At 71.5% G+C, this 56,078-nt stretch carries 54 protein-coding genes and 1 pseudogene (1 of these 55 cut by a window edge); 25 read left to right on the top strand and 30 right to left on the bottom strand.

The window, feature by feature from the left end:
• Positions 1-6 precede the first annotated feature (6 nt).
• From ACWD11_RS17080 to ACWD11_RS17060, 5 genes are all read right to left on the bottom strand, one after another.
• On the bottom strand, positions 7-1,023 hold the full coding sequence (locus tag ACWD11_RS17080) for a LacI family DNA-binding transcriptional regulator (RefSeq protein ID WP_389417275.1): 1,017 nt from the start codon (positions 1,021-1,023) through the stop codon (positions 7-9).
• Positions 1,024-1,201: 178 nt separating this feature from the next.
• The gene (locus tag ACWD11_RS17075) at positions 1,202-2,302 is read right to left on the bottom strand and encodes a sensor histidine kinase (RefSeq protein ID WP_451283770.1); all 1,101 of its coding nucleotides are present in this window, start codon (positions 2,300-2,302) and stop codon (positions 1,202-1,204) included.
• On the bottom strand, positions 2,295-3,044 hold the full coding sequence (locus ACWD11_RS17070; protein WP_451283768.1) for a response regulator transcription factor: 750 nt from the start codon (positions 3,042-3,044) through the stop codon (positions 2,295-2,297). Before ACWD11_RS17070 ends, ACWD11_RS17075 begins: the two co-directional genes overlap by 8 nt.
• Positions 3,045-3,468: 424 nt before the next feature.
• Positions 3,469-4,173, bottom strand: a complete 705-nt coding sequence (locus tag ACWD11_RS17065; protein ID WP_451283766.1) for a VanZ family protein — start codon at positions 4,171-4,173, stop codon at positions 3,469-3,471.
• A gap of 88 nt (positions 4,174-4,261) precedes the next feature.
• Entirely contained in the window at positions 4,262-4,804 is a 543-nt protein-coding gene (locus ACWD11_RS17060) for a GNAT family N-acetyltransferase (protein WP_389417272.1), read from the bottom strand.
• A 468-nt stretch (positions 4,805-5,272) separates the two neighbouring features.
• Between ACWD11_RS17060 and ACWD11_RS17055 the strand changes: the two genes are divergently transcribed.
• Positions 5,273-8,266, top strand: coding sequence for a carbohydrate binding domain-containing protein (locus ACWD11_RS17055; protein WP_451283764.1), 2,994 nt, complete (start codon positions 5,273-5,275; stop codon positions 8,264-8,266).
• Positions 8,267-8,311: 45 nt separating this feature from the next.
• On the opposite strand, the gene ACWD11_RS17050 is transcribed toward ACWD11_RS17055, so the two are convergent.
• Positions 8,312-8,707, bottom strand: a complete 396-nt coding sequence (locus ACWD11_RS17050; protein ID WP_451283762.1) for a RidA family protein — start codon at positions 8,705-8,707, stop codon at positions 8,312-8,314.
• 140 nt (positions 8,708-8,847) lie between these two features.
• Between ACWD11_RS17050 and ACWD11_RS17045 the strand changes: the two genes are divergently transcribed.
• Positions 8,848-9,825, top strand: coding sequence for a helix-turn-helix transcriptional regulator (locus tag ACWD11_RS17045; protein ID WP_451283760.1), 978 nt, complete (start codon positions 8,848-8,850; stop codon positions 9,823-9,825).
• Positions 9,826-9,966: 141 nt separating this feature from the next.
• Positions 9,967-11,169 (top strand): glycoside hydrolase family 64 protein, encoded by a 1,203-nt coding sequence (locus ACWD11_RS17040; protein ID WP_451283758.1) that lies wholly within the window; start codon positions 9,967-9,969, stop codon positions 11,167-11,169.
• Positions 11,170-11,187: 18 nt separating this feature from the next.
• On the opposite strand, the gene ACWD11_RS17035 is transcribed toward ACWD11_RS17040, so the two are convergent.
• The 5 genes from ACWD11_RS17035 to ACWD11_RS17015 form a co-directional block, all read right to left on the bottom strand.
• Positions 11,188-11,352: a hypothetical protein gene (locus ACWD11_RS17035; protein WP_451283756.1), complete on the bottom strand. Its 165-nt coding sequence runs from the start codon at positions 11,350-11,352 to the stop codon at positions 11,188-11,190.
• A gap of 123 nt (positions 11,353-11,475) precedes the next feature.
• Positions 11,476-12,411 carry a carbohydrate ABC transporter permease gene (locus ACWD11_RS17030; protein WP_389417266.1) on the bottom strand — a complete coding sequence of 312 codons (936 nt, stop codon included), beginning with the start codon at positions 12,409-12,411 and terminating at the stop codon, positions 11,476-11,478.
• Position 12,412: 1 nt separating this feature from the next.
• A complete protein-coding gene (locus ACWD11_RS17025; RefSeq protein ID WP_451283754.1) occupies positions 12,413-13,318 on the bottom strand; it encodes a carbohydrate ABC transporter permease in 906 nt (301 codons plus the stop codon).
• Between the two features lie 35 nt (positions 13,319-13,353).
• Entirely contained in the window at positions 13,354-14,697 is a 1,344-nt protein-coding gene (locus ACWD11_RS17020) for an extracellular solute-binding protein (protein WP_451283752.1), read from the bottom strand.
• Positions 14,698-14,827: 130 nt separating this feature from the next.
• Positions 14,828-16,654, bottom strand: a complete 1,827-nt coding sequence (locus tag ACWD11_RS17015; RefSeq protein WP_451283750.1) for a glycoside hydrolase family 2 protein — start codon at positions 16,652-16,654, stop codon at positions 14,828-14,830.
• 161 nt (positions 16,655-16,815) lie between these two features.
• Here ACWD11_RS17015 and ACWD11_RS17010 point away from each other — a divergent pair, with 161 nt between their 5' ends.
• The 3 genes from ACWD11_RS17010 (at position 16,816) to ACWD11_RS17000 (ending at position 19,143) form a co-directional block, all read left to right on the top strand.
• On the top strand, positions 16,816-17,829 hold the full coding sequence (locus tag ACWD11_RS17010) for a LacI family DNA-binding transcriptional regulator (protein WP_451283748.1): 1,014 nt from the start codon (positions 16,816-16,818) through the stop codon (positions 17,827-17,829).
• A gap of 230 nt (positions 17,830-18,059) precedes the next feature.
• On the top strand, positions 18,060-18,737 hold the full coding sequence (locus ACWD11_RS17005) for a hypothetical protein (RefSeq protein ID WP_451283746.1): 678 nt from the start codon (positions 18,060-18,062) through the stop codon (positions 18,735-18,737).
• A gap of 76 nt (positions 18,738-18,813) precedes the next feature.
• Complete coding sequence (locus tag ACWD11_RS17000) at positions 18,814-19,143, top strand: antibiotic biosynthesis monooxygenase family protein (RefSeq protein WP_389417260.1); 330 nt, start codon at positions 18,814-18,816, stop codon at positions 19,141-19,143.
• Between the two features lie 39 nt (positions 19,144-19,182).
• On the opposite strand, the gene ACWD11_RS16995 is transcribed toward ACWD11_RS17000, so the two are convergent.
• Positions 19,183-19,617, bottom strand: coding sequence for a hypothetical protein (locus ACWD11_RS16995; RefSeq protein ID WP_389417259.1), 435 nt, complete (start codon positions 19,615-19,617; stop codon positions 19,183-19,185).
• Positions 19,618-19,840: 223 nt separating this feature from the next.
• On the opposite strand from ACWD11_RS16995, the gene ACWD11_RS16990 reads away from it, so the two are divergent.
• Positions 19,841-20,716 carry a S1 family peptidase gene (locus tag ACWD11_RS16990; protein ID WP_451283744.1) on the top strand — a complete coding sequence of 292 codons (876 nt, stop codon included), beginning with the start codon at positions 19,841-19,843 and terminating at the stop codon, positions 20,714-20,716.
• Between the two features lie 76 nt (positions 20,717-20,792).
• On the top strand, positions 20,793-21,479 hold the full coding sequence (locus tag ACWD11_RS16985; RefSeq protein WP_451283742.1) for a DUF998 domain-containing protein: 687 nt from the start codon (positions 20,793-20,795) through the stop codon (positions 21,477-21,479).
• Here the strand turns inward: ACWD11_RS16985 and tpg are convergent.
• Positions 21,476-22,033 carry a telomere-protecting terminal protein Tpg gene (gene tpg, locus ACWD11_RS16980; protein ID WP_451283740.1) on the bottom strand — a complete coding sequence of 186 codons (558 nt, stop codon included), beginning with the start codon at positions 22,031-22,033 and terminating at the stop codon, positions 21,476-21,478. The genes ACWD11_RS16985 and tpg overlap by 4 nt on opposite strands.
• Positions 22,034-22,037: 4 nt before the next feature.
• Positions 22,038-24,188: a telomere-associated protein Tap gene (tap, locus tag ACWD11_RS16975; protein WP_451283738.1), complete on the bottom strand. Its 2,151-nt coding sequence runs from the start codon at positions 24,186-24,188 to the stop codon at positions 22,038-22,040.
• 167 nt (positions 24,189-24,355) lie between these two features.
• Here tap and ACWD11_RS16970 point away from each other — a divergent pair, with 167 nt between their 5' ends.
• The 7 genes from ACWD11_RS16970 (at position 24,356) to ACWD11_RS16940 (ending at position 32,622) form a co-directional block, all read left to right on the top strand.
• Entirely contained in the window at positions 24,356-26,746 is a 2,391-nt protein-coding gene (locus ACWD11_RS16970) for a Helicase associated domain protein (protein ID WP_451283736.1), read from the top strand.
• 152 nt (positions 26,747-26,898) lie between these two features.
• Positions 26,899-28,089 (top strand): sensor histidine kinase, encoded by a 1,191-nt coding sequence (locus ACWD11_RS16965; protein WP_451283735.1) that lies wholly within the window; start codon positions 26,899-26,901, stop codon positions 28,087-28,089.
• On the top strand, positions 28,086-28,748 hold the full coding sequence (locus ACWD11_RS16960; RefSeq protein ID WP_389417252.1) for a response regulator: 663 nt from the start codon (positions 28,086-28,088) through the stop codon (positions 28,746-28,748). The genes ACWD11_RS16965 and ACWD11_RS16960 overlap by 4 nt, the downstream gene beginning before the upstream one ends.
• A gap of 120 nt (positions 28,749-28,868) precedes the next feature.
• On the top strand, positions 28,869-29,642 hold the full coding sequence (locus ACWD11_RS16955; RefSeq protein ID WP_389417251.1) for a DUF899 family protein: 774 nt from the start codon (positions 28,869-28,871) through the stop codon (positions 29,640-29,642).
• Between the two features lie 181 nt (positions 29,643-29,823).
• Entirely contained in the window at positions 29,824-30,027 is a 204-nt protein-coding gene (locus ACWD11_RS16950) for a cold-shock protein (RefSeq protein ID WP_031486274.1), read from the top strand.
• A gap of 89 nt (positions 30,028-30,116) precedes the next feature.
• On the top strand, positions 30,117-31,832 hold the full coding sequence (locus ACWD11_RS16945) for a DEAD/DEAH box helicase (RefSeq protein ID WP_389417250.1): 1,716 nt from the start codon (positions 30,117-30,119) through the stop codon (positions 31,830-31,832).
• A 142-nt stretch (positions 31,833-31,974) separates the two neighbouring features.
• A complete protein-coding gene (locus ACWD11_RS16940; protein WP_451283732.1) occupies positions 31,975-32,622 on the top strand; it encodes a hypothetical protein in 648 nt (215 codons plus the stop codon).
• Here the strand turns inward: ACWD11_RS16940 and ACWD11_RS16935 are convergent, their stop codons facing one another.
• On the bottom strand, positions 32,623-33,516 hold the full coding sequence (locus ACWD11_RS16935; RefSeq protein ID WP_389417246.1) for a phosphorothioated DNA-binding restriction endonuclease: 894 nt from the start codon (positions 33,514-33,516) through the stop codon (positions 32,623-32,625).
• A 129-nt stretch (positions 33,517-33,645) separates the two neighbouring features.
• Here ACWD11_RS16935 and ACWD11_RS16930 point away from each other — a divergent pair, with 129 nt between their 5' ends.
• Positions 33,646-33,918, top strand: coding sequence for a hypothetical protein (locus ACWD11_RS16930; RefSeq protein WP_389417245.1), 273 nt, complete (start codon positions 33,646-33,648; stop codon positions 33,916-33,918).
• 26 nt (positions 33,919-33,944) lie between these two features.
• On the opposite strand, the gene ACWD11_RS16925 is transcribed toward ACWD11_RS16930, so the two are convergent.
• Complete coding sequence (locus ACWD11_RS16925; RefSeq protein WP_451283730.1) at positions 33,945-34,592, bottom strand: DUF1707 SHOCT-like domain-containing protein; 648 nt, start codon at positions 34,590-34,592, stop codon at positions 33,945-33,947.
• A 124-nt stretch (positions 34,593-34,716) separates the two neighbouring features.
• Between ACWD11_RS16925 and ACWD11_RS16920 the strand changes: the two genes are divergently transcribed.
• Entirely contained in the window at positions 34,717-34,950 is a 234-nt protein-coding gene (locus tag ACWD11_RS16920) for a hypothetical protein (RefSeq protein WP_389417242.1), read from the top strand.
• Between the two features lie 38 nt (positions 34,951-34,988).
• Here ACWD11_RS16920 and ACWD11_RS16915 read toward each other — a convergent pair whose 3' ends face one another.
• From ACWD11_RS16915 to ACWD11_RS16880, 8 genes are all read right to left on the bottom strand, one after another.
• Entirely contained in the window at positions 34,989-35,543 is a 555-nt protein-coding gene (locus ACWD11_RS16915) for a YciI family protein (RefSeq protein ID WP_389417240.1), read from the bottom strand.
• 68 nt (positions 35,544-35,611) lie between these two features.
• A complete protein-coding gene (locus ACWD11_RS16910) occupies positions 35,612-36,325 on the bottom strand; it encodes a bleomycin resistance protein (RefSeq protein ID WP_451283727.1) in 714 nt (237 codons plus the stop codon).
• Positions 36,326-36,367: 42 nt separating this feature from the next.
• Complete coding sequence (locus ACWD11_RS16905) at positions 36,368-36,853, bottom strand: DUF6174 domain-containing protein (RefSeq protein WP_451283725.1); 486 nt, start codon at positions 36,851-36,853, stop codon at positions 36,368-36,370.
• A gap of 93 nt (positions 36,854-36,946) precedes the next feature.
• Positions 36,947-37,483 (bottom strand): hypothetical protein, encoded by a 537-nt coding sequence (locus tag ACWD11_RS16900; protein WP_389417236.1) that lies wholly within the window; start codon positions 37,481-37,483, stop codon positions 36,947-36,949.
• A 204-nt stretch (positions 37,484-37,687) separates the two neighbouring features.
• Positions 37,688-38,752, bottom strand: a complete 1,065-nt coding sequence (locus ACWD11_RS16895) for a peptidoglycan recognition protein family protein (protein WP_389417235.1) — start codon at positions 38,750-38,752, stop codon at positions 37,688-37,690.
• Positions 38,753-39,088: 336 nt separating this feature from the next.
• The gene (locus tag ACWD11_RS16890; RefSeq protein ID WP_451283723.1) at positions 39,089-39,904 is read right to left on the bottom strand and encodes an SAM-dependent methyltransferase; all 816 of its coding nucleotides are present in this window, start codon (positions 39,902-39,904) and stop codon (positions 39,089-39,091) included.
• An 81-nt stretch (positions 39,905-39,985) separates the two neighbouring features.
• Positions 39,986-41,095, bottom strand: coding sequence for an ABC transporter substrate-binding protein (locus tag ACWD11_RS16885; protein ID WP_451283721.1), 1,110 nt, complete (start codon positions 41,093-41,095; stop codon positions 39,986-39,988).
• A gap of 539 nt (positions 41,096-41,634) precedes the next feature.
• Positions 41,635-42,528 carry an oxygenase MpaB family protein gene (locus ACWD11_RS16880; RefSeq protein ID WP_451283719.1) on the bottom strand — a complete coding sequence of 298 codons (894 nt, stop codon included), beginning with the start codon at positions 42,526-42,528 and terminating at the stop codon, positions 41,635-41,637.
• A gap of 212 nt (positions 42,529-42,740) precedes the next feature.
• Between ACWD11_RS16880 and ACWD11_RS16875 the strand changes: the two genes are divergently transcribed.
• A complete protein-coding gene (locus tag ACWD11_RS16875; RefSeq protein WP_451283718.1) occupies positions 42,741-43,379 on the top strand; it encodes a DUF4328 domain-containing protein in 639 nt (212 codons plus the stop codon).
• Positions 43,380-43,384: 5 nt separating this feature from the next.
• On the opposite strand, the gene ACWD11_RS16870 is transcribed toward ACWD11_RS16875, so the two are convergent.
• Entirely contained in the window at positions 43,385-44,071 is a 687-nt protein-coding gene (locus ACWD11_RS16870; protein WP_451283716.1) for a TetR/AcrR family transcriptional regulator C-terminal domain-containing protein, read from the bottom strand.
• An 82-nt stretch (positions 44,072-44,153) separates the two neighbouring features.
• Here ACWD11_RS16870 and ACWD11_RS16865 point away from each other — a divergent pair, with 82 nt between their 5' ends.
• On the top strand, positions 44,154-44,873 hold the full coding sequence (locus ACWD11_RS16865; RefSeq protein ID WP_451283714.1) for an NAD(P)-dependent oxidoreductase: 720 nt from the start codon (positions 44,154-44,156) through the stop codon (positions 44,871-44,873).
• Between the two features lie 5 nt (positions 44,874-44,878).
• Here the strand turns inward: ACWD11_RS16865 and ACWD11_RS16860 are convergent, their stop codons facing one another.
• Together ACWD11_RS16860 and ACWD11_RS16855 are read right to left on the bottom strand one after the other, a co-directional pair.
• Positions 44,879-45,313 carry a tetratricopeptide repeat protein gene (locus ACWD11_RS16860; RefSeq protein ID WP_389417228.1) on the bottom strand — a complete coding sequence of 145 codons (435 nt, stop codon included), beginning with the start codon at positions 45,311-45,313 and terminating at the stop codon, positions 44,879-44,881.
• 317 nt (positions 45,314-45,630) lie between these two features.
• A pseudogene (locus tag ACWD11_RS16855) lies at positions 45,631-46,100 on the bottom strand (MarR family winged helix-turn-helix transcriptional regulator); the annotation flags it as partial.
• 25 nt (positions 46,101-46,125) lie between these two features.
• Here ACWD11_RS16855 and ACWD11_RS16850 point away from each other — a divergent pair.
• Positions 46,126-47,379, top strand: coding sequence for a cytochrome P450 (locus tag ACWD11_RS16850; protein WP_451283712.1), 1,254 nt, complete (start codon positions 46,126-46,128; stop codon positions 47,377-47,379).
• Here the strand turns inward: ACWD11_RS16850 and ACWD11_RS16845 are convergent.
• A complete protein-coding gene (locus ACWD11_RS16845; RefSeq protein ID WP_451283710.1) occupies positions 47,369-48,790 on the bottom strand; it encodes an amidohydrolase family protein in 1,422 nt (473 codons plus the stop codon). The genes ACWD11_RS16850 and ACWD11_RS16845 overlap by 11 nt on opposite strands.
• 10 nt (positions 48,791-48,800) lie before the next feature.
• Complete coding sequence (locus tag ACWD11_RS16840; protein WP_451283708.1) at positions 48,801-49,640, bottom strand: HAD family hydrolase; 840 nt, start codon at positions 49,638-49,640, stop codon at positions 48,801-48,803.
• A 139-nt stretch (positions 49,641-49,779) separates the two neighbouring features.
• On the opposite strand from ACWD11_RS16840, the gene cpt reads away from it, so the two are divergent.
• The 4 genes from cpt (at position 49,780) to ACWD11_RS16820 (ending at position 53,805) form a co-directional block, all read left to right on the top strand.
• Positions 49,780-50,319: a chloramphenicol phosphotransferase CPT gene (gene cpt, locus ACWD11_RS16835; RefSeq protein ID WP_451283706.1), complete on the top strand. Its 540-nt coding sequence runs from the start codon at positions 49,780-49,782 to the stop codon at positions 50,317-50,319.
• Positions 50,320-50,477: 158 nt separating this feature from the next.
• Entirely contained in the window at positions 50,478-51,221 is a 744-nt protein-coding gene (locus tag ACWD11_RS16830) for a carbonic anhydrase (protein WP_389417223.1), read from the top strand.
• A 713-nt stretch (positions 51,222-51,934) separates the two neighbouring features.
• Entirely contained in the window at positions 51,935-52,495 is a 561-nt protein-coding gene (locus ACWD11_RS16825) for a carboxymuconolactone decarboxylase family protein (RefSeq protein ID WP_389417472.1), read from the top strand.
• Between the two features lie 101 nt (positions 52,496-52,596).
• Complete coding sequence (locus ACWD11_RS16820) at positions 52,597-53,805, top strand: hypothetical protein (RefSeq protein WP_451283705.1); 1,209 nt, start codon at positions 52,597-52,599, stop codon at positions 53,803-53,805.
• Between the two features lie 24 nt (positions 53,806-53,829).
• Here ACWD11_RS16820 and ACWD11_RS16815 read toward each other — a convergent pair whose 3' ends face one another.
• The gene (locus ACWD11_RS16815; RefSeq protein WP_451283703.1) at positions 53,830-55,479 is read right to left on the bottom strand and encodes an amidohydrolase; all 1,650 of its coding nucleotides are present in this window, start codon (positions 55,477-55,479) and stop codon (positions 53,830-53,832) included.
• A gap of 425 nt (positions 55,480-55,904) precedes the next feature.
• Here ACWD11_RS16815 and ACWD11_RS16810 point away from each other — a divergent pair, with 425 nt between their 5' ends.
• Positions 55,905-56,078: the 5' portion of a SpoIIE family protein phosphatase gene (locus ACWD11_RS16810; RefSeq protein ID WP_451283701.1), read on the top strand. The gene runs 2,337 nt beyond the window's last position; 174 of the gene's 2,511 nt are visible here — the first part of the coding sequence; its start codon is at positions 55,905-55,907; its stop codon lies off the right edge, out of view.

Genomic DNA, 56,078 nt, shown 5'->3' with positions numbered 1-56,078 from the left:
CGGGGCTCACCCCTGGGAGCGCCCCAGCGTGCTCTCCCGCTGCACCAGGCGGTAGTCCGCCCACACCCGGCGCGGCTCGGGCGGTGCCCCGTCGCCGAGCCGGGCCAGCACCGACTCCACCGCCAGCCGGCCGATGGCCTCCTTGTCCGGTGACACCGAGGTGAGCGTCACCGCGCCGAACCGCCCCTCGACCACGTCGTCGAAGCCGACGAGCGCGATGTCCTCGGGCACCCGCAGCCCCCGTTCGTGCAGGACCCGCATCGCGCCGATGGCCATCGGGTCGTTGTAGGCGAAGACCGCGTCCGGGCACCGCCCGGAGTCCAGCAGGCGTGCCATGGCCGCCGCCCCGTCCGCATGGCCCCAGCCGTCGGTGGCGGCCACCAGCGCGTCGTCGGCAGGCAGTCCGGCGGCGGTGAGTTCCTCGCGCCAGCCGCGCACGCGCAGTTGGGCCGGTTCGCTGCGACCGCGCCGCGCACCGATGAACGCCACCTCCCGCCGCCCCAGGTCGAGCAGGTGGCGCACCGCGGCGCGGGCGGCGGCCACGTTGTCGATGGCGATGTGGTCGTACGGCAGGTCGTAGTCCCGTTCGCCGAGCAGCACCAGCGGGACGTGCTCGGACTGGTCGCGCAGGTCCTCGGCCTCCAGCTCGATGGGGCTGAGGATGAGCCCGTCGATCACCCTCGCCCGGAATCCCTGGCTGACCAGGACTTCCTGTTCGCGCAGGCCGCCGGTGTGGTCGAGCAGGACGATGTAGTCGTGAGCGGCGGCGGCGTCGATGACGGCGGCGGCGAGTTCGGCGAAGTAGGGGTTGCCGAGTTCGGGCAGGGCGAGCGCGATGATGCCCGTGCGTCCTTTGCGCAGGTGCCGGGCGGCGAGGTTGGGCCGGTAGCCGAGCGCGTCGATGGACCGCTGGACGCGCTCGCGCATGGCCGGTGTGACGTGCTGGTAGTTGTTCACCACGTTGGAGACGGTCTTGATGGAGACCCCAGCGTGCGCGGCAACGTCCTTGAGGCTGACCCGCACGGCAATCCCTTCACAGCGTCCCGGCCGGTGTGGCCGGTGCGGGTACGGGGTCGTCACCGTGGGCCGTGCGCCGAGTTCCCGTACGCGACTTTTACAACGTTATACAGGCACGTTATACAGGCGTGTCGCCAGGCTGACAAGGTAAAGGATCGACGGGGCCCCGCCAACGGACCGGCGCCTACGGCATGCCGGGCAGCCGGACCGTCACGACAAGGCCCCCGGTGGGGCGGGTGGCCAGGTCGAGGGTGCCGTCGTGGGCGCGGACGATGCTGTGCACGATGGCGAGGCCGAGCCCGACCCCGGCATGCTCGTCGGTGCGGACGCGTTCCGTTCCGCGCTGGAAGGGTTCGGTGAGGGTCGGCACCAGTTCCGGGGGAATCGGGTGGCCCGTGTTCTCGACCCGCAGCACGCTCGCGCCGCCCTGCGCCGCGGTGTGGACGGTCACCGTGCCGCCGGCGGGGAGGTTGTGGACGACGGCGTTCTGGACGAGGTTCGTCGCCATCCGCAACAGGAGTTCCGCGGAGCCGCTGGTACGGGCCGCCGTGCCGGTGACGTCGAGCGTGATGCCGCGCTGTTCGGCGAGGGGAAGCAGCGTCTCGGCGGCCTCTTCGGCCACCAGGGAGAGGTCGACGCTCTCCCGGACGATGTTCCCGCGGTCGCTGCGGCTGAGCAGCAACAGGGCCTCGGTGAGGTCGATCGCGCGGGCGTTGACGGCCTGGAGGCGTTCGATGAGCTCGCCCCGGTCCCGGGCCGGGTCCCTGCGGGCGACGTCGAGCAGGGTCTGGGAGATGGCCAGCGGGGTGCGCAGTTCGTGCGAGGCGTTCGCGGCGAATCTCCGCTGCTCGGCGACGTGCGACTCGAGCTGTTCGAGCATGGTGTCGAAGGCGTCGGCGAGTTCACGGAACTCGTCCTGGCGGCCCGTCATGCGGATGCGGTGGGACAGTGATCCGTTTCCGGCCAGCCGGGTCGCGGCCGTGATGTGGGTCAGCGGCGCGAGCATGCGCCCGGCGAGGAGCCAGCCCCCGACGAGGCCGAACGCGAGCAGGAAGGCCATCGCCCAGGCGGCGGCGGGGGCGAAGGTGCGCACCAGGAGGTAGCGGTTGGGCGAGACCCCGAGCAGGCCCTGGGAGTTGTCGGGGACGTAGCGCAGCAGGAACCACCACACCACGGCCAGCAGCAGAGCACCGGCGACGGCGAGGAAGCCCGCGTAGCTGAGGGTGAGTTTCAGCCGGACGCTGAGCCCTGGGCTTCTAGGGCTGAGCCCTGGGCTCCTAGGCATCCGTACGGCGGGGGCGGTTGGTGTCGATGGCATCCGTACGGCCGGGGCGGTCGGCGACGATGTCATCCGTACGGCCGGGGCGGTCGGTGTCGATGCGGTAGCCGACCCCCGGCACCGTGGCGATGATCCACGGCTCGCCGAGCCGTTTGCGCAGTGCGGAGACGGTAATGCGGACGGCGTTGGTGAGGGGGTCGGCGTTCTCGTCCCAGGCCCGCTCCAGCAGTTCCTCGGAGCTGACGACGCCTCCTTCGGCGGCGACGAGGACCTCCAGCACGGCGAACTGCTTGCGGGTGAGCGCCACGTAGCGCCCGTCGCGGAAGACCTCCCGGCGGAAGGGGTCCAGACGCAGGCCCGCGATCTCGCGGACCGGGGGCCGGGCGTACGCCCGCCTGCGGTCGAGCGCCCTCAGCCGCAGGACGAGCTCCCTCAGCTCGAACGGCTTGGTGAGGTAGTCGTCGGCGCCGAGCTCGAACCCGGAGGCCTTGTCGTCGATGCGGTCGGCGGCGGTGAGCATGAGGATCGGGATGCCGCTGCCGGAGGCGACGATGCGCCGGGCGACCTCGTCGCCGGAGGGGCCGGGGATGTCACGGTCGAGGACCGCGAGGTCGTAGGAGTTGACGCTGAGCAGTTCCAGGGCGGAGTCACCGTCGCCGGCGATGTCGGCGGCGATCGCCTCCAGCCGCAGACCGTCCCGGACGGCTTCGGCGAGGTACGGCTCGTCCTCCACGATCAGTACGCGCATGTCGGCAGCTTAGGCAGCGGGGCATATCGGGGGCGTATGCGGGAGCGGGGGGCGTCGGGGAGCGCTGCCGCGGGGCGCTGCCGCGGGGGGCCCGGTCTCGTCCGGCGCGCCGTCGTCCGCGCCGACCGCGTCGGCCGCCCCGGGCGCGGCTCGGCTTGCCGCTGCTGGCGTGGGGCGGGGGCGACTCGCCGCTGCCAGCCCGGGGTGACGCTCAGCTCGCCGCTGCCAGCGCAGGGCGCGGCTCAGCTTTCCCTGCCAGCGTCGGGCACGGCTCAGCCCACCGCTGCCAGCCCAGGGTGACACTCAGCTCACCGCTGCCAGCACAGGGCACGGCCCAAGCCGCCCCGGCCGGCGTCGGGCACGGCTCAACTTCCCCGGCCAGCACAGGGCACGGCCCAGGTCACCCCGGCCAGCCGCGCACGACTCAGCCCACCCCAACCAGCCCCGCGCGATGCTCGTCCGGCGCCGCTTGCGTCCCCGTACGCCACCAGCGGCGCGACGCCAGCCCGGCCAGTACGGCACCGGCGGCGTTGACGAGGACGTCGTCCACGGAGGACACCCGGTCAAGGCTCAGGACGTACTGTGCGGTTTCCACCAGGACCGAGCAGCCCGCCCCCAGTGCCAGGACCCTCGGTACGGACGCCAGCGCCGCGAACCGCATCGGCGCGAAGAACCCCAGTGCCGCGAAAACCAGCAGGTTGCCGACGATTCCGAGCGGCCCCATCGTGACCAGGTCCCGCAGGGGCACCAGGCTCACCCGGGCGGGCGCGGTTCCGGCCTCACCGCCCGGCATCATGGTCAGCCACAGGAACGGCGCCGTCCCGTGGACCATGCCCACCTCGGCCACCGACCTCCGCCACGCCGACCCAGCACCGGCGGCACGCCGACACCGCGCCAGCACCCACGCCGCCAGCAAGGCCACCGGCACGGTGACCAGCGTCATGAGCACCACGCCGTTGAAGGTGTCGAAGCAGCCGTGCCACCGCCCGGCCATGCAGGTCGGCGCGGCCATCATGAGCGGCCGCCGCAGGAAGAACAGGACGCCCGCCAGGGCGAGCACCGCGAGGGCGGCGCTCACGATCCCGCGTGTGCGTCGGGCGGGCGCTGACACGGATGTGTTGGAGTCCATGCCCTCCATTGCAGGGTGAGGGCCGTTGTGGTGGCGTATCCGATTTTCCATACGCCCGCGATACAGGCACCTCCGGGCGCCGGTGCCGTCAGCCTGCCGAGCCCGGCTTCCAGTCCTCGGCGAGCAGACCGAGCAGCACCTCGTCCAGGAACTCCCCCATCACCCAGGCCGATGAGCGCAACACGCCCTCGCGGACGAAGCCGTTGCGTTCGGCGGCGCGCAGCATCGGGGTGTTGTCCGACAGCGTGTCGATCTGCAGCCGGTGCAGGCCGCGCACGACGAAGCCGTAGTGGCACAGCACCGCGACCACATCGGTGCCGTAGCCCTTGCCGCGGCAGGTGGGCAGCAGCCCCAGCCCTATGTGCGCCGACCGGTTGTGGGTGTCGAGGCCCCAGAGCGTCGCGAGGCCGGCCAGCGTGCCGCCGTCCAACTCCACCACGGAGAACGGGACGCGCCCCTGCTCCGTGTCGTCCCCTGCGAGCAGCGGGTCCTTGGAGCCGGGCGAGAGCGGCCGCCACGGCCCGGCCTCGGCCCGTGACGCGCCGGCCACGTCGTCGTGGAGCTCGGTCCGCAGGACCGGGATGTCTTCCTCGTGGCGGGCCCTGAGCCCGACCTTGTTACCCCGCAGCATGCGAGCTTCCTATCCGACCGGCCTGCCGCGCGGCAATCGAATTGGAGGCCGCGCGTCCCGTGCGGTGGACGGGCCAGCCGATCCGTCAGCGGCGGACCGAGGCGGCGAACTCCCGGAGAAACAGCGCTTCCACGTGCGCCATGTGCTCGATCTCCCTAGGACGACGCTCTCGTTGGGCGCGTGAATGAGCGCCCCATGGCGCCCGCCGAGCCTGCGGCGCCGCCAAGCCGGGAGTCTGACTACCGCGGCGTCCGCATGCCGACACCGGCAAGGCGGCATCCGGACTACCAACTGGCCCGCCATGAAAGAGCCGTTGACTCTCTTTACGGCGCCTTCATGCGGCGGTAACTTCCAGCCTCGAAATCATTTGCAGCAACTTTCCGACACTTCTTGCGGCGGCGCCTTCGGCACCCCCATGCCTGCCCCAGCCCTGCCCGCCCTGGCGCGGTCCGCCTTCGAGGGAGTCTCATGAAACGCAGTCCCGCCCGGCGGCTGAGACGGCCGCTGACGGCGTTGTTGGTATCGGGCACGCTGCTGAGTTTGGTGCAGGCCGTGCCCCGGGCCGCCGCCGGCCCGTCCATGATTCCGGTCGCGGAAGCGGCGACCAGGGAAGCGGTGAACACGACGACGGTCTTCTACTACACGAAGACCAGGAACTGGTCCCAGTACCGCCTGCACTACGCCCCGGACGGCGGCGCCTGGACGACGGTCCCGGGCGTGGCCATGGAGGCCGCCTGCACGGACTGGGTCAAGAAGACGGTGGGCCTGGGCTCAGCGGCCGGTCTGCAGGCCACCTTCACCAACGGCAGCGGCACCTGGGACAACAACGGCGGCGCGAACTACGCGCTGGGCACCGGCGACATCACCGTCAAGGACGGGGTCGTCGCCCACTCCGACCCCTGCGGCGGCACGGAACCCCCGTCCGACCGGACCGCCACCGTGTACTACTCGACCGAAGCCCTGGGCTGGTCGACGGCGAACATCCACTACCAGCCCGCGGGCGGAACCTGGACCACCGTCCCGGGCACCGGCATGCGGGCCGCCTGCGCCGGATGGTGGAAACAGACCGTCGTCCTAGGCTCCGCCACCTCCTTGAAGGCCGCGTTCAACAACGGCAACGGCACCTGGGACAACAACAACGGCGCCGACTACACCCTCCCCGCCGGCACCAGCACGGTGAAGAACCGCACCGTCGTCAAGGACGCCGCCGACCCGTGCGCCACGCAGACGCCCGACACCGAGGCGCCCACCGCCCCCACCGGCGTGAGCGCGAGCGCGGACGGCGTGTCCGTCGTACTGACCTGGGAACCCTCGACCGACAACAAAGGTGTGGCCAAGTACCAGGTCACCCGGACGGGCGGGAGCACGGGCACCACCGTCACGGACGTCGGCTCGACCGTCCTCACCGACACAGGACTGCAGGAGAGGACCGCGTACACCTACACCGTCAAGGCCGTGGACGCGGCCGGCAACGTCTCCGCCGCCTCCGCTTCCGCACGGGTCACCACCGGCGAGAAACCCGCGGCCCCGGCGCCCGGCGCACCGCTCGGCACCGACCCGCGCAAGGACCCCATCTACTTCGTCCTCACGGCCCGCTTCAACGACGGCGACAGTTCCAACAACCGCGGCGGCAGCCAGCACGTGAAGTCCGGCAACGCGGCCGACAACGACCCCATGTTCCGCGGCGACTTCAAGGGCCTGGTCCAGAAACTGGACTACATCAAGGCGCTCGGCTTCTCCGCCGTCTGGATCACCCCGGTCGTCCTCAATCGCTCCGACTACGACTACCACGGCTACCACGGCTACGACTTCTACAAGGTCGACCCCCGACTGGAATCCGCCGGAGCCTCCTACCAGGACCTGATCAACGCCGCCCACGCCAAGGGCATGAAGATCTACCAGGACGTCGTCCACAACCACTCCTCCCGCTGGGGAGCCAAGGGGCTGTTCACACCGACCGTCTACGGCGTGCGTGACACGCAGTGGAGCTGGTACTACGACGAGCGCAACGACGGCTTCGAGTACGACGGCCTGACCGTCGAGACAAAGAGCGGCAAGTCGTACTACAACGGCGACCTGTGGTCGACAGCGGAGCCGTCCGGCAACACCTGCCTCAACTGGGGCAGGCCGACCGGCGGCAAGAGCCCCGAGGGCTACACCCTCTACAACTGCCAGTGGCCCAGCCCTACGTCCGGCATGTTCCCCCAGGCGCTCTACCACCAGTGCTGGATCGGCAACTGGGAGGGTGAGGACTCCCGTTCGTGCTGGCTGCACGAGGACCTCGCCGACTTCAACACCGAGAACACAGCCGTGCAGAACTACCTCATCGGCGCCTACGACAAGTACATCGACATGGGTGTCGACGGCTTCCGCGTCGATACCGCCGTCCACGTCCCGCGCACCACGTGGAACCGCCGCTTCCTGCCCGCCATCCAGGAGCGCGTCACCCAGCGGTTCGGTGCCGAGGCCGCCCGTAACTTCTTCGTCTTCGGCGAGGTCGCCGCGTTCGTCAACGACAAGTGGAACCGGGGCTCGGTCAACCACTCCGCGCAGTTCTACACCTGGAAGGAACGCAAGGAGTACGCCGCCGACGACGCCAAGGCCGCGCTGGAAATGTACGACTACGAACAGCAGTTGGGCACCGGCAACCAGCCCACCTCCACCAACGCTTTCCTCCAGGGCAACAGTTACCACACCCCGGACCATTCGAAGTTCTCCGGCATGCATGTCATCGACATGCGGATGCACATGAACTTCGGCGACGCGCACAACGCCTTCTCCAACGGCAAGGATTCCGAAGACAGTTACAACGACGCCACCTACAACGTCGTCTACGTCGACAGCCATGACTACGGCCCCAACAAGTCCAGCGAGCGCTACACCGGTGGCACGGAAGCCTGGGCCGAGAACATGTCCCTGATGTGGACCTTCCGCGGCATCCCCACCCTCTACTACGGCTCCGAGGTCGAGTTCCAGGCCGGCAAGAAGATCGACTGCGGCCCCAGTTGCCCCCTCGCCACCACCGGACGCGCCTACTTCGGCGACCACATCGCGGGCGACATCAAGGCGGCCGACTTCTCGAAGGTGGAGTCCGCCACCGGCGCCGTCGCCGCCACCCTGGACAAGCCCCTGGTCAAGCATGTGCAGCGGCTCAACCAGATCCGCCGGGCGATCCCCGCCCTCCAGATGGGCCAGTACTCCACCGAGGGCATCTCGGGCGGCATGGCCTTCAAGCGCCGCTTCACCAGCGGCTCGACGGACAGCTTCGCCCTGGTCACCGTCACCGGCGGGGCCACCTTCACCGGCATCCCCAACGGCCGCTACGTGGACGCGGTCACCGGCGACGTCCGCCAGGTCACCACCGGCACCCTCACCGTCGCCGCGCCCGGCAAGGGCAACCTGCGCGCCTACGTCCTCAACGGACCCGGGCAGATCGGCACCGCCGGACCCTACTTGAAGTGAAGCACCGTGGGTGCCGGGCGGACCCCCTCCGTCCGGCACCCGTCCTCACGCCACCGCGGTCCCCTCCAGTTCGACCAGTTGGCCCGGGATCGCCAGCCGTGTCACCCCGAGCATCGTGGTGGCCGGCGCCACCCCGGCGGCCCCCAACCGCGCGGCCAGCACGCCGTAGTGCGGGAACAGCGCGTCGACGTCGGTGGTGTACACGTTGAGCCGGACGAGGTTCGCGAGGGACATGCCGGCCTCGCCGAGCACGGCCTCCAGGTTCTCGACGCTCAGCGCCAACTGCGCGGCCATGTCCCCTTCGTGCTGGGGCTTGCCGTCGCCGCTCATCGCGGTCTGCCCCGAGCAGTACAGGGTCCGCGTGTGCCCGGAGACGAGCTCACCTTGGTTGAAGCCCATCTCCACCGACCACGTCACCGGGTTGACCTCGGTTCGTTCCACTGCGACATCAGCTCCATTCGACTCAGGGGAAGTACGTCCGAACGTCCACCGGCGCGGCAGCCGCCACGGGTGAAGTCCGTGCTCAGGAGCCTGCCAACAAAACATGACACCCTCGGTCACGTATTCGATAGGGTCCTGGTATGCGCGCCGATCGGCTGGTCTCGCTGGTTCTGTTGCTGCGTCAGCGCGGCCGGATGACAGCGGACACGCTCGCCCGCGAGCTGGAGGTGTCCACTCGCACCGTGCTGCGCGACATCGAGGCACTGTCGGCGGCCGGTGTCCCGGTCTACGCCGAGCGCGGCCGGCACGGCGGGTTCGCGCTGCTGCCCGGTTTCCGGACCGAACTCACCGGACTGAACCACGACGAGGCCCTTGCCCTGCTGACCGCCGGATCAGGGCGCGCCGAGCAGCTGTTCGGCCTCGGCTCGGCCCTCGCTTCCGCCATGCGCAAGGTGGTGGACGCCCTGCCAGAGGATCATCGGGCCACCGCGAGCGACGCGGCCCAGCGCTTCCTCGTCGAACCGGAGACCGATCTGCTCTCCCGGCGGCCGGTCACCGACGAGGTGCCCGACACCACGATGATCGAAATCCGGCGGGCGGTGCTCGCCGGACACAAACTGCGCATCCACTACGAGGCCACGGACCAGGCACCTCGGTGGCGCACGGTCGACCCGATCGGCCTGGTCACCGTGCGCGACCGGCGCTATTTGCTGGCCACCCGCTGCGGCGCGGACCGCACCTACCGGCTGTCCCGCGTACGCGCCGCCGAGGAACTCCCCGAACCGGCCCAGCGAACCGACCGCGTCGACCTGGACCGGGCCTGGCGCGAGCGCTGCGCGCGGTTCCTCTCCAGCGACCACCTCGCCGTACAGGTACGGGTGAGACCGGAGCGACGCGAGGACCTGCTGAGCCACGCGGTTGCCGTCCGCGCCACGGAACCCGACACGGACGGCTGGCTCCGCCTGGAGGTCACCTTCCAGGACCTCCGCCACGCCGAGTGGGCCCTGTGGCAACTCGGCACGGACGCGGAAGCCTTGACCCCCCAGTCGCTGCGCACCTCCCTGCACCACCGCGCCACAGCCCTGGCCGCCTGTTACGGGACGCGGCAGGAGAGCTGATCAGCTCCGCAGCGCGAAGAGTGGCGCACGCATTCCCCTTGCCACCCCCATTGACATGCACCCGTCCCTCGCAAGACATTGAGAGCGCTCTCACAGTGGTCCGGACCAACCCCCACAGCCGATCACCTCCAGGAGACACGCATGTTCAGAGGCCTCAAACGCCGCCTGCCCGCGCTCGCCGCGGCGGCCGCGCTGCTCGGCGGCATCCTCACAGCCACGAGCCCCTCGCCGGCCGCCGCCGCGGTGCCCGCGACCATCCCGCTGAAGATCACCAACAACTCCGGCCGTGGCGACGCGGTACATGTCTACGTCCTCGGCACCTCCCTGACGACCGGTCAGCTGGGCTGGGCCGACGCGAGCGGCGTCTTCCACGCGTGGCCGGCCGGCGGCAATCCGCCCGCCCCGGCGCCCGACGCGTCCATACCGGGGCCGGCTGCCGGACAGTCCAGGACGATCAGCATCCCCAAGCTCGCGGGCGGCCGCATCTACTTCTCCTACGGCCAGAAACTCGTGTTCAAGCTGGCCACTGGCGGTCTGGTGCAACCCGCCGTGCAGAACCCGTCCGACCCCAACCGCAACATCCTCTTCAACTGGTCGGAGTTCACCCTGAACAACGACGGCCTGTGGATCAACAGCACCCAGGTCGACATGTTCTCGGCCCCCTACTCGGTCGGCGTCCAGCGCGCCGACGGCAGCGTCGCCAGCACCGGCCGCCTCAAGTCCGGTGGCTACAACGGGGTGTTCGCCGCCCTGCGCGCCCAGCCCGGCGGCTGGGGCGGGCTGATCCAGACCCGCTCCGACGGCACCCTCCTCCGGGCCCTGTCCCCCACCTACGGCCTGGAGACCGGGGCACTCCCGGCGAACGTACTGGACGACTACATCAACCGCGTCTGGCAGAAGTACGCCACGACCACGCTCACGGTCACCCCGTTCGCCAACCAGCCGAACACCAAGTACTACGGCCGGGTCTCGGGCGGTGTCATGAACTTCACCAACTCCTCCGGGGCCGTCGTCACCAGCTTCCAGAAGCCCGACGCGCCCAGCGTCTTCGGCTGCCACCGCCTCCTGGACGCACCCAACGACCTGGTGCGCGGGCCGATTTCACGCACCCTGTGCGCGGGCTTCAACCGGGCCACCCTGCTGACCAACCCCAACCAGCCCGACACCTCGGCGGCCGCCTTCTACAAGGACGCGGTGACCAACCACTACTCCCGGATCATCCATGAGCGGATGGTGGACGGTAAGGCCTACGGCTTCGCGTTCGACGACGTCGGCCACCACGAGTCCCTGGTCCACGACGGCAGCCCCCGGCAGGCGTACGTCACCCTCGACCCGTTCTCGTGAGCGGCAGAGCCGGCGGGGTCAGCCCCGCCGGCCGGTGCCGTTGCGCCGGGCGTTGTTGTACACGCGCAGCAGATGCTTGGCGACCGGGCACGGCACCGTGTCCACATGGCACTGCCGGCACGTGCGCAGGTGCTGTTCATAGTCGGTACGGGCTTGCTGGAGGGCATCGCCTTCAGTGGGCATCGCAGTCCTCGAAATTGCTTGCGGAGGGTTACGCGACAGAAGTGGATCATGTTACTTGTGGTACAGGAAAGTCGCGCCTCCGCACGCTCCGAGCACCCGCCTCGATTCGTGCGCACCTCCGCCTCACTGGCCGCCCAGACCGGTCGTCGCCACGGACTTCACGATGTGCCGCTGGAAGAACAGGAAGACCACGACGAGGGGCAGCGCCGCCAGTACGGCGGAGGCCATGGACTGGGCGTACTGGATGCCGTAGGCGTCCTTCACCGAGGTGATGCCGACCGGCAGGGTCATCAGAGCCGGGTCGGACGTGGACACGAACGGCCACAGGAAGTTGTTCCAGGCGCCGATGAACACGAAGATCGCGACGGCGGCGAGCATCGGGCGGGACAGCGGAAGCAGTACCGACCAGAAGATGCGCCAGTGTCCGGCGCCGTCGATGCGTGCCGCCTCCTCCAACTCCCGCGGCAGCGAGTCGAAATGCTTCTTCAGGATGAACACCATCACCGGTGCCACGGTCTGCGGCAGGATCACCGCGGCGTAGGTGTCGAGCAGATTCAGGCTGAGCATCTGCTGGAACCACGGCACGATGAGCAGCTGGGGCGGGACGAGGACGGCGGCGACGGTGAGCGCGAAGAGCTTGCGCCGGCCGGCGAAGCGGGTGCGGGAGAAGGCGTATCCGGCCATCGCCGAGACCAGGACCGTGATCACGGTGACGGCGGCCGCGATGAGGAAGCTGTTGAGCATCCACAGCGGCAGGTCGCCGCGCTTCCAGACGGCGCTGAAGCCGTCGAGGGTCAGTCCGTGTTGGGGCCAGAACCAGTGGTCGGGGTCGCTCGCGTCCTGTTCGGTCTTGAACGCGGTCAGCAGCGCCCACGCCATGGGCAGCAGCCACACCGCCGCCGTCACGGTGAGGGCGGCCAGGGCCAGCACGCGGGAGGTCCTGCCCTCGCCCAGGCTGAGATGCGTACGCCCTCGTGCGGCGTGCCGACGAACCGTCAGCTCCCGTATGTGGCCGCTTGCTTGAGGAGTCGGGCGGACGGGCAGGTGGGTGGAGGTCATGTCACTTCTCCCGGCGGCTGAGGGCGGCGTACTGGGCGGCGGAGGCGAGGACGACGAGGGCGAAGAAGATGTAGCTGATCGCCGAGGCGTAGCCGAGCCGGTAGCCCGTGAAGCCGACGTCGTACACGTACTCGATCACCGGGCGGGTGGAGTTGTTGGGGCCGCCCTTGGTGAGCAGGTAGACCTGGTCGAAGACCTTCAGCGAGGCCAGGATCTGCAGGACCGTGATGACCATGGTGATGCGGCTGAGCTGGGGCAGGGTGACCGACCACAGCCGCCGCCAGGCGCCGGCGCCGTCGATGGCGGCCGCCTCGTAGAGGTGGTCCGGGATCGACTGCAGCGCGGCCAGGTAGAGCAGGAAGTTGAAGCCGACGGTCCACCACAGGGTGGCCAGGACGATCGCCCACATGGCGACCGACTCGTCGCTGAGCCAGGCGACTTGGTCCAGGCCGAGCAGGGCCAGGAGATGGTTGTACAGGCCGAGGTCGGGCTGGTACAGCCAGAGCCACAGCAGGCTGACGACGCCGACGGGCAGCAGGTAGGGCGCGAAGAACGCCAGCCGCCACACCCACTGGCCGGGCAGTCCGGTGTGCACGAGCAGGGCCATGCCGAGGGCGACGGCGACGAGCGGCACGGTCGACAGGGCGGTGAACCACAGGGTGTGGCCGAGGGCGCGCCACATCTCCGCGTCCTTGAGGGCCTCGGTGAAGTTGTCCAGGCCGATGAAGGAGGGATCGTGGGCGGACAGGGACTGGTCGGTCAGGCTCATCCACAGCCCCTGGCCCAGCGGCCAGAGCATGAAGACGGCGAAGAGGGTGAGGAAGGGCAGGGCGAAGAGCAGGCCGGGCGGGAGCAGCCGGCGTACCGACAGGGCCCCGGGGCGGGGCGAGGCGTGGGGCGAGGACATCGTGGTGCCTCCTGCGCGGGTCGTTCGCAGCCGGGTCAGGCCGGGCTGGGCTTGGAGAGGAAGGTGTTCAGGCGCCGCACCATGGCGCGGGCCGCGCGGTCGGGGGCGAGGCCGTCGAGGAGGGCCTGCTGGAGGACCTGGGACATGGCGTTCTGGAAGTCGGATCCGGCGCCGGCGAACCAGACGGCCGGGTCGAGCACTACATGGCTCTGCGCCTGCACGTAGTGGGCCTGCGGCTTCAGCGCCTCGTACTGCTGGGTGCGGGTGACGGGCCGGTAGGACGGGATGTGCCCGGCGGTGGCCCAGATCTGGCCCGCTTTGAGCAGGGCGGCGACCGCCTGGTGGGTGCGGCGGCGGCGCTCGGCGTCCGGGTCGGGGTGGTGCGGGAGGACGAAGGCGTGGGAGTCGGCGTACACGGCGGGGGTGCCGAACACCGTGGGGAAGGGGGCCGCTCCGACGTTCTCGTCCGCGGCACGGAAGGTGCCGAGCTCCCACTCCCCCGAAAGGATCATCGCTGTCTGCCGGTTGGCGAAGGCGGCGATGGCCGCGGTGTAGTCCAGCCGGCGGGGATTGACCGTGCCGTCGACGAGCTGGGCCATGAAGGCGATCACCTCGGCCATGCGGTCCACGTCGACCTCGGCGGGGCCGCCCTCGGGCAGCCGGAAGACTCCGCCGGTCTGCCGGTACAGGCCGTAGAACAGGCGCCAGCCCTGGGCGGTGTCGGTGACGTAGCCGAAGGCGATGCCCTGCTCGCCGGAGGCCTTCGCGAGTTCCTTCGCGGCGGCCAGGAAGTTGGCGGGCGAGTCGAAGGCTCCGGTGTCCAGGGCGCCGTCGCTGGTCAACAGCCCTGCCTTGGCGGCCGGTTCGGGGTGGAAGAAGACGATGAAGGGGTGCGTGTCGAGCGGGATGGCGTAGGTCTTGCCGTCGAACCGGGTGCGGGACCACACGGCCTCGGCGAAGTCGTCCTGGCCCACCCCGTACTCCGCCAGGGCGTCCAGGTCCCAGGGGTCCAGCAGGCCGGTGGGCGCGTATCCGGCCAGCCGGGACATGTGGGCGACGGCCACGTCCGGGCCCCGGCCGCCGGCTGAGGCCATGGCGAGCTTGGTGTAGTAGGGGGTGCCCCACTCCAGGACGGTGCGTTCGATGCCGGTCCCGGGCATGTCGGGACCCGCGGCGCGCACCATGTCGTTGAGCAGGCCGCCGTCGGCGCCGCTGAACAGGTCCCAGAGGCGGACGGCCGAGTCGTCGGCGGCGAGCGCGGATCCGCAGCCGCTGAGCGCGCCGGCGCCGAGGACCGCGGCCCCGGAGGCGAGGGCGCCGGTGAGCAGGCGGCGCCTGGTCGGTCCGGGGCGACCGACTGGTGCGGGCAGGCCGGTCATGGGGGCTCCTTCCCCGGGGCGGCGGCAGGGGGTGGGCGGGTGCTTCGCCCGCTGCCGCCGCCGTCCGGTATTACATCGATGTAATTGACAGGCGGGGTGCACTGCTGCTTGCGAGGTGCGCGCGAGGGGGTTACGGCTCCTGTTCGAAGGCCGCAGGGCGCAGTTGGGCCTCCCGCAGCCGCGCGGTGTCGACCTTGTCGGTGCGGTCGAAGCGGTAGACCCCGTTGCGTTCCTGGAAGACGTCGGTGAGCTGGGTGTAGCAGTAGCCGAACATGTTTGGGTCGGCCAGCAGGACGCCGGTGAGCCCGGCGAAGCGGTCGAGGAACTCCTCGGCGGTGCGCGGCCGTTCGCCGTACCCCCAGGAGCTGTCCGGCTCGTTGCCCGCCGCCGCGGCCGCCTGCGGATCCCACCAGATGCCGCCGAACTCGCTGCAGAAGTACGGCTGTCCGCGGTAGGGCACCGACCAGGGCCGTCCGTCCGGCGCCCGGTTGATGTACGGCCGGTCCTGCGCCAGGCCCGCCATCGTCTTGGCGAAGGCGGCCGGGTCCTGCTCGTAGCAGTGCGAGTCGTACACGTCGGTCTCCGCCACCCGGTGCGCGTAACCGGAGGCATCGATCACCGGGCGGGTGGGGTCGGCCTGCTTGGTGGCCAGGAACATCGCCCGCGTGACGTCGTCGAGTTGGGTGATGCGGTCGTGCAGGAGCTGGTACGTCTCGTTCAGCGGGCACCAGCCGACGATCGACGGGTGGGAGTAGTCCCGCTCCAGCGCCTCCAGCCACTGGGCCACGTAACTGGCGTCGGGGCGCTGGTTGTCGTCGCGGACGCCGACCTCGCAGCCCCAGTCGCCGAACTCGCCCCAGACCAGGTAGCCGAGCCGGTCGGCGTGGTAGAGGTAGCGCTCCTCGAAGACCTTCTGGTGCAGCCGGGCGCCGTTGAAGCCGGCGCGCAGGCCCAGTTCGATGTCCCGGACCAGGTCGGCGTCGCTCGGAGCCGTCATCAGGCCGTCCGGGTAGTAGCCCTGGTCGAGGACGAGGCGCTGGAAGACGGGAGCGCCGTTGAGCAGCAGCCGCTTGCCGTGCAGGGCGACCGAGCGCAGTCCGGCGTAGGAGCGTGCTGTGTCGACGACCGTGCCGTCGGCGGCGAGGACTTCCAGGGTCAGGTCGTACAGGTGGGGATCCTGCGGAGACCAGACGCGCAGGCGGTCGGCGGGCAGCGGCAGGACGAGCCGGGGGCACAGGTCGAGGTCCGCGCGGGCCTCGGCGGCGGTGATGTCGCCCTGGCCGTCGGAGAGCGTGGCGCGTACGCGGTGGCCGGGCGCATTGGCGGTCAGCGGCAGTTCCAGGAAGAAGGAGCCGGAGGCCAGGTCGGGGGTGATGCGCGGGCGCTTGAGGGCGACCGTGCGCGGTACGGCCTCCAGCCACACGGTCTGCCAGATGCCGGTGGTGCGGGTGTAGTGGCAGTGGGAGTTGGCGTACCAGGTGGCCTGCTTGCCGCGGGCCTGGACGCCGTGGCGGCCGTCCCGGGCGCGTACGACGATCGTCAACTCCTCGCCGGGTACGGCGATCTCACCGAGGTCGGCGGTGAAGGGGGTGAAGCCGCCGCGGTGCCGGGCGGCTTCGCTGCCGTTGGCCCACACCGTGGTGTCGTGGTCGACCGCCCCGAAGTGCAGCAGGACCCGGGCGTCGGACCAGTCGGCGGGCACGGTGACCGTTCTGCGGTACCAGACGGCCTCCAGGAAGTCCGTCTCCTCGACCCCGGAGAGCACCGACTCCGGGCAGAAGGGGACGACGATCGTGCCGGCCAGGTCGCGTGCGAGCAGGCCGCGCTCCAGGCCGGTGTCCGAGCGGTCGATCTCGAACTGCCATTCACCGTTGAGATTGAGCCAGGTCGCACGGACGAACTGCGGCCGGGGGTGTTCCGGGCGGCGGGGCAGGTCCGGGAGGTGCGGGACGGGCATGGTGCTCCTTGCATCGAGAGTCCGGTCGGTGCGAGGCACATGTCACCATGGGATTTACATCGATGTAAACACCCGTGCGGCGACCAGTCCGATACAAGGGTGCGGAAACCGCTTTCTGACGGTCGGTACGATCATGCCGACCGAAAGGAACAGGAGACAGCGTGGCGGCCAGACCAAGACTCAAGGACGTGGCGGAGTACGCCGGGGTCTCCCCCAAGACCGTCTCCAACGTGATCAACGACTTCGAGCACGTCTCGGAACAGACCCGCACCGCCGTCCGCGAGGCGATCGACGCGCTGGGCTACCGGGTCAACATCGCGGGCCGCCAGCTACGGCAGGGCCGGACCGGCATGATCACCCTCGCCGTACCGGAACTCGACGTCGCCTACTTCTCCGAGCTGGCCAAACACGTCATGACCGAGGCCGAACGCCGCGGCCGCACCGTCCTGCTCCACCAGACCGGCGCCGTGCGCGAACGCGAGCTGGCCGCCCTGCGCGGCTTCGACACCCAGTTCTCCGACGGCCTCATCCTCAGCCCGCTCGCCCTCCTCCCCCACGACCTCGCCACCCGCGACCGACGCCTGCCCGTCGTCCTGCTCGGCGAACGCTCCGCCGAAGGCAGCACCGACCACGTCGGCATCGACAACACCAGGGCGGCCCGCGACGCCACCGAGCACCTGCTCGCCCGGGGCCGGCGCCGCATCGCCGTGATCGGCGGCGCCGTCCGCGGCCGCCAGGGCACCGACCGGCTGCGCACCGACGGCTACCGTGAGGCCCTCGGCGCGGCCGGTCTGCCCTTCGACGCCGACCTGGTGGTCCCGGTGGAGGCCTACCACTGGCAGGACGGGGCCCGCGCCGCCGCGGCCCTCATGGAGCGCGCCGCTCCCCCGGACGCCCTGCTGTGCCTCAACGACCACATGGCACTGGGCGCCCTGCGCGCCCTGCACGAGTGGGGCCGCTCGGTCCCCGGCGACCTCGACGTCGTCGGCTTCGACGACATCGAGGCCACCCGCTTCAGCGTGCCCTCGCTGACCACCGTCGCACCGGACAAGCAGGAGATCGCGCGTGCGGCCGTCTCCCTGCTGCTGGAGCGGATCGACGACCCGGACGGGAGCCCGGTACGGGATCATGTGGCCGGGCACCAGGTCATCGTGCGGGAGAGCAGCGGGGGCTGACGGGCGGCGTCGGGCGGACCCGGATCCTCAGCCGTACGGAAGCAAAACTCGCCTGACGCGGTCTACGCCCAGACGAGGACACCCCCCTCCCCCCGACCCCCTCGCGTGCGCCCCCGCGCGCTTCGGTGCGCGAGCACCGATGGCCGAATTCCCGCCACCCGTACGGCACTTCGCGCCGCAGTGGGTAGTGACATCACGGTGGGCATCGGGGCGGCGTAGGGGGGCTGACTGTGGCGCGCCTGTGGGGGACGTCCGGCACCGTCGAGTCACGTCGCGCGAGGCGGCGGCAGACCGTACGCCTGCTGCGCGCCCGAGGGCTGTACGGGCCCCGGTTCCGCGACGTACTGCCGGCGCTCGCAGTCGTGGTGGCCGCGGTGTGCGCCCTCGTGGCGCTGCTCACCTGGGGTTACCGCGCCGCGGGGATCGCCGTGCCGCTCGCCGGTGCCCTGATCATCGCCTGCGCGGTGACGCTCTGGGTACGCCGTCAACGCCCAGGGGCCCGTCGCCGCCTTGGGTACTACACACCGGACGACCTTCTGGAGCTCGACACCGAGGGCCTCGCGCTCGCCGTGGCGCGCATGCTGCGCCGGGACGGTTGGCGGGTGCGGCTGACACCCGCCCCCGACCGGCCACGGGTGTGCGCGCGCAACACCCACGGCCGTCACCTGGACGTGGCCTTCCGCCCGGTGGCCGAGCCGCTGCCCGACGAGGAGGCGCCGCATCCCCCCACGCCCCGAGGACACACGAACGAGGAGGGCCTGCGCCTCGTCGTGCACCGCGGCACCTTCGCGGCCCGCGACCGGCGGTGGGCCCGGCGGGAGGGCCGCACCTGTTTGCTCGACGGCTCCGCGCTACGGCGCTGGGGGGCGGGCGAGCCACTGGGCGACCTGCTCCACGAAGAGGCCTGAGACCGAGCGGGCCTGACAACGCGTCCGGGGCGGGGCGGCGCCCGTTCGCCGGTTGCCGTGCGGCAGGATGAGCGGCATGAGCGTAGTCAAGATCAACGTACTGACCGTGCCGGCCGAGCAGCGCGAGACGCTGGAGAAGCGCTTCGCCTCCCGTGCGCACGCCGTGGAGAGCTCCGACGGGTTCGAGTGGTTCGAACTCCTGCGCCCCGTCGAGGGCACCGACAGCTACCTCGTCTACACGCGCTGGCGCGACGAGGAGTCCTTCCAGGCGTGGATGGAGGGCCCGATGAAGGCAGCCCATCAGGGCGGCGCCGCGGAGGGCGCCGAGCGCCCCCGGCCGGCGGCCAGCGGGTCCACGCTGTGGTCCTTCGAGGTCGTCCAGCAGGCGGCACCCAAGACGGACTAGCGTCCACGGGGACGGCGCCGCGCTGCTCGTGCCATGGCGTCAGGCGCCGACCCTCTCGGCGGCCGGAGCCCGCTGGGCCTCGTGGCGGAGCGCCATGCCGGTGGCCAGGGCGCCGAGCCCTTCCCACAGGCCGACGCCCAGGAACCCGGCAGGTGCCCGCCCGCCGATCACGGCGAGCGTGAAGACCGTGCACGTCAGCAGGCGGAAGGGAACGGTCCAGCGGAAGAACGCCTTCCAGTCCGAGCAGGCGGCCAGCACGTAGTACACGCCCATGTTGACCGCCGCCATGGAGGAGGCGGTCACGAAGACCAGGGTGTGGTCCCCCTCCGGGCGCTCGGAGCCCTCGGGGTCCGTGAAGCCCATGACGGTCAGGAGGGCATCCGGGGCGATCAGTCCCACGACACCCAGGAGGGCGGCCAGGGCGCCGAACACGGCCATGGTCCAGCCGGACGGGGAGCGGGGTGCGAACCGCATGGAAGTCCTCCTCTGCGCAAGGGCGTTGGGCCTGGGGCGGTACCGTACTCGCGGCCTGAAGCCGACCTACCCCCGCCCTCGGACTCCCGGCACAATGGGCGCTGCCCGTTTCCCGCAGGCGGCACCGGCACGCCGGGGGAAACGTCGCGTCGCACCGGCAGCACCGCACCGGAACCCGGCACACCTGGCCAACCATCCAACGGTCCTCGGGGAGTTGTGGGCGATGAGAACACGCCGTACCGCCATGGGACGTCTCCGGTCGACCGCCTGCGCGCTGAGCCTGCTCGTCGGGGCCGCGCTCACCGTGTCCGGAACCGGCACGGCACAGGCAGCGCCCACCGCACCGGCACGCGCCGCCTCGGCCGTCGCAGCCCTGGACATCGCCGGGACGGCCTGGGCCGAGGACCAGCGCACGGGAACGCTGCGGATCCACGCGGACGCCACGGTGACGGACACCGATCTCGCCCGCCTCCACCGGCTCGCCGCCCGTTCCGCCGGTGCGATCACCGTCGAACGGCAGGACGGCCGGCTGCGGACCCTGCTGTCGGGCGGTGACGCCGTCTTCTCCTCCGGCGTGCGCTGCTCGGCGGGGGTCAACGTGCGCAGCGGCACCACGTACTACTTCGTCACCGCGGGCCACTGCACCAGCTCCTCGGGCACCTGGTACACAAGTTCCGCCTATACGACGGCGATCGGCCCCACCACCGGCACCAGTTTCCCGGGCAATGACTTCGGCGTCGTCCGCTACGCCAACACGACCGTGCCGCGCCCCGGCACCATCGGAACCGTCGACATCACCGGCACCGCGACCGCCTACGTCGGCCAGAGCGTCTGCCGCCGCGGCGCGACCACCGGCGTCCGCTGCGGCGTGGTCACCGCACTGAACGCCACCGTCAACTACGCCGGCGGCCAGATCGTCTACGGCCTCATCCGCACCAACATCTGCGCCGAGCCCGGCGACAGCGGCGGCCCTCTCTACGCCGGTGACAAGGTCATCGGCCTTCTCTCCGGCGGCTCCGGCAACTGCACCACCGGCGGGACCAGTTACTACCAGCCCATCCAGGAGCCCCTCGCCGCGTACGGGCTGTCCGTCTACTGACGTAGGGGCCGGGTCAGGGGTGTCTCCGGGGTGACCCCGATGTCCTGAGGTCACTCGCCGGTCGAGGATATGAACCATGATCACTCCCGAGCACCCCACCCTCAGCCGCCTGCTCGGCCCCGCCGTCTGGGGGGCCGTCGTCCTGGCGGTGAACGCGGCCCTGTGGTCTCCTCTCGACACCGATCCTCAGCTCAGTCCGCTGTCGCTGACCGTCAGCGACTTCGCCGCGCTGGACCGCGGGGGGCCCATCGAGACGACCATGGCGTTGCTGGGTGGGATGTCCCTGCTCCTGCTGGTGGTCGCGCGCGGGCGAGTCAGGGCCGTGCGCGGGCTGCCGTCCCTTCTGCTGGCGGTCTGGGGGCTCGGGCTGCTGCTGGCCGCGGTGGTGCCGACGGACCCGCTGACCACGGAGTTGAGCGGGTCTGCCTCTATCCATCGGTATGCCTCGGTCGCGGCGTTCGGTGCGCTGCCGGCCGCCGGTTTGCTCCTGGCGCGGCGCCTCAGGTCGGATCCGCGGGCGGCCGGCACCGTCCGATGGTTGCGCGGCTCGGCGTGGGCCGCGATAGCCGGGGCCGCGCTGATGGCCTACTCGGCCGGTCCGGGCGGCCGGGAGCTCATCGGCCTGGTGGAACGCCTGCTGCTCGGCAGCGAGGTGGTCATGCTCGGCGTACTGGGCCGGTTCATACATCGGCAGCCGACGGCTTCCGCTTCTGGGCTTCGCCACCGGAGCGGTCGGCTTCCTGCCAGCGGCGTGGGCTCCTAGAAGGACACGTCGAAGTAGTCGATGTCGGTGATGTCGACTTCGAGGTTGTCGGCGCGGCGTCCGCTGTCCTTGAAATAGATCTCCTGGAGTCCTTCGGCGACGATCCCGCGCAGTTGGGCATCCGCGGCGCCTTGCCGGCGGGCGTCGAAGAGGCGGTGGGCGTACTCGGGCGGCAGGTGGACGGTCAGGCGGCGCATGCGGGGGTCGTCAGTGGTGCCGACGGGGGCGGTGTAGCCGAACCGGGCGCGGGTCTCGATGGTCAGGCCGGTGCTGGTGGCCGCCTTCTTGCGGGCCTGCTGCCGCACGCGCGGCTGCCACGCCTTGGCGACCTCCCGCTCCAGCGCCGCCTTCAGCGCGGGGCGTGGGTGCTTGGCGGTCCCGGCGAGGTAGCGCTCCACCTGGCGCCGCGAGATGCCAAGACGGCACGCCACGGCCTTCGTGGAGCCCTTCTCCGCCCGGGCCAGCAACCGCATCTGGGCGGCCGGTGTCTTCGGCGGCGGCTTGGTGACGTGTTCGAGGTCGGCGCGGTCCAGGGCGTCGTCGATGTCCCCCACCGGGCTACTCCCCTTCCTCGAGGACGGCGTCGCCGCCCTTGATGTGGCGGGCCGGGTTGAAGCCCTGTTCCATCAGGTCGACCGCCCAGAGCATCGACTGGACGCCCTCCAGTTTCGCCAGCCCCGGGGTGGGCCCGAGCCGGAAGCCGCCGGGCTGGGGCTTGCCGGAAGCCGCGTACGGCAGGAAGTCCAGGGGGCTCGGGCCGGGTGAGGGGTAGACGACGCAGTCCGACAGCACGGCGAGCGGGTATAGGCCCGTCAGTTTCGCCATGTTCAGCAGCTTGCGGTGCATGTTGACGCGGGCCTTGCTGATGACCGCGGCGCGGATGTCGGGGCGCCAGGTAGGGCGTTCCAGAGCCGGCCAGCGCTCGCCTTCCTTGTAGTGCCTGCCCTGGGGGCGCTCGCGCAGTTTGCCCACGCCGCCCTTGACCGTGGCCTTGATCGCGGTCAGTACGGCGGTCAGCGCCGGGTCGATGTCCTTGTGCCGTTCCATCGCGGCCAGGAAGTCGCTGTCGGAGAGGTCCTTGGTCACGCCGAGGTCGGCGAGGGTGTCGACGTAGGCGTTCTTGAGCCGGTCGTGCCAGGGGTCCAGGTAGGCGCCGGTCTCGCGCCGCAGGTACGCCTCCAGCGGCTGGACGTTGTACCCCAGCTCCTGGGCGTAGGCGACGGTGTGGGTCTGATACCAGGCCGGGCCCTGCGGGCGCTCTCCCGTCGGTGTGAACGGACTGGGCAGGCGGGGGTCCAGCTCGACATGGCTCAGGTCCACCAGCCAGGAGCCGGGAATCTTCGGGTTGAAGGCGGGGGCGTGGAAGTGGTCGGGGGCGGACAGGCCGACGACCAGGCGGGCCGCGGCGGCGAGGAACGCCGTGTTGAGGTCCAGGCCGACCGCGTGCGGCAGCGTGCACTCGTCGTCGGTGAGCAGGTCCACGGGCCGGACCCACTGGTACGCCTCCTCGTCCAGGAACCCGCCCCGCCAGCCGGAGTTGACGACGACCGGGTGCTCCTGGGTGGCCTCCGGCGGCGCGGGGTCCATCGGCTGCGTGCCGAGGCTGCCGGGGTTGTGGCCGGAGGTCCAGTTGCCGGTCGTCCCGTCCCGCTCGGGGCGGGTGGGCGGGCGCAGCGCGGTCATCAGCTCCAGCCCGGACACGGCCGTCGATCCGCGCGGGGTGATGACCCGCTGGGCGTACAGGCCCAGGACGCGGGCGATGTCGGCCGGCGCCATGTCGGCCACGCCGGGCCAGGACCGCTCGTCGAGTGCCTCCCACGGCAGGATGGCGAACTGCACGCACTGCCGCGCGCTCCCCTGAGCCTTGCGGTAGACCCGCGCCCACGGCCCGAACCCGCGCTGCGTCAGCTGCCACTTCGCCTTCACCACCTGCCGGACGACGGGGTGGTCGTCGGGCAGGCGCAGGTTGCGGCGGTCCTCGAGCCGTTCCGGAAGCCCGAACCGCACGGCGGCCTCGGCGGTGAGCGCGATCAGCGGGTCGGCGTCCTTGCCGTGGCGGTGCAGCTTCGGCGCGCCGAAGCCGGACTCGCGCAGGGTCCACTCCACCAGTTCCGGGAGGGTGGTCGCGGGGCAGTCCAGCACGATGCCGCCGACGCAGTAGGCGGATCCGTCGCCGTCCACCACCGCGAGCGGCCCGTGCGGGAAACGCGGGTCGGCGGCGGGCAGCGCGGCGGGCTGCGTGGTGGGCTGCCTCGCCGCTCGGCCCCCGGCCGCGGCCACCCGCCCGCTCGTCGGCGCCTCCAGCGATCTCGGCGGAGGCCCGGCCTGCGGCACGATCGCGGCGCCTCGCGTCCGCGGGGCGGGCGTGGGCTCGGGTTCGGGCGCGTCCGGAAGCGAGGGCGTCGGCGGGGCGGGGCGCTGCGCGGCCGCGGTGACACTGGGGGCGGGGACGGGGGCGGGGGCGGGGTGCCTCTCGGCCCAGCCGTCCAGGAGCCGCTTGTAGGCGGCGAGCCGGGGGCCTCGGGGCTCACTCCGGCCGTTCTCCCAGTTCTTCACGGTCTGTTCGGTCACGGCCAGCGCCTTCGCCGTACGCGCCTGGGTGATACCGGCGGCCTCACGCAGCCGTACCCGCTCCGCGGGCGGCGGCAGTTGCGGCTCCTCCTCCAGCAGTGCTTCCACGGACAGGAGCAGCTCTTCCTCGGATGCCATGCGCGCCCACCTCCGCGGCGACCCTAACAGTTTTACCCTCCCATTTAACCCATGTGACAATCTGTTCGATGATCGTGGCGCAGGACCCTCAGGCGTGTTCCCCCTGGCGTACGAGAGGATCGACGCCGCAAGGCCCGGGGGCACGGCACGCGAGAGAGGGACCGTCGGTGAGCGGTGTTCGGCTTCGGGACCACCAGGTCGAGGCGGTGGCCGCGATCGTACGAGGGCTGGACCTGCCGCCCACCGGGATTCCCGCGGACGGGCTGCGGGGCCAGGTGCATGCCGCCTGCGGGACCGGGAAGACCGTCATCGCCGCCGCGGCGGCGAAGCGGATCGCGCCCAGGGGGCGGGTCCTGGTGTTGGTACCGACGCTGGACCTGCTGACCCAGACCGTGCGCGCGTGGCGGGCGGTCGGCCACAAGGGCCCGGCGGTGGCGGTGTGTTCGCTCACCGATGACCCGGAACTGTGGACCCTGGACGTACGGTGCACCACCAACCCGATCCGGCTGGCACTGTGGCACGGCGACGGCCCGGTCACCCTCTACGCGACGTACGCCTCGCTCGGCGTCCTCGCGGAGGCCTTCGAGGGCGCCTACGGCAGGCAGTTGGCCCCACTGGACCTGGTGTGCGTCGATGAGGCGCACCGGACCAGCGGGTCGATGGGCAAGGCGTGGGCCGCGGTCCACGACCAGACGGTCATCCCGGCGGCGCGCCGGCTGTATCTGACCGCCACGCCGCGGATCTGGCAGGAGCCGCCCGCGCAGGGGGAGGTCGCCGAAGGCGTCCGGGACCCGTTGCCGCAGGAGATGGCGGCCTCCATGGACGACGAGCGCGTCTTCGGCCCCGTGCTCTACAAGCTGTCCCTGGCCTCGGCGGTCTCCCGCGGTCTGCTCGCCCGCTACCAGATCATCGTCATGGAGCTGCGGGACCCGGTCGTCACGCCGGAGCGGCTGATGGGCGAGGACCGGCGCACCGAGGAGGTACGCGGCCAGCGGCTCGGCGCGCTCCACGCGGCGCTGCTGCGCACCATGGCGGAACACGGCCTCCGGACCTGCATCACCTTCCACCACCGCACGATCGAGGCGCAGGCCTACGCGGAGGGCCTGGCGCGCGTCGCCGAGAAACTCCACGCCGACCAGCCGGAGAAGTATCCGCAGCGGATCTGGGCCGACTGGCTGTGCGGGGAACACGACCCGCAGCACCGCCGCAAGGTCCTCGGCGGCTTCGCCTGCACGCCCCGCCCGGCCGTGCTGTCCAACTGCCGGGTCCTGGGCGAGGGCGTGGACATCCGGGCCGTGGACTCGGTCGCGCTCCTGGACCCCAAGGGGGCGCCCCACGACATCGTCCAGGCCATCGGCCGCGCCCTGCGGCAGAAGCCGGGGCAGGGGAAGGTGGCCTCGCTCATCGTGCCCGTCTTCCTCCAGGCCGGGGAGCGGCCGGAGGACATGTTCACCTCCGGCTCCTACCGGCCGCTGGTCAAGGTGCTCGAAGGTCTGCGCGCGCACGACGAGGAGGCGGTGGAACTCCTCGCCGTCCCGCAGGAGCCGCAGAAGAAGGCGGTGCAGCCGTCGCTGCGCATCGGCCCGCCGCCCCAGGAGGGTGAGGAGGAGTCACGGCTCCTGCTGCGCTTCGCTTCACCGCGCGACCCTCAGACGGTCGCGGCCTGGGTGTCCTTCAACGTGATCGACACCGAGCGGCAGGACTGGGCACGCGGCTGGGCGAAGCTGAAGGCGTTCACCGGACGAACCGGTCACGCCCGTGTCCCGTACGAGCACAAGGAGGGCGCCTACCCGCTCGGGCAGTGGGTCGCGGAGCAGCGACGGACGTACGGGGCCGGGCAGCTGAGCGGCCTGCGGGCCCGGCGGCTGGAGCAGCTGGGCATGGTCTGGAGCCTGGCGGACGAACGCTTCCAGGAGAACCTGGCGGCGGCCCGCGTCTACTACGACGAGCACTGGACCCTGTGCGCGCCCCGCTCCGCGACGGCCCTGGACCGCCCGCTGGGGCAGTGGCTGTCCAACCTCCGCCGTCCCGGCGCGCTGGCCGAACACCCCGACTGGGAGGAGGCGTTGCGGGCCGTCGACCCCGACTGGAACCCCCCGTGGCCCCCCGACTGGCAACGGCACTACGCCGCCGTACGTGAGTTCCTGCGCGAGGAGGACCGGCCCGAGCTGCTGCCTGGCGTCACCTGCCACGGGATGGACGTAGGGAAGTGGCTCCACAAGCAGCGCCGGCCCGCGGTGTGGCAGGCGCTGGCGGCCGGGCAGCGCGAGCGCCTGGAACAGCTCGGCATCGCACCGTTCCCGCCTGAGCCGCAGGCTCCCGCCACGCACCGCAAGGGCGGCGCCGGTGCTTTCGAGCGGGGCCTCGCGGCCCTGGCGCAGTACCGGGCGCGCACGGGTTCCCTGACGGTTCCCCGGGCCCATGTGGAGCGGCTTGAGGACGGCACCGAGGTGAAGCTCGGCGTATGGCTGACGAACACCAAGACCAGGCGGGCGCAGCTGAGCACCGACCGACGTCAGGCGCTGGCCGACCTCGGCCTGGACTGGGCGGCACACTGACCGGCCGCCCCCGTACCCCACGTAGGAGCGGCCGGGCGGGTGCCGTGAGTGCCGGGCGGCCAGTCCTCGCGGCCGAAGGTCACGTGACCTTCGGCAGGGTCCGTGGCGGGGCGACGGCACGTAGCCTGGAGCGCCTGGCTCGGGGAGGAACGATGGCGACACCGGGGCTGAGCGCCCGCCGCACGAGCCCTGGCACGGACTCCGCGCCTGGGGCGCCCCCACGGCCCGTCCCCTGGGTCGCACCCCTGCTCTACCTCGCCGTCCTCCTGGCGGGCCTGACCGCCGCGGCCCACAACGGTTCCCTCGCCACCGCCCCTACCGCCGCCTTCGTCGCAGGACTCCTGCTGCTCCTCCTGCTGGAGCGCATACCGGTCCCGTCCCGGTCCCTGGCGCTGCTCGGGGCCCGTCTCGGCCTCATCGTCGCCGTCACCGCACTCGACGACTCGGGCCTGTCCCGCGCCCTGCTCGTCCTGGTCCCTTTCACCGCCTACTTCGCCTTCGGCCGTACGGCGGCGCTCGCCCTCGCCGGCGGCTGCGTGGCCGTGGTCCTCGCTCTCTACACCCTGTCCGACCCCGCCTGGTACGCCGACCCCGCCTACGTCTCCGATCTGCTCATGCTCCTCATCGGCCTGGTCCTCGCCCTCGCCATGGCCGCGGTCGCGATCGGCGAGCAGCAAGGCCGGGCCCGGCTGGAGGAGTACGCGGCACGGATCGCCGAACTGTCCGCCACCGCCGAACGCAACCGGCTGGCCCGCGACATCCACGACAGCCTCGGGCACCATCTCACCGCGGTCGCCGTCCAGTTGGAGAAGGCCGCCGCCTTTCGCGGCCACGATCCGGACGCCGCCGACCAGGCCGTGGCGGACGCCCGGCACTCGGCGGACCGCGCGCTGGAGGACGTACGGACATCGGTGCGCGCCCTGCGCGACGACCGTTCCGCACCCCTCCCGCTGCCGTCCGCGCTGGCCGACCTCGTACGTCAGCTGGACGACGGCCGCATCGAGGTGTCCCTGCGCGTCGACGGAGAGCCCTACGACGGCCCCGCCGGGCCTGCGCTCACCACCCTCTACCGCGCCGCCCAGGAAGCGCTCACCAATGTGCGGCGGCATGCGGACGCGCGGCGGGTGAGCGTGGTCCTGACGTTCGGCGCGGACAGCGCGCGTCTCGTCGTGGCGGACGACGGGCGCGGGTTCCGGCCCGGGGCCGTCACGGGTTTCGGGCTGCTCGGCATCCAGGAGCGGACGCGGCTGGTCGGCGGCACGGTCGAGATCGACAGCGCACCGGGGGCGGGCACGCGGATCACCGTCGAGGTCCCCCGCACCGGAACGGAGACGGACGCATGACCGACAATCCGAAGTCCCTGCCCGTGTCCGTCCTCGTCGTCGACGACCAGCAGCTGGTGAGGGACGGCATCGCCTCACTGTTGGGCATCCAGCCCGGCATCGTGGTGGCGGGCACGGCGGTCGACGGCGCGGACGCGGTCGAGAAGACGCTGGCGCTCGCGCCGGACGTGGTGCTCATGGACGTACGGATGCCGGGCATCGACGGCGTAGAGGCGCTGGCGATCCTGCGGCGGCGGGGCTGCACGTCCAAGGTCGTCATGCTGACCACCTTCGACGACGAGGAGTACGTGGTCGAGGCGCTGCGGGCGGGCGCCGGCGGCTACCTGCTCAAGAACCTGCCCGCGGCGCAGCTCGCCGACGCGGTGCGGCTGGCACACGCCGGGGTCACCCAGCTCGACGCCGCGGTGACCGCTCACCTGACCCCTCCCCCAGCCCCACGGCTCCCATCCGCCCCTCCTCCCGGCGCCACCGGACTGACCGCCCGCGAGATCGACGTACTGCGCCTCCTCGCCGACGGCTCGACCAACCGCGAGATCGCCGCCCGCCTCTTCCTCAGCGAGGGAACCGTCAAGAACCACATCTCCCGCGTCCTGTCACGCCTCGGCCTGCGCGACCGCACCCAGGCCGCGCTGTACGCGCGCGACCAGGGGCTGCTGTGACAGGAGTGGCCGAGCACGAGCACGGCCGATGAGTTCCGGGCGGGCCGGGAGTCTGTACCCGTGACCGTCGTGGCGGCGTCGTTACGGCGCTGCCCGCCACGCGACCCCACGGAGGACACCATGACGACCACTCCTAGTGACCCGACGCCCGGCCGTCCGCCCGTGGTGGACCTGGCCACCTGGCAGGCCGCCCGGGACGAGCTGCTGGTCCGCGAGAAGGCCCACACCCGCGAGGGTGACGCCATCGCCGCGGCCCGCCGCCGGCTGCCGATGGTGGAGTTCGACGGGACGGCCGAGGTCGTCGGACCCGACGGCCCGGTCCCGTTCCTGGACCTGTTCCAGGGCCGCGACGAGCTCGTCGTCTACAAGCACATGTGGTACGACGGTGCGCCGCCCCAGGGGCAGTGCGAGGGCTGCACCACCACGGCCTGGCATCTGAAGGACGCCGTCTACCTCAACGCCCGCGGTGTCTCGTTCGCGCTCGTGACCACGGGCGCGTGGGAGGAGGTGGCCGCCTTCGTCGGGTTCATGGGCTACACCCAGCCCTGGTACTCGGTGCGCGGCGTGGAGGAGCCGGTCGGCGGCGCCATGGGCTACCTGACCAGCTACCTGCGCGACGGCGACCGCGCGTTCCTCACCTACTCCACGACGGGCCGCGGTACCGAGCGGGCGAATGGGTCCATCGGCCTGCTCGACATGACGCCCTACGGCCGCGGCGAGGCCTGGGAGGACAAGCCCGAGGGCTGGCCCGAGGGGGACGTCCCGTGCTGGTCGTGGCGGTCGGACGCGGACGGGAACGCCACCTGGGGCCCGACCAGCCGCCCCGTTCCGCAGTGGAGCCGCCCCGGCGCCGGCCCCGTACAGACCCTCGGTCGGCACGGCTCCTGCCATTGATCAACATTCGTCGCACGAAGATCCACCACGGGCCGCCAAGCTGTGCTACCGTTTTCTTCGTTGCAGTTGTGGTACCCATGAACCTATGTGCGCCTGACGGGAATGTTTCTCCTTCGGGCGCATATTTAGTTTTTACCGGCATCTCCGGATGGGCCCTCTGCCTACCCAGAAGGAGAACGTCATGGCACAGGGAACCGTGAAGTGGTTCAACGCCGAAAAGGGTTTCGGCTTCATCGAGCAGGACGGCGGCGGCCCCGACGTCTTCGCCCACTACTCGAACATCGCGACGCAGGGCTTCCGTGAGCTCCAGGAAGGCCAGCGGGTGACCTTCGACGTCACGCAGGGCCAGAAGGGCCCCCAGGCGGAGAACATCGTCCCCGCCTAATCGGCCGGACGCGTATCCGCTCGACCGGGGTCCGCACCGCTTGGTGCGGACCCCGGTTTTGTGCTGTTTCCAGGAAGGCAAAGAACTGCATGTCCCGTAGGCCCCAGAAGCCGAACCGGCGCGTCTCGTCCCCCGTGCCGTCCGCGTCGTCGCCCAGGGAATTCCGGCTGCCGGAAAACACGACACCCGCCCTGCCCGCCGTCGAGGACTTCGCCGGTCTGGACATGCCCGCGGGGCTGCTGAAGACCCTCACCGCGCAAGGTGTCACCACCCCCTTCCCCATCCAGGCCGCCACGCTGCCGAACTCGATCGCCGGCCGCGACCTGCTGGGACGGGGACGCACCGGCTCCGGCAAGACCCTCGCGTTCGGGCTCGCCCTGCTGGCCCGTACGGCCGGACAGCGCGCGGAGCCCAAGGCGCCCCTCGCCCTGGTGCTGGTGCCCACCCGTGAACTCGCCCAGCAGGTGACGGACGCGCTGACGCCCTACGCGACGGCGGTGAACCTCCGCCTGACCACCGTCGTCGGCGGCCTGTCCATCACCAAGCAGGCCAATGCGCTCCGGCGCGGCGCCGAGGTGCTCGTGGCGACTCCGGGCCGCCTCAACGACCTGGTGGACCGCGGGGACTGCGTGCTCGGCAGCGTCGGCATCACGGTGCTGGACGAAGCCGACCAGATGACCGACATGGGCTTCCTGCCACAGATCACCAAGCTGATCCAGCAGGTGCGGCCCGACGGACAGCGCATGCTCTTCTCGGCCACCCTGGACCGCAACATCGACCGCCTGGTGCAGCGCTTCCTCACCGACCCCGTGGTGCACTCCGTGGACCCGTCGGCGGGCGCGGTGACCACCATGGAGCACCACGTGCTCCACGTCCTGGACGAGACCGACAAGAAGGCCGTCACCACGCGCATCGCGGCCCGCGACGGCCGGGTCATCCTCTTCCTGGACACCAAGCGATCCGCCGACCGGCTCACCAAGCGGCTGCTGGCCGTCGGTGTCCGCGCGGCGGCCCTGCACGGCGGCCGCTCGCAGCCGCAGCGCAACCGCACCCTGGAACAGTTCAAGACCGGCCAGGTCACCGCGCTGGTCGCGACGAACGTCGCCGCCCGGGGCATACATGTCGACGACCTCGACCTGGTCGTGAACGTCGATCCCCCCGCCGACCACAAGGACTACCTCCACCGGGGCGGCCGCACGGCCCGCGCCGGCGGTTCCGGCAGCGTGGTCACGCTGGTGCTCCCCGAACAGAAGCGGGACGTCACCCTGCTCATGTCGGACGCGGGCATCCGCCCCCGCACGGCCCGCGTCACCTCCAGCGACGCGGCCCTGGCCACCATCACCGGCGCCCGCGAGCCGTCCGGCGTCCCCGTCACCATCGCGGTACCCGAGCCGGCCACGCCCGCGGCGTCCCGCCCGGCCCGGAAGACCGCCACCGAGCCCGGCAAGCGGTCCGCCCGCAGCCGCCGTGGCGGCCCGCGCGCGGGAGCGACGACCGGCACCGCGAACGGTACGGACCGCCGAGCCGGGACGTCTGCGGGGAGTGGCGCTGCCACGACCGGCGGGCGCGGCACGGCCCGCCGCACCGGATCGGGTGCCGCCGGCGCCGCGGGAGGCCGCGGCTCCGAGGCCAGGACCACGGGCGGTACGGCGAAGGGCGCCGCCTCCGGCAAGGCCGTCCGCGCGTCCGGCGGGCGCCGGGCTACGGCGGCCGGGGGCACGGGCGGCAGCGGCAGCACCGCCGGCCGAGGCACCGGCAGCCGCGGCGCCGGCAGCCGAGGTGTCCGCCGCAATTCCGCGTCGTAGGACTCTGCTGAGCACCCACAGGGGGTGGCACGGGCGTGCGGGGCATTGCCCCCGCCTGTGCTGCCCCCGTGGCGTATCCAAAGGGCGAGCCCCTCGCCGCGGGCGAGGGCGCCCGCCTGTTGATCATTGATACCGTCCCGCCATGGTTGAAGATCAGAGATCATCCAGCGCGCCGGTGACCGCGGCCGATGTCGAGCAGGCCGTGCGTCTGGCGGTTGCCGCGCTGCGGGGGGCCGAGGGGGCGGACTGGAGCGTGAAGGCCGGTTCGCTGGAGTGGGATTGCTGGGAGACCGTCGAGCATCTGGCCGACGACCTGTTCGCGTATGCCGTGCAACTGGGCCCGGCGACACCGCCGTTGGACGCCCACGTCCCCTTCGACTGGACCCGTCGGCGGCCGGGTGGGCCCGCGAACTCCGTCTTCGCGGACCGTAAGGCGGGGCCGGCCGGTCTGCTCCAAGTACTGGAAGCCTGCAGCGCCTTGCTGACGGCCATGGTCCGCACCACTCCCCCGACGGTTCGAGCGCATCACATCTTCGGCGCGGCCGATCCCGAGGGATTCGCGGCGATGGGTGTCGTCGAGACCCTGGTCCACACCCATGACGTCGCCGAAGGGCTGGGCGTGGACTGGACACCCCCGGCCGACCTGTGCGATCGCCTACTCACCCGGCTCTTCCCCGACACCCCGACCGACACAGCCCCCTGGCTCACCCTGCTCTGGGCCACCGGCCGCACCGAACTCCCCCACCGGCCCCGCCGAACCGAGTGGCGCTGGTACGGCGAGCCTCGCTGATCAGGGCGCAGCGGCTGGGCGCGGACTGCCGTGGAAGACCTGACGGGCGTGCCAGTCGCGATGGGTGTCCGCCACGGGGCGTATGCCCGGCTGCGGGCCGACGAGCGGGCGGCCGGCGAGGGCTATGACGTGCTCACGGGCCGCGGGGCTGTGGCCGACGAAACCCTGCGAGACCAGGATCCGGTGGCCGTCGCCGACGCCGAGGACCCCCTTGTCGAAGAGCTTGTGGTGCAGCGAGCACAGACAGAGGCCGTTCTCGATCTCGTCGGGGCCGCCGAACGCCCACCACCGCACGTGCGCGGCCTCCAGACCGACCGGGACCATTCCGATCCTGCCGTCGTAGCCGCAAAAGGCACACCGGTACTCGTAAGCGGTCAGGACCAGTTCCCTCATGCGCCGGTCCCGCTGTCGCCGCGCGGGCGTGAGCAGCTCGGTCTCCGCGGGCTCCAGTTCCAGTCCGACGGCTTCGCACAACTCGCCGTGCAGCGAGGGCGGGAAGTGCAGGTCGAGGAGTACGCGTGCGATGCGGACGAGGAGGTTGGGGTCCCGTCGCAGGGCCGATCTGAGGTCCGGCGCGAGGCGTCCGGCGGCACGCGTTTCCCGGAGCTCTCGCAGTCCGGTTCCCGGGCTGCCGGGTCCGCGGTCGGTGTGCACCTCCCACACGCCGTCGCTGACCAGGTGGTGGAACGGATAGGCCGGTGTCGTCCGGTTGGGCGGGCCGTATTCGGTCAGGAGCCGTTGCAGGTCTTCCTCCACCGCGCTGTACCGGAGCTCACCCTCGGCGTCTTCCTGGAAGCGGCCGAGGGCGTACAGGAGCAGTAGCGGCTTATGGGGAGCGCGCGTCCCGTTCCTCGCCCACTGTCTGAGCTTCGCGGTGCGTTCGAGCCAGTCCATGGGCGGTGATCGTAGTGGCATGCTCACTTACGGTCTGTAACAGGTGTTACAGACCCTTGCGAGGCTGCTGGACCCGGGTGCTCCGGCGCTCGGCGCGCGATAACGGGCGACGGTTCTTACGCTCGTGTAGTGGCACACACCTTCGAGGAGCTGATCCAGAAGCAGCGCGCCGCGGACGAGGCGCATCGCCGGGTCGAGGCCCTGCTTGTGCAGTACGGGCCCGCGACTCACATCGGCGGCTGGTCCGGGATGCAGCGGCAGACGTACAACACCGCCTGGCGAGCCTGGCGGGACCTTGAGCGGGACGCGCATACCGCCATCGCGGAGTACGCGAGGGAGCAGGGTGCGTCCCTCAGTGGCGTGGAGGCCGAGGTGGCGGCGTCAGTGCGGAAGGCGGAGTAGCGCGCCCGCGGCCGGCCGGCGCGGCTTCAAGCGCCCGCCGGCCTGCGCAGCAGCCACTGTCCGAGTGTCCGGCGCGGGGGCCGAACGATCACGGGCCCGTGGACCTTCCGGCCGACCAGTTCCACTCGCAGCACGACCGGCGCTTCGGAGTCCGCCGGGTCGCGGCGGTACTTGATTTTGCTGTGCATGAGTTGCAGGCCGTCGGTGTCGACCACGACGCCCGGCCGCGTGACCAGCGTCAGAGCCTTTCCCGTCATCGCCACGTCGATCCGCAGGGTGTCCTGCGTGATCACGGCGTCGGTGAAGTCCAGCGTCACATCGCAGAACGTCACCGCGAGCTCCAGCCGCCGCGGCACCACCCAGCGCCCCGCGCGCTCGACCGCGGCGCTGTGGACCTGTTCGATGCGCACGACATCCTTGACCGGCACACCGGTCACACCGGCCGTGGCCGACACCGGCGGCAGATCTGCGGTGAGCGGGATCAGTTCGCTCAGCGTCCGTGCCGACAGGGCGGCCTCCAGGCGCTCGTCCAGCTCGTCCGCGGTCAGCAGGCCGTCACCCGCCGCGATCCGGAGCACCTCCACGACTCGGTCCCGGTCCGCATGAGACGCGCGCAGTTCGGGCGGCGAGCCGGGCCCGGAGCCCTTCCCGGTGGGCGACATCTCTCCCGACATACTTCCGTCCTGGTCCTGTCGACACGTCTCGCGCGGCGCGGGCAGCGACGCGAGGAGAAGACTAACGCCGACGGGGCTGCGCCAAGGGTGACGTAGGCTCACCGCCGGGGAAAGGAGCTTGCCCATGACCTCCGACGGCGAGCGGACACGGATCACGGTCGACGGCGAGGAGTTCGAGGTCGTCCAGCCGCACGACAGGCCCGGCTCCTATGACCTCAGCTGGCTGACCGGACCCGACCCACAGTACGGGTTCGGCTTCCAGACCCATCCCCCGGCGCCGGTCAGCCGCGCCGAACTCGAAGAAGCCGCGCGGGACTTCCTCGCTCAGGTCGACCCGGTTACCGGCCACATCGAGTAGGTGACCAGGACGCTCTACGGGTCCCCAAGCCGCGCGGATCACTCCTCGCGCCCGCCGAACTGCCAGTCATGAACCTCGATGTCGGCATACCGGTCCGGGGTGAGGACGGCGCGTGCCGCTGCCGCATCGGGAGCCTTGAGCAGCACCGCCGTTCCGAGCCAGGTGGAGCCGTCGTCGGAGAGCAGGGGCCCGTAGGCGATGAGGTCGTTCCCTCGGTCGGTCGGCACGGCGAGGTCGGCGCCCTGCCCCTCGCCGAGGCCGAGCACCAGGTACCGGTTGCCGCCGTCCCGGCCGCCGGGGAAGTCCCACATCGTGCGCCCGAGCAGGTTCCGCCAACGGCGCACCAGCACGTCCCGGTACACACCGGCCTGATAGTTGGGCTCGTCGAAGGCGAACGCGCGGGCCGCGGCGGCATCGGGCAGATCGACGATGTGCACGCTGCCGGTCGGCGCATCGGCGCCGGCGGCGAAGGTCGGGCCGCGGGCGATCATCCGCGCCGCGTACCCGTCCATGTACGACCAGTGCTCTTCCAGCAGCTGCTCGCGCAAGGGCAGGGCGCGGGGCCGGTCGCGGTGGTAGCAGAAGTACTCCATGGCCGCAGAGCCTGTCTCACAACCCGCGGGGCATCAACCGACTTTGGCGGCGAGGGGTGGCAATGGCTTCACGCTCCTTCACCGGATCGCAGATCTTCGAGGCGCGCAAGGGCGTCCCGGGCCGCGTCCTGTTCCTCGGCGGTGAGACGAAGGGCCGCGGCCCGGGTGAGTGCGGATGCCATCGCCTCGTCGTCCCCGAGCCGCCCGGCGACGTCCGCCCGCAGCACGAGGAGCTGCAACAGCTGCACACACGTGGGCCTTGCGTCCTCCAGGCCCAGCACACGGTCGATGACCTTCGCGGCGCTCGCGGGGTCCTCCTTGGAGTCGGCGAGCAGGGAGGCGTGGTGCAGGGCGCGCGCGAAGGTCTCCTCGGGCGCGGTCCGGTGGTGCGGGTCGTCACTCGTGGGCTGCCCGACGCGGATGCAGTTTCCGCCGGGATCCGTCATGAGGAACTGCCGTACGCCGTACGACATGTCCTTCAGCGGCCCCAGGCGGGGGAGTCCACGGGTCGGGATCCTTCCGTACGCGGCCTTGAGTCCGGCCCGGAAGGCCTCGTGGAGCCCGTCGACGTCACCGGTCAGCACGTAGCAGGTACTGAACGAGTTGGCCGGGTCGTACTGCTTCATCCCAAAGAACTGCAGTTGGATCCCGCCCCGTTCGACGACCGCGTAGGGGTTGGGGCTTCGCTGCTGGAAGGTCACCTCGAAGCCGAGAGCGGTGTAGAAGTCGAGCACGGGCGGGAGGGTTCGGCACGGAAGGATCGGAATGGTCTTCTCATCCATGCCCCCATTCTAATCAAACTTGATTAGCTGTGCGGGGCGGCTTCAGGAAGAGGGACCGGCGCCGGGCACGTCGTAGTCGCTGATGACGTACAGGGCCTCGTCGTCGATCGCGTTCTCCAGCCGGTCGATGGTGATCCGTTCCGGATGGCCGTCGGCCGCGTACTCGGCTTCCGCCTTGTCCGCGTTCTCCTCTCGGGCCTGGTTCAGTTCGGCCAGCAGAGCACCGAGGGTGGGAACTTGCTCCGGAGAACGGGCGACCAGGCGTCGTGCGCTGTCGTCGAGGCCGACCGCCTTGGTCACGGCACCGTCCCGGACCGTCACCCGATACTTGCCGAGCAGTGAGCGCTCGCCCTGCGTCGACTCCAGCGTGTAGGCGTACGCGGCGGGCTCTTCCCAGGCCGCTCGGGCCGGTGCGGCTTGGCCGTTGTTCTCGTCGTCCGTTCCGCAGGCGGCCGTGATGGTCAGCAGGGCCCCCGCCAGGACGGCGGTTGAGGCGGTACGGGCGGCGCGCGGGAATGCGGGCTTCATGGCGACGGTCCCTTCGACACGGTTCCTGCTGCTACGACGCCGGTCGAGGGCGGAACGTTCAGGCGCCGGGCCGCGCACCCGGGCGAGGAGTCGTCAGCGTTCGTCCGCCCGGGACAGCGCTTCGGTGATCAGGCGGGTGGCGAAGTCACGGTCGTCGGTGAGGCGGTTGATGTGCTCCGCGAGCAGGAAGGCGGTGGCTTCGAGGGGGTTCATCTCGTCCTCGGTCCATTCCCCGTACCGCTTGCGCCACAGGTTGGGGCTCAGCCCTGTGCCGGCGGCGACGATCAGGCCGGCCATGGTGGGGATGGCCTCGGGGCGGATGCTCCTGGGCATCATGCGCATCGAGGCGACGAGGTTGGGCACGACCCGCTCGATGACGTCCTTGCCGTGCTCCTCGTACGCCCGCCGCAGCCACTGCATGTACATGTAGATGAGGGTGCAGGCTCCGTCCAGCAGGTCGGCGACCCCGCCGGGACCCAAGGACGCCGCGAACTGGTCGGTCAGTTCCTGCTGTTCGGCGTCGGTCGAGGTCTTGGCGCTGTAGATGGCTCTGAGGCGGGAGTCGACCATCATGAGCGCGGCGTCCACATCGCCGACGGGAGCGTACTGGGGGTCGCAGGGGGATGGCACAGGACGCCTCCTCGACTGACCGTGCGTAGCACACTGGGTCCGTACAGTAGCCCGCCGACGGGGCGAGGGTCTGCCGAATTCCGATGCGGGGCTTGTTCGCCTCGGATGGCTCCCCCCGTCGTCCGGGCGGACGAGGCAGGGCACGCCGAACGGCCCATCCGGGCCTGAGACATCGCGCGGCGCCGACGGCTCGGTCCGCCCGGGTCAGCCTTCCTTCCAGACGAGTACGGAGACGACCGCGCTGGTCACGGTGATCGGCACGTCGGCCTGGTTGAGGAGCCGCACGCGCATGCTCCGGCCGGACGCCAGGCGCTTGGTCAGCGGCACCACGGCGAACGTGTCACCCCCGGTCCCCACGATTTCGGCGATGGGGTGGTCCGTGCGATGCTCCGCGCCCTGGAACTCCGACATCCGGGCCTGGACCACGCACCTGTCGGGCAGGCCGTCGAAGCGCAGGCTCAGGGAGCCGGTGAAGCGGGCCGGGCCCCGGACGAAGACGCTGCCGCCCTCGCCGTGGCCGCCCGGTTCATCGGTCCACTCGGCGGTCAGCTCGACCGAGTCCCAGGCGCCCGGCGCCAGTCGGTACGGCTCCGCCAGGCCGAGGTTGACGTACTGGGGCATGGGGTCGTCATCTCCTTCCCATACGCCGGCCGGCAGGCCCAGGCATACGGCGAGGTCGCTGCGGAAGTCCTTCATGTCGAAGCCGCGGGGGTCGGGCTTCTGGTCCGACCATTCCAGATGGCCGATCGCGCTCTTCGCGCTCCAGCCGTGCGCACGGCAGATCCCCGCGGTGGCCTTGACCATGGCGACGTACTGGGCACGCGGCCACGGGTCCCGGCCGTCTCCCTCGTTCTCGCATTCCCAGCCGTAGAAGCGGCTGTTGCCGTCCACGGCGCCCGCGCTGCCCTGGTGCTCGTCGGTGGCGGGCGGGCGGGCGCCGTACGACTCGTTCATCACGGCGGCGAGTACGTCGGGGTCGCCGCCACCGGCGTGGTTGGCCCGGCCGTTGCCGGTGAGGTGGACGGTGCCGTCCTTGGTGATGCAGCCGGTGGCCAGCGGGCCGGGCAAAGCGCTGTGACCGTGGAAGATCAGGCCCACGACGTCCGTGCTCGGCCCGGTCACGGTGTGGTGGATCATCACGCCGTGCACCGGCCCCCAAGGTCCCACGTGGTTACGGTTGTTGGTCCGCCAGCCACCGACTTCACGGACGGCGCAGCCTTCGGCACGCAGTGCCGCGACCAGCCGGTCTGCTGTGAGGGGAGCGGCCATGGTCAGTCCTCCGATCTCGGTGGGGCGGTGGCTGTCCCGGTCCACGCGCGCCGGTTCGTCCCGCCCACGCCATGCCGGGGGGAGACCGGTTCACCTCGAAGGTTCTTGCCCCCGACGGGTCGCAGGCACGCCAACTGGGCCGCTGCCGCGGGGCCGGAGGGATCGATCTGGGCCATCAGGGTCACAGGTCCCGTCTCTCCCGATCAGGCCGGTGAAAACTGTCACCTCCAGTGAAGCGGGATGCGCTGGGCCCCGCCCATCCCTCGTACGGCTGAATCGGGATCATGGGCGCCAGGGGTGAACCCTGGCGCCACCTGCTGATGCCCCGATGCGCCGTTACGGCTTCCGGGCGAGACCGCCGTGCTCGGCGATGACCTCCGGGGCGGGAGCGCCGGGCTCCGGGCGCCACTGCGTGACCGGGACGACGCCGGGGTCGATGAGCTCCAGGCCGTCGAAGAAGCCGGTGATCTCCTCGACGCTGCGCAGGTTGTACGGGACGGCGCCACTGTTGTTGTAGGCGTCCTGGGCCTGCTCGAAGGCCGGGTCGATGCCGCGCGAGCCGTCGTTGATGGAGAGGTGACTGCCCGGGGGCAGGGCGTCCATCAGCCGGGTGACCAGGGAGCGGGCCTGGTCGTAATCGGCGACGTGGCCGAGGATGTTACTGAGGATGAGCCCGGTGGGGCGGTCGAAGTCCAGCGTCGCGGCGGCGGCTTCGAGGATGCGGTCGGGGTCCGTCACATTGGCGTCGATGTAGGCGGTCGCGCCCTCGCGGGTGGAGTACAGCAGGGCGCGGGCGTGCGCGAGGACCATCGGGTCGTTGTCGACGTACACGATCCGTGACTCGGGGGCGAGTTGCTGGGCCACCTCGTGGGTGTTCTGGGCGGTCGGCAGGCCGGTGCCGATGTCCAGGAACTGCCGGATGCCCGCCTCGGAGACGAGGTACGTGATGTTGCGGCGCAGGAAGGCGCGGCTGGACCGGGCGATGCTGACGATGCCGGGGAAGACGGCGGTGTACGCGTCGCCGGCCTCTTCGTCGACGGGGTAGTTGTCCTTGCCGCCCAGCCAGTAGTTCCAGATCCGGGCCGAGTGCGGAACGGACGTGTCGATCTTCTGATGCTCCGCCGGTTCGGGCATCGTCACAGGGTCATTCATGAGTCGGGGCCGTCCTTCAACCAAGGCGTGGATCTTTCACCGCACAACCTACGTCCGAACACCCGTCGCATGCCCACCGGTTCAGCTTTTCGGGCACGGGGTGTCGCAACCGGTGTGCAGGACGCGGAAGCGATCCGGTCGCGCCGGGTCCCGGTCCACGACCTGGATCGGCGGGCGGGCCCACTGCCACACGCCGATGTCCGCCGTACGGGAGAACTCGATCCGCCCGCGGGTGCCCTCGACCGTGACGCTCGGCCAGGCCTCGGCGATCCGCTTCCTGTCGGTGCCGTGCGAACGCAGGATCTCGGCGAGGACGGCGATCGTGTCGTAGCCCTCGAAGGCGACGAAGGAGGGCGCTGGGGCCAACCTCTCGTGCAGGGCCCTCTCGACGCGCGTACCGAGGGGGGTGAGGTGCTCGGGCAGATAGCGCAGGAAGGGGACCCCGGCGCCGTCCTCGCCCAGCAGCGTCGCCCATTCGGCGAACTCCGGCTGCCCGGCCGGGGCGCCGATCAGGACCTGGCCGAGGCGCTGGTCCCGGCGGACGGCCTGGACGAGGGGTACGGCCGGTTCCGGGTGGCCGACCAGCAGGAGGAGGGCTGTCGCACCGGTCCCGGCGAGTTCGTCGCAGACCGCGGCGGGCGTGAGTGTGTTCATGTCGAACTCGGTGACGGAGCCGCCGCGTGCGGCGAGATGGTCCCGCAGAATGCGAGTGCCGGTGGCCCAGTAGAGGCTCGGCTGGGTCGTTACGGCGATACGACGGTGTCCCGCGCCGAGGAGGAAGTCGGCGTAGGTCCGCCAGCCGCGGGACTGCGGCGGGGACAGGCGCGCGACCCACTCCGTGGGTTGCTCGGTGAGCGCGTCGAGCACGGAGGACGTGCAGAGGAACGGCAGGCCCAGGGCGTCGGCCGTGGTCGCGGCGGCTCGGGCGACGACGCTGTGATACTCCCCCGCCAGGGCGGCGACTCCCAGGCCGGCCAGTTCCTCCACGGCCGCCACGGCTCTCCGCGGATCGGCAGCGGTGTCCCGGACCAGCAGTTCCACGGCTCTTCCGCCGACGCCGCCGGCGTCATTGACCTCCCCGACGGCCAACTCCATTCCAGCGAGCAGATGTTGGCCCGCCTCGCTCCAGCCCGGCCGGGTCAGCGGAGCGAGGACGCCGATCCGGATGGCTGATTCGGCTGGCGTATGCATGCGAAGACGTCCCTTGAGTGGTGATCGTTTCTTGTGTGATCATCGGTTGCGCCGAGAGTAGCCGAGCGGATCCCGGCATGATGGGTGTCATGGAGAGCACCAAGGGCGCAGGCGAGTGGATCGCCATCGCTTCGTATGCCAACCTGCCGGAACGCCCCCACCCGATGGCGGCCCTCCGCGGTTGACTGCGTGAGCGGGGTATCGACTGGATGCCCTTCGGGCCGGACCGGATCCGGTGGAGTCTGGCCTGCGGTATCGGAGAAGACGGCCACTGGTGGGGTGCGTTCGAGGTGAGCGTCCGCGCCGACGCGCTGCGAAAGCTGGGGCTCCATCCCGAGCAGCCCTCCTCCACGGCCGTAGGGCCGTCTCCGCCGGGATGGTGGCATGCCGCGGCGGAACGCCGCGCTCGCTTCTGAGACCGGCGTCGGGGTGGGGCCGGTGGGCTGCGGCCAATCGCTCCGGCGGGGCTGGAGGGTCTGGCCGGATGGCTGCACGAGCTGTGGGCTGGCGGCGGCGAAGGTGCGGACTCCCGCCGCCGTTCAGCTGTTCGCCGTGGCTGTCAGACGGGTTCGGGCCGCCTCCTGGATCGGGGACGGGCCGCATGCCCACACCAGGCCCCGGCCGACCGCGGTGGCCAGCGGCCGGTCCACAGCAGCGCGTGCCAAGGCGGGCCGCCGGATGCCGAGTTCGGCCCGTGCCCAGCTCGGGAGCAGCCCCAGCGAGGCATTCATCAACACGCCCGCGACCAGCCGTTCCCGCCGATTGCGGCCGAAGCCTCGCAGGAACCCCATGGCCTCCAACGCGGCCGGATTCGCGTGGAGTTCGGGCCGCATACCGGCCAGGTAGCGCGTGACGTCGCGTGCCGTGCGCGGTACGCGCTCCGCGCCCAGCGCCTCCGCGACGGGGGCGACCTGCGCGAAGTAGATGTCGCGTTCGGCCGGAGCGAGACGGTCCCTGGGCTTGGCGTACACCTGGTAGCCCGTCAGGAAGCTGTACACCTCGGCGGTGTGCACCCAGGTCAGCAGCGCCGGGTCGTCCGCGCGGTAGGACCGCCCGTCGGGTGCCGTCCCGTGCACCTGCGTGTGGATCCGCCGTACGACGTCGATCACTTGCCGCGCCGCCTGCTGTGAGCCGAAGGTGGTGGTGGTGATGAACCGCGCGGTGCGGGTGAGGCGGCCGACGGGGTCGGTGCGGAAGTCCGAGTGCTGGTCGACGCCGGCCATCGCCAGCGGATGCAGTGACTGGAGCATCAGCGCGGCGAAACCGCCGGTGAGCATCCCGGCCGGATGCCCGTGCACCCGCCAGGCGGGGCTGTCCGGGGCAATACCGAACAGCCCGGGATCACCGGGCGGCCCCGCATAGCGCTCCAGCTTGAGATCACCGCCGTGCACGGTCGCTTTCAGCTCGTCGGCGATCCGGTCCCGTATGCCCATCAGTGCCTCCGCGCGCTTGCGACACCTGAAATATACGTCCGCGGATTTTCCGCCCCACGCCGACGGCGGCGGCTGTATCGTGCCTCCGCACGCGATCTTCCGCGGGGCATCACCTGTTCTTTTCCTCGCGGGGGCCGCACGTCATGACCTTGTTCGACAGTCCGCGTCCGCATGCCCCGCTCCCCCAGCGGGCCGCACACCCTTCGCACGGGATGCTCATCACGCTGTCGGTGCTGCTCGCGGGGACGGCCCTCAGCGCCGGGTTCGCCGTGTTCGCGGGGGTGGAGCTGTACGGCGTCATCGACGGCGACCCCGGCTTCCTCACCGCCCCGCAGGCGGAACTCCACTCCGCGTTGTCGCTGTACGAGCGGGCCGGGAGGTTCCAGGGCGGGGCCTACCTGGTCTGCGCCCTCGGGTTCCTGGCCTGGTTCTTCGGCATGCGGCGCGCCACCGGCCGACTGGCGCCGGACCGGTTCCGCCATGGCGCGGGCTGGGCGATCGGAGCCTGGTTCATCCCGATCGCGCACTTCTGGATGCCGTATCGCGTCGCCTTCGACATGTGGGGAGCCGCTTCGCCGCTGCCGACCGACGGGCAGGCGTACCGTGCGCCGCTGTGGCCGGTGAACCTGTGGTGGGGCCTGTTCGTCTCCCACGTCCTGTTCAGCCGGTACGCCGCCCTGCGGTTCGACCGGGCCGACGACCTCGCGGAGTTGCGTGACGCGGTCCGGCTGTACCTGGTCTGCGACGCCCTGGGGATCGTGGCGGCGGGTGCCGCCCTGTTCTTCGCCGTGCGGCTGACGGCCCTGCGGGACCGGAGGATCGCGCAGGGCCCGTATCTCGGCGCCGTGTAGCCGCGTCAGCTGTGCGGGCTCCGGTGCCCTGATGCGCCAAGGGCGTCGAGGATCAGGTCGAGCCCGTAAGTGAACTCGTCGGCGTAGTCGTAGCCGGGCTTGAGGACGTACTCCGTGGCGAGTTCCGTGAGGTGGGGATAGGCGTCGGCGGGCATGTCGCTCAGGATGGCGCCCGCCACCTCTTCCAGGTCGCCCTCGCCCGTGAACGGCAGGCTCAGCTCCTGGAGCACGAAGCCGTACAAGTAGCTGTCGATCAGGGAGACGGCGTGCGCCGTCATCGGGACGGAGAGGCCTCCGGCGCGCAGCGCTCCGATGACGGCGTCGTGGTGGCGCAGGGTCGCCGGGCCGGGCCGGGAGCGGGAGTCCATCAGGCCGATGGCCCACGGGTGGCGCTTGAGGGCGGCGCGGGCCGAGAGGGCGCGGTGCCGCATTCCGCTCTTCCAGTCCGTGTCGCGCGGCGGCAGGTCGATCTCGGCGAACACCGCGTCCACCATGCCGTCGAGGATGTCCTCCCGGCCCTTCACATGGTGGTAGAGCGACATCGCCTCGACGCACAGGGGTTCGGCGATGGCCCGCATGGTGAGCGCGGCCGAGCCCTTCTCGTCCGCCACCGCCACGGCCGTACGGATCACTCGCTCCCGGCTGAGCGGGACGCGCCCGCCGTCCTTGTCCGCCTTGCCCGCCTTGGGCATCCGCCCCTCCTCCATTGACTGCCTTACGGCATAAGGCTACCTTTCTTACAACGTAAGGCGAGACCGGCGAAGGGGCTGCGCCATGGGCACGGATCGGATGAGGAAGGTCTGCATCGTCGGAGCTTCCGGGAAGCTCGGGCGGTACATGGTCCGGCACGCGCTGGAACGCGGCTACGAGGTGGTCGGCGTCTGCCGTGAGGGCAGTGTGCCGAAGCTGGCCGAGTTCGAGGGGCGGATCACCGTCGCGCCCGGGCCGACGGACGACCGCGAGGTGATCCGGAAGGCGGTCGCCGGGTGCGACGGGGTGCTGACGGTGCTGGTGCCCTGGGGGGTGCGGCAGTACTCGTCCGGGACGGCCCAGGCGGTGCTCGATCATGCCCGGCCGGGCGCGCGGCTGGTGTTCTCCTGCGGCTGGCACATCACGCGCGACGGCAAGGACCGGTACTCATGGCTGTTCAGGGCCGGGGTACGGATCGTCGCCGTCCTGGCCAAGCTCGTCCGTGCCGTCGAGCTCGACGACCAGGTCGAGGCCTGCCGGCGGATCTTCGCCAGCGACACCCGGTGGACCGTGGTGCGCGGCAGTTCCCTGGAGGAGGGGGAGAGCCAGGGGCTGCCCGTGTGGAGCAGGCATGTGGGGGATCCGGTGCTGGCCGGCAACCTGACCCGCCGGGTGGACTTCGCCCTGTTCATGGTCGAGGCGCTGACCGACGACGGCCTGGTCCAGGAGGCCCCGGCCATCGTCGGCTGCCGAACCGCCGGCGCGCTCGCGCACACCGGCGGACCGCACGAGCGCGACCAGTAGGTAGCTCAGTCCTCCGCGGGCAGTTCGCCCGCGAACGCGGCCGCCATCCGCAGCCAGGGCGCCGCCTCCTCGCGACGGCCCTGGCGTTCCAGGGTGCGGCCCAGCATCAGGTGGGCGTAGTGCTCGACCGGGTCGCGGTCGATGATCCGGCGCAACTGCTCCTCCGCGCGCCCCAGTTGGGCGGAGTGGTAGTAGGCGCGGGCCAGCAGGAGGCGGGGGCCGGTCTGCTCCGGGACCTCCTCGACGACATCGGCGAGGAGGCGGGCCGCGCCGATGTAGTCCTTGGCCTCGAAGAGGAGTTGAGCCCGCTCCCAGCGCTCGAGAACCGTCTCCTCGCGCGGGACGCCGACGCCGTTGTCGAACAGGTGCAGGGCGCTGGCCCAGCGGTCGGGCGCGACTCCGTCGTGGGCGGCGTACTCGTTGAAACGCTCGGTCGTCATGTCCTCAGTCCTCGCATCGGTGGTTGATACATCAACCATGTGCGCCAACGTCGGTCCGGGCAGTCGTATTCCGGTGGTACGGCGGTCAGGGGCGCGGCGGGTTCCGGGTGGTACGGCGGTCGAGGGCGCGGCGGGGTCCGCGGTGCGCCGGTCAGTAGCGGGGCGGGTTCCGGCGCGGCGTGATGGTGGCGTTCGGCAGGGCCCCGCCGAGCAGGACGGTCCGCGCCGGCTTCCGTCTCCCCCTTGTTCAGTCCTTGAGACCGGCTGCTCGGTACTTGAGACCGGGTGTTCGGTCCTTGTGGCGGCCACCCCCACGCCGGTCCCTCGTCGAGGTGTGCCACGACCGGCTCGGAGATCCGCGCCAGCGTCCTCAGCTCCGCCGGGGTGACGTGGTCGAGGAACAGCGCGCGCACCGCCTCGACGTGGAGCGGGGCGGTCGCCTCGATGGCCTCGCGGCCGGCCGGAGTGATCACCACGAACGCGCCGTGCCCGTCCTCCGGGCACTCCTCCCGGGTCACCAGGCCCCGCTTGCCATCCGGGCGATGTGATGCGCCATTCGGCTCTTCTCCCATTCGAGCGCCTGGGAGAGATCCAGGAACCGCTGCCGCCCTTCGGATACGTCGGTCAGGCGTGCTGCTCGTCCGCCGTCAGCCTGAAGCCCGTGATCGTCAGGGGCTCGGTGTTGCCCGGCGCGGTGACCGCAGGCTTCGCATCCGCCGCACCGCGCCGGCCCGCGGGGCTGCGCCCAGGCCCTGAGTGATGCCGCGCACACCGGCGCGGCGGGCAGGCGGGCGCGTGTTAGCGTCCCGGCCGTGACTTCCCCGGCTCCGGGCGCATCCGCCCCCGTACTCGATGCGCTGGACCTGTTCGGCGACGACTTCACCCGCGACCCGTACCCGTGGCTGCAGTCGTTGCGGGCCGAGGCGCCGGTGCACTTCGACGCCGGTACCGGGCTGTGGCTGGTCAGCCGCTACCGGGACGTACGCCATGTCCTGCTCACCCCGGACGACTTCCTGCCGGACAACGCCCAGCACGCCGTCACCCCCCTGCCGTTCGGCGTGCTCCGGGTGCTCGCCCGGGCGGGCTTCAACCTCCCGCCCGCCCTGGCGAACAACGGCACCGCCAGCCATCCGGGACTGCGCCGGGTGGTCACCCGGTTCTTCAACGCGCAGCGCGTGGCCGCCGCCGTGCCGGTGATCGAGCGCATCGCCGACGACCTGCTCGACGCCCTGCCCTGCCCCTCCTCGGGCTCCTCGGGCAGCTGCGATCTGTTCACTTCCTTCGCCCAAGTGCTGCCGTGCCGGGTACTGATGGAGCTGCTCGGCATCGAGGGCGTCCCGACGGCGACGCTGATCCGCTGGAGCGACGCCTCCCTGGAGCTGTTCTGGGGCCGCCCCGCTCCGGAGCGTCAGCTCGAACTGGCGGAGCTGGTCGGCGAGTTCCACCGTTGGCTGACCGAGACGGTGGCGAGCGGGGCGGCCCGGCCCGGCTCCTTCGTCCGGGCACTGACCGACCACCGCCTGCCCGACGGTGAACGGCTCGACGTGCCGACCGCCGTCGCCGCGTGCTTCTTCGTCTTCATCGCCGGGCAGTCCACCACGGGCCAGCTCATCGCCACCGTGCTGCGCCATGCGCTCACCGAGCCCGGGATGTGGGCCCGCGTCGCGTCCGAGGAGGGCCTGGCGCAAGGTTGGGTGGAGGAGGTGCTGCGGCGGGAGCCGCCGGTGACCACCTGGCGCAGGGTCACCGCGCGTCCGGTCGAGCTGGGCGGAGTGGACCTGCCGGAGGGGGCGCAGCTGCTCCTGATGCTCCTGGGCAGCGGATCGGACCCGGAGGTCTTCGACGGTCCGGAGCGGATGTGCCCGCACCGGGGGAACATCCGCCGCCACCTGGCCTTCGGCGTCGGCCGCCACCGCTGCCCGGGCGCTTCTCTGGCGCGTACGGAGGCGGCGGTGGCCCTTGCCGCGGCGGCCCGCCGCCTGCCGGGGGCGCGCCCGGTCGCGGACGGCCCGATGCTGGGGCTGCTGTCGTTCCGGGCGCCGCTGCGGGTGGCGGTCAGCCTTTAGCGGCAGGCGGATGGACGAGGTGGTGCCATGCCGCTTCCCCTACCGCGTCCCGCAGGTGGTCGCGCGAGGCCTCGGCCTGTCGGCGGGCGTGGGCGAGGTCGACGCCGATCAGCTTCCCGCGGTGCTTGAGCACACGGCCGTTGACGACGACCGTGTCGATGTCTCCCCGTCCGGCCTGGAAGACCAGGTGTCCCACCGGGTTGTTCAGCGGCGTCATCGACGGGGTGTCCGCGCGGAGCAGGACGAGGTCGGCGCACTTGCCGGGGGTGATGCGGCCGATCCGGTCGGCCAGGCCGAGGGCCTCGGCGCCGCCGAGGGTCGCGTAGCGCAGGACGTCGGCGGCGCGCAGGTCATGGCTGCTCACCTGCTCCCCGCGCGCGTGTGCCTGGAGGAAGACCAGGCCGCGTTCGGCGCTGAGCGTCGACCTCATCGCGGAGAACATGTCACCGCTCCACCACACCACGGTGTCCATGGACAAGGAGAGCGGAATACCGAAGCGACGGGCGGCCCCGGTGGGCGGATAGCCCTGGCCCGCGTTCAGCTCGCTCTCCGCCGACAGGGACAAGTGGGCGCCGCTGTCGGCGATTCGGCGGTAGGAGTCGTCGCTCAGGGAGGCGGCGTGGACCAGTGTCGTGCTGGGGCTCAGGGCGCCTTGGCGGGCGAGATGGGTGACGGCCGCGTCGCCGACGATGCCGAAGACGCCCGCATGGGTGGTCACGGGGAGCGCCTGCTTCGCCGCGTGAGCCAGGGCCGCGTCCGCGGCGGACAGGTCCGGTGGCAGGTCCAACGCCAGCTGCATGGTGACCAGTTGGTCGTCGCCGGGGAACCGCGCCGCCCGGATCCGGTCCGCCTCCCCGTCGGTGACCCAGGCGAGATCGGGGCCGATACGGCCGTACGCCCATCGTGCCCGGCCGGGCACGGACATCAGCGCGTCCACCGCGGCGTCGGCATGGGCGGGGGTGGAACAGCCGTGGGACCAGTCCACGACGGTGGTGACACCGTCCGCCACCGCCTCGACCATGCCGAGGTGGTTGCCTGCGTAGACGTCCTCGGGCCGGAAGTGCGGCAGTAACTGCCCCAGCGCGTCCATGTAGTTCGTCAGGGTCCAGTCGACGCCGAGTCCGCGCAGGGCCGACTGCCACATGTGGCGGTGGGTGTCGACGAAGCCCGGGATCAGCAGCGCGCCGTGCGCCTCGATGACCGCGGTGCCGTGCGGTGCGGACAAGTTCGGGCCAACCGCCTTGATTTTGTTGTCTGTTGTCAGAACGTCGGTGCCCGGCAGAATTCCCTGACCGGTGTCCATGGTCACGACGGTGGCGCCGCGAATGAGCAAGGGGCGGCCGGCGGGGAAGCGGTCGGGGTCGTGGGGGGCGGTGGGGTCATCCGCGTTCTTGGGGTCATCCGCGTTCATGGGTTCCCTTTCACGGGACGAGCGCGTCGATGAACCCTTCGAGTATCCGGGCGACGCCGTCCTCGTCGTTGGAGGAGGTGCGGTGACGTGCGGTGGCCAGGACTTCCGGATGGGCGTTGGCCACCGCGTAGGAGCGGCCCACGGCGGTGAGCATGGGCAGGTCGTTGGGCATGTCGCCGAACGCCGCGATCTCGTCGCTCGCGATGCCGAGCCGGCCGCTCCACTCGATCAGGGTGCTCGCCTTGGTGACGCCGGATGCGCTGAACTCCACGAGCGACAGGCCGGTGGAGTGGGTGGTCTCGGCACTGGTGCCGGCGGCGTGCAGTGCCCGCGCGTAGAAGTCGTCGAGCGGGAGTGTCGGGTGGTGGGCGAGGATCTTCAGCAGGGGTCTGGCCGGGGTGCGGGTCACCAGGGCCTCCGCCGTACCGACGAGTTCGACGGCGCCCTCGCCGTACGACCAGCTCGGATAGTCCGGCTCGTGGCCGAAGTCATGGTCGTACTCGACGGAGAAGGAGACGCCGGGGACCGCGGCGCGCACGCGGGCCACGAGCTGTGCCGCCGCGCGGGGCGGGATCGGCGAGAGGTGGTCCAGGGATCCGTCGGGAGCGTGTACGGCGGCGCCGTTGGCGGCGATGACGTAGTGCGGTCCGACGGTCTCCAGCAGCACATGGACCGATCGTGACGGACGTCCCGTCACCAGCACGACGCGGATTCCGGCCTGTTCGACCGCGGCCAAGGCGGCCTTGGTGCGCGGGGACAGCGTGCCGTCACCGCGCAGCAGCGTGCCGTCGAGGTCCGTGGCGATCAGGCGGGGTGGGGCGGCACGTGGAGGGGCCGGCGTCGTTGCCACGGAGTGCACCTTCTTGGTCGGCGGACGGGCATGCGTGACGGGTCAACCAATCCTGGAGCCGTGATCATTCCCGCACCGCCGCCTGTCGCTACCCGCATGGCCCAGGGTGGTGAGGCGCCGGCCGCCCTAGTCTGGCACGGTGACGACGCAGCTGATCATTCTCAACGGTGGCTCCAGCTCGGGGAAGTCCGGGATCGTGCGCTGCCTTCAGGCCGTACTGCCCGATCCGTGGCTGGCGTTCGGGGTCGACGGGTTCGTCGACGCCCTGCCCGCGAGGATGCGGGCCTCGGACGAGGGCATCACGTTCGCCGCGGACGGCGGAGTGAGTGTCGGGGCCGACTTCAGGGCGCTCGAGGCGGCCTGGATGGAGGGCATCGCGGCGATGGCCCGCGCCGGTGCCCGGATCATCGTCGACGACGTCTTCCTCGGCGGGGCGGCGTCCCAGGAGCGGTGGCGGAAGGCGCTGGTCGGCGTGGAGGTGCTGTGGGTCGGCGTCCGCTGCGATGCCGCCGTCGCGGCGGGCCGGGAGATCGCACGCGGGGATCGCACGCCGGGGATGGCCGGGGCGCAGGCGGACGTGGTGCACGAGGGCGTGGTCTACGACCTGGAGGTGGACACCACCCGCACCGAGTCCCTGGACTGCGCACGCGCCATCGCCGCCGCCGCTCTCCTGAGCTGACCTTCCAGCACCTGTCGCCTCGACAAGAGGCTCGCCCCAAGAGTCACCTCATGGCTCTCCCCAAGAGCCCATCAACACTTCCCCATGGACGGTTCACGTCCCGTCCACGATTCCGTAGGTCAGGCAGCAGTTCACACTTCCGGACGTACGTTCTGTCCGTGAACTCAGATTCCCCTGCGGGTGCCCCGCGCTCCGCCGAGCCCAATTCTGCCCGCCGCTCCCTGCTGCGCGGCGCACTCACCGGAGCCGCAGCCCTCGGCGCCGGCCTCGCCGTCGGCACCGCGACCCCCGCGACCGCCGCACCGAACCGGCCCCGGCCGGCCACCCCCGAGGAGGCCCTGCGTGAACTCGCCGCGGGCAACGCGCGTTGGCGCGCCTTCCGGCAGAGGCACCCGCACGAGACGCGCACGATCCGTCAGGAACTGGTCTCCGGGCAGCACCCGTTCGCGGTGGTGCTCGGCTGCATCGACTCCCGCGTCCCCCCGGAACTCGTCTTCGACCAGGGCCCCGGGGACCTGCTCACCGTCCGCAGCGGCGGTGAGGTCCTGGACGAGGCCGTGCTCGGCAGCGTCGCGTACGGCGTGCTCGAACTCGGCATCCCGCTGGTGCTGGTGCTCGGGCACCAGTCCTGCGGTGCCGTACGCGCTGCGGTCGAGGCCGAGAAGAGCGGCGGGAAGCTGCCCGCGCACATCCAGTACCTGGCCGACCAGATCGCCCCGGCCATCGACCACACCAAGGAGGGCGACGCCCGCACCGACGCGACGATCGACGCCAACATACGACTGGTCCGCGACCGTCTCACCGCGGAACCGGACCTCGCGGCCAAGGTGTCGGCCGGTGAACTCGCCGTCGTGGGGGCGCGGTACGAGCTGACCGACCAACTGGTGCACCGCATCGGCTGACATCGCGGAGGCCGTGCACCCACGGACCAGGGCCTGGCACGCACGGCAAAGACGGCCGTGGACGCCCGTGCCAAGCTCCCTTCCGGAGTCGCTTCGCGGCATCGGCAGCCCGGATCAAGAACGCTTCGCCAAGGTCTGGCCTCGGCCGACTTCCCGGTGATCGCCCCGGCCAACCCGTTGCGGGACCTGGCCGGGGACTCGGCGTACGTCCGCAGCGTGATCGACACGATCCCCGGGCCCGTCATGCTCGTCGGGCGTCCCTACCCGATCCCCGGCGCGGGGCCCGGCCTGGACGGCTACATCGACCCCGCCAAGTTCCACGACGTCTTCGCCCAGGACCTGCCCCGCTCGCAGACCCGGGTCATGGCGACAGTCCAACGGCCGTGCCGTGTAGGCGCCTTGAGCGGAACAGTGGCGTACCGGCCTGGAAGACCGTGCCGTCCTGGTACGACGTGGCGACCGCCGACCGGGGCATCCCGGCCGCCACGCAGCGCTTCTCACACGCCGTGATGATGTCCCGCCCGGACACCGTCGTCCGCACATCGAGACCCGTACCAAACCACTCGCTGATCCCGGCTGCCCTATCCGAACTGCCTTTCCAGCAAGACAATTTGAACGCCGCTCGGTGAGCGCCGGCGAACCACCGATGTCACAAATCCAGGCCCGGCGGTGTCTCCATGACGTCACGCAAGCAGACGTACAAGGAGAACATGATGACGCTGCGCATTGCCAAGGCCGACCTTCCCGCCGAAGTTCGCGCGAGTCTGGTCGAGCAGTTCGGGGCCGTGCCCGAGCCGTGGGAGGTGTCGGCGCACCAGCCCAAGGTCGCCGAGGACGCCGCGGAGCTCGGGGCCAGGGCGAACGCGTGGGACATCGCCGACGAGAGTCTCAAGACGTTCGCGCACATGGCGGTCGCGGCGCAGGTCGGATGCAGCTGGTGCCTCGACATCAACTACTTCCAGGCACTGCACCGGAACCTGGACCTCGACAAGGCGAGCCAGGTGCCGCGGTGGCGGGAGTCGCAGGTGTTCACGCCGCTGGAGCGGGACGTGCTGGAGTACGCCGAGGCCATGACGAACACCCCGCCCACGGTCACCGACGAGCTGTACGCGGGCCTGCTGGACCGGCTCGGCCCGGCGGCGATGGTCGAACTCACCGCGATCATCGCCTTCGCCAACATGTCGACCAGGAACAACACGGCCCACGGCATCACGTCACAGGGCTACTCCGCGGCGTGCGAGGTGCCGCTGGCCGCCATGAGGACGACGGCCTGACCGACCTCCCCGCGTCACCCGTCGGCCTGCCGTCCTGCTGCGACGGGCCGTCGGCGAGGACTATTCTCCTACCGCACAGCCACGTTGGGGGCGGGGGACGCATGCGGTTCGTCTTTGTGCACGGCACCGGTGTCCGGCGGGAGCGGTTCGACGAGCTGTTCCGGCAGGTGAGTACGGGGTTGCTGGAGAGGTTCCCCGGGGCGGAGGTCGAACCCTGCTACTGGGGGGACGAGTTCGGCGCCGCGCTCAGTGCCGGCGGCGCCTCCGTGCCCGGGACCGAACCCCTCACTCCGGCGGACATCGACGACGACCCGGAGACAGCCGAGTGGCTGCTGCTCCTCACCGACCCCTTCTGCGAACTCCGGGTGCTCGCCGAGATCCGCACCGGCGCCGAGGACGGCGGGTTCGGCCTGCCCGGGGTGCGGTCCGCCGGGGAGGGGGTGGGCGACCTGCTGCGGGGACTGCCCCGCGACCTCGATCCGGGCGGCGAACTGGCCGTACTGCTCCGGGAGACCGGGCTGGCCGACGGCTACCGGTACGCCCTGGACACCGTGTCGGACTCCGAGGAGTTCCAGGACGCGTGCCTCGCCGCCGAGGACGACGCGGTCGCCGCCGAACTCGCCCTCCTCACCAGCCGTGCCGTCGTCGCCGTCCTGCTCGCCGAGGCCCGCGACACCACGCTGTGCACCGGCGACGAACGGGACCGGCTCGTGGACCTGCTCAGCGACCGGCTCGGCGGCACGGGCCGGGGTGTCGTGACCGCCACCCTCGGCGTGCTGTTCAAGCTGGCGCAGCGCATGACCACCCAAGCCGCGCGCGACCGCTGGCGCGGGGACCTCACCCATGGGAAGGCCTCCGAGATCGGCGACATCCTGCGCTACCAGTCGCGCGGCGAGCCTCTGCGCACCCATCTGGAGAAGGTGATCGGCCGCAGCCCCGAGCCACCGGTCGTGATCGGCCACAGCCTCGGCGGCATCGCCCTGGTGGACACCCTTGCCCTGGCCGCCGTACGCCAATCCCCGCTGCCCGTACGGCTCCTGGTCACCGTCGGCTCGCAGGCCCCCTTCCTGCACGAGCTGGGCGCCCTCGCCGGTCTCGGGCCCGGGGCCGCGCTGCCCGCCGGTTTCCCGCACTGGCTCAACATCTACGACCGCAAGGATCTGCTCGCCTACCTCGCCGAGCCCGTCTTCGCGGGCGACAGCCGGGTCACCGACCACGAGGTGCGCAGCCGCCAGCCCTTCCCGGTGTCGCACAGCGCCTACTGGCGGCTCGGCCCGGTCTTCGACCGGATCGCGCAGGCGCTGCGATAACGACAGCCGCGTCGCCGGCGGCCGTCACACGCTCGGGTCCCGGTGGGTCGACTTCCCGTCGACCACGGTCAACAGGACCGGAAGTTCCGGGAGTTCGGTCGCCTTCGTGGTCAGCGGGTCGTCGGGGAGGACGGTCAGGTCGGCGCGGTGGCCGACCTGGATGCGCCCGGCGTGGTGCTCCTCGCCTGCCGCCCAGGCGGCGTTGACGGTCATGCCCTGGAGTGCTTGCAGGGCGGTGAGTACCTGGTCCGGGCCGTGCGGCGGCCGGGTCAGGTCGCGGGTCGGGCGGCGGTGGCGGGCGCCCGCCATGACGCCGAGCGGCGGGTAGGGCGCGATGGGCCAGTCGGAGCCGAGGACGACCACGGCTCCGGAGTCGTACAGGTCGCGGCACCGCCAGGCGCGTGCGGCGCGCTCCTCGCCCAGGCGGAGGGACCAGTTGTCGGTGTGGTCGGCGCGAGTGAAGTCGCAGCAGTGGGTGGGCTGCATGGAGGCGACGACGCCCAGTTCGGCGAACCGGCGCAGGGTGTCGTCGGGCACGGTCTCGATGTGCTCGACGCGGTGCCGCACCGGGGCCCCGGCCGCGACCGGGCCCGTAGGCCCGCCCCCGCCCCGCGCCTTCTCCACAGCGTCAAGCACATGCCGTACGGCCGCGTCCCCGATGGCGTGGGTCGCCACCGGCACCCCCGCACGGTGGAGTTGACCGACCACGCGCGTGTACTCCTCGGGGTCCGGCCAGAAGGCCTGCCGGGACTCGCCGTGGCAGTCGGGCTGTTCCAGCCAGGCGGTGCCGTTGTCGATCGTGCCGTCCATGAAGATCTTCACGCCCGCGGTCCGCCACAGCCGGCCGCCCTGGCCCTGCCCCGCGATCAGGGCGCGCACTCCGTCGGCGTCGGTGCCCGGCCGGCACCACGGGGCGACGCGCAGCCGCAGCGGCAGTTCCCCGGCCGCGTCGAGTTCGCCGTAGAAGGCGAGGCTGTCGCCGCCCGCGTCCATCACATGGCCGCCGGTCAGGCCCGCGGCCGACATGGCGCGCAGCGCGGCGGCCAGCCGGTCGCGGCGCTCCTGCCGGCTGGGCCGCGGGGCGACGCGCTCGACCAGTTCGCAGGCGGCGTCCTCCAGCAGCAGTCCGGTGGGGCAGCCGTCGGCGTCGCACACCACCTCGGCGGTGGCCTGGTCGAAGGTGCGCGGCCCGTCGACGCCGGCGAGTTCCAGCGCGCGTCGGCTGGCCAGCGTGGAGTGCGCGTCGAAGAGGAGCAACAGGGCCGGCACGCCGTCGAGTACGGCGTCGAAGGGGGCGGTCTCGACCGGGTGCCCGGCGAAGACGTTGGGGTCCAGGCCCCAGCCGTGCAGCCAGGCGCCGGGGGCGAGTTCGCGTACCGCGCGGGCCAGGGCTTCGCGCACCTGCGGCACGTCCGTGCAGCCGGACAGGTCCAGGCCGTGGGTGCGTTCGGCGCCGGAGACGGGGTGGATGTGACCGTCTACCAGGCCGGGGGTGACGACCGCGCCCTTCAGGTCGATCACCGTGGTGGAGGCGTCCGCGAGCGCGCGGATCCCGGAGTCGTCGCCGAGAGCGGTGATGCGTCCGCCGGTGGCGGCGAGCGCGGTGTGCGGCAGGTACCGGCCGGTGACGGGGTCGAGCAGTCGGGCCGAGAGCAGGACGAGGGAGGTGCGCACGGGTAACTCTCCTTGGCAGCAGATCGGTTGGGCGCAGACGGAGTCCACCTCTCCCGGACAGCGTGCATGGCGAGCAACGCCGAGCCCACGCTCCGCGGACAGCCTGCCAGGCGACGGGCCAGGACCACACGGGCGAGCCCCGCGCCGTACGGGGGTCGTCGGCATCCGCGTCCGCCGCTTCACGCCCGCCGCGAGGGCCACCGCACCGGCCGGGTGGACGCCGGCCGCCTGGACACCGTCAGCGACGTCCTCCAGCTCACCGTGATCCTCTGCACCGGCCCCGCGCGCCCTCTCTTCCCGCGCATTTCGCGGCAGTCGGGGCAATTCCGCGACGATCTTCGTACCGCCCGGGTGCGCCGGGCGTACTTCGTGGCGCATTCTTGCTGTGTCGCCCCGTGGGACGGCGCACGGACAGGTAGGGGCCGATGACTGGGAGCGCCGAGGACGGACAGCGGACGCCCGGGCGGCCGACGTCGTTGCTGATCGACGCCTCGATCGAGGCGATCAGGGCGGCCGACGGCCACGCGGCCGGGGTTTATCTGCGCTCCCGCACGCCCGGGCTGCTGCGCATGTCGGTGCTCGCGGGACTGCCCGGCCGG

The sequence above is a fragment of the Streptomyces sp. NPDC002776 genome (assembly GCF_053592195.1).
The sequence above is the reverse complement of the archived record's forward strand: the minus strand, read 5'-3'. Positions and strand labels throughout refer to the sequence as shown.

Coding starts and splice junctions, on each gene's coding strand:
- ACWD11_RS16925 (WP_451283730.1), bottom strand. CDS start 34,592: ATGTCGGGAGAGATGTCGCCCACCGGGAAGGGCTCCGGGCCCGGCTCG.
- ACWD11_RS16825 (WP_389417472.1), top strand. CDS start 51,935: ATGACGCTGCGCATTGCCAAGGCCGACCTTCCCGCCGAAGTTCGCGCG.
- ACWD11_RS17030 (WP_389417266.1), bottom strand. CDS start 12,411: ATGACCTCCACCCACCTGCCCGTCCGCCCGACTCCTCAAGCAAGCGGC.
- ACWD11_RS16880 (WP_451283719.1), bottom strand. CDS start 42,528: ATGGGCATACGGGACCGGATCGCCGACGAGCTGAAAGCGACCGTGCAC.
- ACWD11_RS17040 (WP_451283758.1), top strand. CDS start 9,967: ATGTTCAGAGGCCTCAAACGCCGCCTGCCCGCGCTCGCCGCGGCGGCC.
- ACWD11_RS17035 (WP_451283756.1), bottom strand. CDS start 11,352: ATGCCCACTGAAGGCGATGCCCTCCAGCAAGCCCGTACCGACTATGAA.
- ACWD11_RS16890 (WP_451283723.1), bottom strand. CDS start 39,904: ATGAATGACCCTGTGACGATGCCCGAACCGGCGGAGCATCAGAAGATC.
- ACWD11_RS16945 (WP_389417250.1), top strand. CDS start 30,117: ATGTCCCGTAGGCCCCAGAAGCCGAACCGGCGCGTCTCGTCCCCCGTG.
- ACWD11_RS16910 (WP_451283727.1), bottom strand. CDS start 36,325: ATGGATGAGAAGACCATTCCGATCCTTCCGTGCCGAACCCTCCCGCCC.
- ACWD11_RS16935 (WP_389417246.1), bottom strand. CDS start 33,516: ATGGACTGGCTCGAACGCACCGCGAAGCTCAGACAGTGGGCGAGGAAC.
- ACWD11_RS17075 (WP_451283770.1), bottom strand. CDS start 2,302: ATGCCTAGGAGCCCAGGGCTCAGCCCTAGAAGCCCAGGGCTCAGCGTC.
- ACWD11_RS16960 (WP_389417252.1), top strand. CDS start 28,086: ATGACCGACAATCCGAAGTCCCTGCCCGTGTCCGTCCTCGTCGTCGAC.
- ACWD11_RS17045 (WP_451283760.1), top strand. CDS start 8,848: ATGCGCGCCGATCGGCTGGTCTCGCTGGTTCTGTTGCTGCGTCAGCGC.
- ACWD11_RS16865 (WP_451283714.1), top strand. CDS start 44,154: ATGGGCACGGATCGGATGAGGAAGGTCTGCATCGTCGGAGCTTCCGGG.
- ACWD11_RS16860 (WP_389417228.1), bottom strand. CDS start 45,313: ATGACGACCGAGCGTTTCAACGAGTACGCCGCCCACGACGGAGTCGCG.
- ACWD11_RS17070 (WP_451283768.1), bottom strand. CDS start 3,044: ATGCGCGTACTGATCGTGGAGGACGAGCCGTACCTCGCCGAAGCCGTC.
- ACWD11_RS16920 (WP_389417242.1), top strand. CDS start 34,717: ATGACCTCCGACGGCGAGCGGACACGGATCACGGTCGACGGCGAGGAG.
- ACWD11_RS16845 (WP_451283710.1), bottom strand. CDS start 48,790: ATGAACGCGGATGACCCCAAGAACGCGGATGACCCCACCGCCCCCCAC.
- ACWD11_RS16965 (WP_451283735.1), top strand. CDS start 26,899: ATGGCGACACCGGGGCTGAGCGCCCGCCGCACGAGCCCTGGCACGGAC.
- ACWD11_RS16995 (WP_389417259.1), bottom strand. CDS start 19,617: ATGCGGTTCGCACCCCGCTCCCCGTCCGGCTGGACCATGGCCGTGTTC.
- ACWD11_RS16940 (WP_451283732.1), top strand. CDS start 31,975: ATGGTTGAAGATCAGAGATCATCCAGCGCGCCGGTGACCGCGGCCGAT.
- ACWD11_RS16950 (WP_031486274.1), top strand. CDS start 29,824: ATGGCACAGGGAACCGTGAAGTGGTTCAACGCCGAAAAGGGTTTCGGC.
- ACWD11_RS16990 (WP_451283744.1), top strand. CDS start 19,841: ATGAGAACACGCCGTACCGCCATGGGACGTCTCCGGTCGACCGCCTGC.
- ACWD11_RS16955 (WP_389417251.1), top strand. CDS start 28,869: ATGACGACCACTCCTAGTGACCCGACGCCCGGCCGTCCGCCCGTGGTG.
- ACWD11_RS17015 (WP_451283750.1), bottom strand. CDS start 16,654: ATGCCCGTCCCGCACCTCCCGGACCTGCCCCGCCGCCCGGAACACCCC.
- ACWD11_RS16870 (WP_451283716.1), bottom strand. CDS start 44,071: ATGCCCAAGGCGGGCAAGGCGGACAAGGACGGCGGGCGCGTCCCGCTC.
- ACWD11_RS16875 (WP_451283718.1), top strand. CDS start 42,741: ATGCTCATCACGCTGTCGGTGCTGCTCGCGGGGACGGCCCTCAGCGCC.
- ACWD11_RS16915 (WP_389417240.1), bottom strand. CDS start 35,543: ATGGAGTACTTCTGCTACCACCGCGACCGGCCCCGCGCCCTGCCCTTG.
- ACWD11_RS16985 (WP_451283742.1), top strand. CDS start 20,793: ATGATCACTCCCGAGCACCCCACCCTCAGCCGCCTGCTCGGCCCCGCC.
- ACWD11_RS16905 (WP_451283725.1), bottom strand. CDS start 36,853: ATGAAGCCCGCATTCCCGCGCGCCGCCCGTACCGCCTCAACCGCCGTC.
- ACWD11_RS17020 (WP_451283752.1), bottom strand. CDS start 14,697: ATGACCGGCCTGCCCGCACCAGTCGGTCGCCCCGGACCGACCAGGCGC.
- ACWD11_RS17055 (WP_451283764.1), top strand. CDS start 5,273: ATGAAACGCAGTCCCGCCCGGCGGCTGAGACGGCCGCTGACGGCGTTG.
- ACWD11_RS17060 (WP_389417272.1), bottom strand. CDS start 4,804: ATGCTGCGGGGTAACAAGGTCGGGCTCAGGGCCCGCCACGAGGAAGAC.
- tap (WP_451283738.1), bottom strand. CDS start 24,188: ATGGCATCCGAGGAAGAGCTGCTCCTGTCCGTGGAAGCACTGCTGGAG.
- ACWD11_RS16885 (WP_451283721.1), bottom strand. CDS start 41,095: ATGCATACGCCAGCCGAATCAGCCATCCGGATCGGCGTCCTCGCTCCG.
- ACWD11_RS16895 (WP_389417235.1), bottom strand. CDS start 38,752: ATGGCCGCTCCCCTCACAGCAGACCGGCTGGTCGCGGCACTGCGTGCC.
- ACWD11_RS17025 (WP_451283754.1), bottom strand. CDS start 13,318: ATGTCCTCGCCCCACGCCTCGCCCCGCCCCGGGGCCCTGTCGGTACGC.
- ACWD11_RS17065 (WP_451283766.1), bottom strand. CDS start 4,173: ATGGACTCCAACACATCCGTGTCAGCGCCCGCCCGACGCACACGCGGG.
- ACWD11_RS16820 (WP_451283705.1), top strand. CDS start 52,597: ATGCGGTTCGTCTTTGTGCACGGCACCGGTGTCCGGCGGGAGCGGTTC.
- ACWD11_RS17000 (WP_389417260.1), top strand. CDS start 18,814: ATGAGCGTAGTCAAGATCAACGTACTGACCGTGCCGGCCGAGCAGCGC.